Raw genomic sequence first — 57,671 nt, forward strand, 5'->3', positions numbered from 1 at the left:
GAAGTTCGAGGCGGCGTAGCTTTGAACAGCGGAAAAGCAAGCCAACGAGCTTTTACAGGATGTAGTGACTTTGACGTTCGGCACAGGACGTGTCGGCACTTAGTCGAAAGCCCCCTAATCGATGTGTCATTTTTACCGGACTTTTTGAACACCTATAAAAAGATAAATGCCATGCACCGCTAAGGTACATGGCATCTAACCTTAGTTTTTTATAGAGGGTTTATACTAAGAACCTCTCCTTATGAATCTCTGTCTATTATATATAGGAAGAAAAACTGTGTCAATGTTCCAGTAAATACCATTTAACAATTCAACTTATCGCAAACGCTTTAAATTGACACAAATTGTTACGATTTTCACAAACTGTATTACTATTTTTTGTGTTAGAATGAATACAGAAATAGTTGTTCACTAATTCACAAAAGCAACTATTAATATTCATTTAATTTAATTAGGAGGGTTATCAAATGACTCTAGCTTCTCAAGAAAAATTAGGTTTCAAAGGCGGCAAATGGCAAACAGAAATTAATGTCAGAGATTTTATTATGAATAATGTTACTCCTTACGTTGGTGATGAAAGCTTTCTAACTGGGCCAACAAAAGCGACACTTGATTTATGGGATCATGTGATGGACTTAACAAAGAAAGAACGTGAAAATGGTGGAGTTCTAGATATGGATACTAAAATTGTTTCCACTATCACTTCACACGGACCAGGTTATTTAGATAAAGATAAAGAAAAAATTGTTGGTGTCCAAACCGATGAACCATTCAAACGTTCCTTACAGCCATTTGGCGGAATTCGCATGGCAGTTGGCGCAGCTGAAGCTTATGGCTTTGAAGTGGATGAAGAAGTACAACATATATTTACCGAATATCGTAAAACCCACAACCAAGGTGTATTTGATGCCTATACACCAGAAATGAGAGCAGCAAGAAGTGCCGGAATTATCACTGGTCTACCAGATGCTTATGGGCGTGGTCGTATTATTGGTGATTATCGTCGTGTAGCACTATACGGTGTTGATAGATTAATTGAAGATAAGAAAGAACAACTTTCAGAAGTTGGAGCAAATGGTGTTATGTCACCAGATGTTATTCGTGATAGAGAAGAAATCTCTGAACAAATTCGTGCCCTAAATGAGCTTAAACAATTAGGCGAAACTTACGGCTTTGATATTTCTAAACCAGCAACGAATGCGAAAGAAGCATTTCAATGGTTATATCTAGGGTACCTAGCAGCCATTAAGGAACAAAATGGTGCAGCGATGAGTTTAGGAAGAGTTTCTACATTCTTAGATATTTATATTGATCGTGACATTTTAAATGGCGTTCTGACTGAAGAAGAAGCACAAGAAATTGTGGACCATTTTGTCATGAAACTTCGCTTAGTGAAATTTTCTAGAACACCTGAATATAACGAACTTTACAGTGGAGACCCTACTTGGGTAACAGAATCTATCGGTGGGATTGCCAAAGATGGTACACCATTAGTAACGAAAAGCTCTTATCGTTTCTTGCATACGTTAGATAACTTAGGGCCAGCACCAGAGCCAAACTTAACTGTACTTTGGTCTGAAAGTTTACCTTCTAACTTTAAACGTTATTGTGCAAACATGTCTATTAAAACAAGCTCTATCCAGTATGAAAATGATGATTTAATGCGTGACATCTATGGTGATGACTACGGAATTGCTTGCTGTGTATCCGCCATGGCAATCGGTAAACAAATGCAATTCTTTGGTGCAAGAGCGAACTTGGCTAAAGCACTTCTTTACGCAATCAATGGTGGAGTTGATGAAAAATCATTGAAACAGATTGCTCCACACTATGCACCAATTACTTCTGATTACTTGAATTATGAGGAAGTAATGGAAAAATTTGATGTCATGATGGACTGGTTAGCGGACCTTTACGTAAACACATTAAATGTCATTCACTACATGCATGATAAGTACAGCTATGAACGAATTGAGATGGCCTTACATGATAAAGAAATCTTACGTACCCTAGCTTGCGGTATTGCTGGTTTATCTGTTGCAGCTGACTCACTCAGTGCGATTAAATATGCAAAAGTAAAAGTATTGCGTAACGAACAAGGCTATGCAGTTGATTATGAAATAGATGGAGATTACCCTAAATACGGTAATAACGATAACCGTGTGGATGATATTGCAGTGAATCTTGTTAAATCATTCATGAAGAAAGTTAGAAAACATCATACGTACAGAAATTCAGTTCCAACTCAATCCATCTTAACCATTACTTCTAATGTGGTTTATGGGAAGAAAACAGGAAGCACTCCTGATGGAAGAGAAGCAGGAAAACCATTTGCTCCTGGTGCAAACCCAATGCATGGGCGTGATCAAAAAGGTGCATTAGCATCCTTAAGCTCTGTTGCTAAATTGCCATATGAATATTCACTAGATGGTATCAGTAACACATTCTCTATTGTTCCTAAAGCACTAGGAAAAGATGAAGAAACAAGAAAAAATAATTTAGTTGCTATGTTAGACGGTTATACGATGAAAGGTGGACACCACCTAAACGTAAACGTATTTGACCGTGAAACATTATTGGATGCAATGGAACATCCAGAAGAATACCCACAATTAACCATTCGTGTATCTGGGTATGCGGTAAACTTTATTAAACTAACAAGAGAACAACAAATAGATGTAATTAACCGTACGTTCCATGAAAATCGTTAATTTATCATACAATCAGAGGGAGAGTATTTCTCCCTCTAGCAAATTCTTAAGCTAGGAAATATTGGGGAGGTTTTTAATATGAAAGGACGTATACATTCAGTAGAAACATGTGGAACAGTAGATGGACCAGGTCTTCGCTATGTCATCTTTACGCAAGGCTGTCCTCTACGCTGCCAATTTTGCCACAATCCCGATACATGGAAAATGGGCGACGGCAAAGTCGTAACCGTAGATGAAATGGTTGAGGACATTTTAAATTACCTCCCCTTTTTCCAAGCATCCGGTGGTGGAGTAACCGTTAGTGGTGGTGAACCATTACTTCAAAGCAAATTTTTAATAGAATTATTTAAAGAATTGAAGAAACATGGGGTTCATACAACCATTGACACTGCAGGTGGTTGTTTTACCAAGTCTCCTAGTTTTCTAGAAACACTTGATGAGTTACTGAAATTAACAGATCTTGTCATGCTGGATATCAAACAAATTAATCCAGAAAAACATAAAGTTTTAACTGGTATGTCAAACGAACATATTCTTGAATTTGCCAACTACCTCAAAGAAAAACAAGTTCCTATCTGGGTTCGCCACGTATTAATACCCGAACGAAGCGATTATGATGAAGACTTGAAAGGGTTAGCTGGTTTTATCAGTACGCTATCCAATGTTGAAAGAGTGGAAGTTCTCCCATACCATAAGCTCGGTGTTTATAAGTGGGAAAACCTTGGATTAAATTACCCATTAGAAGGTATTGAAGCCCCATCCGCAGAACGAGTTGAAAATGCAGAACGGATATTGGGAGAATCGATAAAAAAAATAGCACAACATGCATAAATAAGTGTAGACCCCAGAAGGAGGAATTCTTCTGGGGTTGATTGTTTTATAGGTCGGTCTACGGGGCAGTTTAGGGCTCGTGCTATTGTCTCATAGAACTACTCAGGAGTTATAGGTGTTACCATACTAGTTTATCTTGTCAATTACTCACCTCATTACAGATCCACCTGATATTTTCACCGATTCTCCTACAATGTTGGCTGCAGCATCAGTCAGCAGAAAGGCAATGGTGTTGGCAACTTCTTCTGGTGATGAAATACGGCCTGATGGAATGCTTTTATTAGCAACGGTATATTGTTCTTCAAAACTTCTACCCTCTTTGATTCCCTTTTTTCGAATAGATTCTTTTCCCATCTCTGTTTCCACATATCCCGGACATACCGCATTGACACGTACTCCATGTTGAATGGCTTCTAAGGCAAATGATTGGGTAAAACCAATCAATGCGAATTTCGATCCGCAATAAGCAGTCCCACCATAAGTGCCACGAAGACCGGATAAAGAAGCTACATTCACAACTGATCCTTCTTTTCTATCCTTCATAGTCGAGTAGATTTTCTTCGTTAATAGAATTGGTACCGTATAGTTCACATGCATTACTTTCTCCAGTTGTTCGATTGTCATGTCCTCCACAATTGCACTGTTTCCTAATACCCCTGCAGAGTTAACAAGATGGGATACGAACCCATTTGCACTTTCAGCAGCCTCAACAAGCTGATCCAGTTCTGCTGAATTCGTCAAATCTGCTGAGACAACCAACACCTTCGCATCGGAATTTTCATTTAAAATCTCTTCTTTTAATTGTTGAAGCACCTCCTCCCGTCTTCCAGTAATCGTAATTGCAGCACCCATACCAGCAAGTACCTTTGCTGTTTCATATCCAATTCCACCAGTAGCACCCGTAATTAATGCATGTTTTCCGACTAACGCATCCTTTGAAAATAGACTCATATGTATCCTCCTTTAATCACTTATATATCTATTGTAACGAAAAAATCCTCTCTGTATGGAAACAAAGAGGATTTTGTTTGTTACTATTTAAACACCCTTGAATGCTTTTCGATAAATGTCCGCTAATTCTGTAACGAGTGGCAATTTTGGATTTGCTGTTGTACATTGATCTTCAAATGCCTTATCAGCTAGATCATCTACTTTTGCTTCAAATTCTTTTTTGTTTACTCCATTTGCTTCAATGCTCATTGGAATATCAAGTTCTTTTGCTAGTTTAATAATAGCCTGAACAAGGCTTTCTACGCCTTCTTCCGTTGTTCTAGCTGGCAACCCTAGAATCTTAGATATTTCTGCGTAACGTTCGTCCGCAACAAAATATTCGTATTTAGGGAAGGAAACAAATTTCGTTGGTTTTGTTGCATTATATCGAACCACATGCGGTAATAATATCGCATTTGCTCGTCCATGGGCAATGTGGAATTCTCCGCCTAATTTATGTGCCAAACTATGGTTGATGCCTAAAAATGCGTTAGCAAAGGCCATTCCAGCAATGGTTGATGCATTATGCATTTTTTCTCTTGCTTTTTCATTTCCACCATCATGATAAGCCTGTGGCAGATATTCAAATACAAGCTGAATGGCTTTCATCGCTAACCCATCTGTATAATCATTCGCCATGTTTGAGACATATGCTTCAAGCGCATGAGTTAATACGTCCATACCTGTATCAGCTGTAACAGTCTTAGGTACGGTCATCACAAATTGCGGATCGATAATTGCCACATCTGGTGTTAATTCATAATCAGCAAGTGGATATTTAATGTTGTTTTCTTTATCGGTAATAACGGAAAAAGAAGTTACTTCTGATCCTGTACCAGAAGTTGTTGGAATGCCAACAAATTGAGCACGTTGACCTAAATCTGGATATTTATAAATTCGTTTACGGATATCCATGAATTTTTGTTTTATACCATTAAAATCAGTATCCGGATGCTCGTAAAATAACCACATACCTTTCGCCGCATCCATAGCAGAACCCCCACCTAAAGCGATGATTACATCAGGCTCAAACTCTTTCATGGCATTCGCTCCACGCATAACCGTTTCCTTAGAAGGATCAGGCTCTACATCAGAAATAATCTTACAATGTACATAATCCGGACGTTTTCGTAGGTAGTACAGTACTTTTTCTACGTATCCTAGCTCTACCATCATGGAATCAGTAACAATCATTGCCTTAGAAATATTTGGCATTTTCTCTAAATATTTGACGGCATTTTTTTCAAAGTAGATTTTTGGCGGAACCTTAAACCATTGCATGTTCACATTTCTTTTCGCCATCTTTTTCACATTGAACAAGTGAACGGTCCCAACATTACTTGATACAGAATTCCCACCGTAAGAACCACAACCAAGAGTTAAGGAAGGCATATACGCATTATAAATATCACCAATAGCACCTTGAGAAGATGGCTGATTCACAATTAATCGCCCAGCTTTCATACGCAGGCTAAATTCAGTGATAACATCTTGATTTTCAGAATGAAGTACTGCTGAGTGTCCTAGCCCACCAAATTCCAGCATTTCTTCACTGCGCTGTAACCCTTCTTCAGAACCATTTACTTTATAGCAAGCAAGAACAGGACTTAATTTTTCTCTAGATAATGGGTGGTCATGACCAACACCAGTTAATTCTGCTATTAATATTTTCGTATTTTCAGGTACGGTAACACCAGCCATTTTTGCAATTCTCGAAGCTCTCATACCTACAATAGAAGGATTAACTGCACAGGTATCTTCATTAATGACTAATTTCTCTACTTTTGCCTTTTCAGCTTCATTTAGGAAATAGCAATTATTATCTATCATTTCTTGTTTTACTTTTTCATAAATTGGTTTATCGATTATTACTGCTTGTTCTGAAGCACAAATCATCCCATTATCAAATGTTTTCGATAAAATCAGGTCATTCACAGAGCGTTTAATATCAGCTGATTTCTCGATAAAACAAGGAACATTACCTGGGCCAACCCCTAATGCTGGCTTGCCTGAACTATAGGCTGATTTCACCATGCCAGCACCACCTGTAGCTAAAATAAGATTTATGTCATCATGTTTCATTAAAAGCTGTGTTTTGTCTAGGGATGGTTTTTCAATCCATTGAATACAATGCTCTGGTGCGCCTGCTTTAACTGCTGCTTCGTATAGGGTACGTGCTGCTTCTGAACTTGATTTTTGTGCACTTGGGTGGAAAGCAAAAATAATTGGGTTACCTGTTTTAATAGACACAAGTGCTTTAAACATGGTCGTAGACGTCGGATTCGTAATTGGCGTTATCCCAGCAATGACACCTATTGGTTCTGCAATTTCTACTGTACCTTCCAATTCATTCCTATTAATTACTCCAACAGTTCTATCGTACTTGATGTTATGATAAATATACTCCGTAGAAAAAATATTTTTTATGATTTTATCTTCATATACACCACGTTTCGTTTCTTCCACTGCCATTTTAGCTAACTTCATATGTTTATCTAAACCAGCAAGAGCCATCTGTTTTATAATTTCATTAATTTGATCTTGATCTAGCTTCTTTATTTCCTTTAATGCTTTCTGTCCATTTGCAACTAATACATCAATACTTTCACTTGCGGATTCTTTTTTTGTTTTTTCTGGTGCAGTTGTAATCATATGAAATCCTCCTTCTCATTTGTGAAACAGTGAACAATTATTTCTAAAAAAAATGGTATAGAATAGGAGTTTTTTATCTCTCTATCTATCTCCAAAAACATCATAACACCTGTTAACGTTTACAATTTCAGCTAAATATGACTAATTTGTGAAAATGTTCACAATTATTATTTATAATAACACAGTGGCAATAAGAAAAACCAAAAAATAGAAGCTTTACATTTCTAAAACTTACTTATCTAAAAGGCTCTTTTCGTATGGTTTATTACATCTTGAAGTTTTACAGTTGATAGAAATTGTTGATATATTTAATTCAGAATAGTTAGCGCTCGCTTACACTAATGAAAGTTTTGTACGATCACTCGCTCCGGCAGAATACTTCGCTTTCCGCGGGCACGGCCTCAGCCTCCCTCGCGGAAAAAGCGCCGCTGCGGGGTCTTCAGACTCGTGCTTTTCCCGCAGGAGTCTATGTATTCTTCCGCTATGTTAGATGGCCTAGATATTTTTATAGCTAAAGTCCATAATGTCACTTTTGGGATAGTTGTTCCTCGTATAAAATAAATTTATTTACTTAAAATCAAGTGAAGCAGAAGCTTAGCGGAGGAAATACACGGAGACTCCTTGAAAAAAGAAGAGCACTTTTTTCTGCGTGCGATGTTTTGCTGCCGTAGCGTTCCTTGTCCTGCGGGAAGAAAAGACTAAGTGAGACTACGGTGAGCGTTAGCTCGGAGTAGGCTCAGCAGCGCCCGCGGAAAGCGAAGTGTATTTCCGTAGCGGGTGTTAAGCATTATTATGAATTAAAGATATTAAAAGTTTATACAAAATAGAAAGTAAAGTCATGGTTAAAAGCAACAATCTTTAAAAAAGAGCCATCTAAAACGAATCAAAATAGAAATAATCAACATTATAAAGTAAAGTCTTTATCCGAAATAGAAAAATGCGCAAAGAGAAATCCGAACTTGATTAAACTAAAGTTCGGATTTCTCTTTGTTTATATGGTTATCTCCTTAAATAATACGAACGTTTACCATTCCAGAAATTTGGTTTATCTCTTTTTCCAAGTCTGGAATCGTATCACCATTAATTTTATTATCTATATCAATCATTGTATACGCATAATCCCCACGACTGCGATTGATCATATCTGCTATGTTTAAGTTATTGCTAGAGACAGCTGCAGTAATTTGACCAACCATATTTGGAACATTATGATGAAAGGCGGTTACACGACGTCTGCCTGTATAAGGTAAAGACGCATTAGGGAAATTAACCGAGTTTTTGATATTTCCTGTCTCCAGAAAATCTCGTACCTGACGAGTGGCCATCACAGCGCAATTCTCCTCTGACTCTTTAGTTGATGCTCCTAAGTGAGGTATTGGGACTGCATTTTTCATTTTTAATACTTGATCATTTGGGAAGTCGGTTATATATTTACCTACTTTTCCAGATTCTAATGCTGCTGCCATGTCGTCATCATTTACTAGTTCTCCTCTAGAAAAGTTAAATATATGAACGCCTGTTTTCATGTTTTGAAAAACTTCTTTATTAAACAAACCATTCGTATCATCTGTGAGTGGAACATGAACCGTAATATAATCCGCTTGCGCAAACAACTCATCTATAGACATTGCACGCTGGACGTTTCTAGATAGGTTCCAAGCTGTATTAACAGATATAAATGGATCAAAACCGATCACATCCATATCAAGGTCTAGTGCATCATTTGCGACAAGCGCACCAATATGTCCCAAACCAATAACGCCTAATGTTTTTCCTTTAATTTCACTGCCAATAAACTGTTTCTTCCCTGCTTCAACCAAACTTGGTACTTCTTCTCCCTTGCCTTGTAAGCTATTCACCCACTCTACACCTTTGAAAAGATTTCGAGAAGAAGCCATTAAAGAAGTCAACACTATTTCTTTTACGGCATTTGCATTAGCACCTGGCGTATTAAAAACAGCAATGCCTAATTCCGTACACGTTTCAATAGGAATATTATTTACCCCTGCACCAGCACGGGCAATTGCTTTTAAGTTATCTCCAAATGCATAGTCATGCATATTATAACTGCGAAGAACAATTGCATCTGGATTCTCACTGTCATTATCAATCTTGTAATCTGCTTCATTTAGAACATTTAACCCTCGTGCGGCGATGTTATTTAAGGTCTTAATGGATTTTGTTTGATCAATTGTTAATGTGCTCAACTTTTTCCCTCTCTCTTATTTATGTTTTTTCTCAAATTCCTTCATAAACGAAGCTAATGCTTCTACACCTTCCAAAGGCATTGCATTATAGATACTTGCGCGCATTCCCCCAACAGATCGGTGACCTTTTAGTGTTTCAAGCCCTGCAGCTTGTGCTTCTTCTATAAAACTAGCATCTATTTCTGCTGATGATGAAATAAATGGAATATTCATTAATGAACGGCTATTTTTTTGTACAGGAGAAGTAAATAACGAAGACTCCTCAATCGTATCATATATAATTTTAGCCTTTTGCTGGTTTCGTCTGGCCATTTCTTTTAATCCACCAAGTTTCTTCAACCATTCAAACACCAGTTTTGCCATGTAAATTCCATAAGTAGGTGGGGTATTATATAATGAACCACTATTACTATGTGTTTTATAATCAAGCATTGTAGGGCATGTATCAGACGCGTGACCAATTAAATTTTCACGTACAATAACAACCGTTAATCCTGCAGGTCCTATATTTTTCTGTGCTCCAGCATAAATTAACCCGAATTTCGATACGTCAAGTTCTTCCGATAAAATATTAGAAGACATATCTGCTACAAGTGGAACATCACCTGTATCTGGAATAGTAGAAAAATATGTTCCTTCAATCGTATTGTTTGTTGTAATATGCACGTAATCTGCTTCAGGGTCAAACATATCTTTACTAAGAGCTGGTATATAAGTAAAATTCTTATCTTCTGATGATGCTACTACACGAATGTCACCAAATTTCTTGGCTTCTTTTATTGCTTTCTTTGACCATGATCCTGTATTAACATAATCTGCTTTCCCGCTATTGTGAAGCAAGTTCATTGGAACCGTTGCAAATTGCTGGGAAGCACCTCCTTGTACGAAAAGGACTTTGTATTCATTTGGAATGGATAATAAATCTCTTAAAAGTTGTTCTGCTTCCATGATAATATTTGTAAACAATCCCGAACGGTGACTTAGTTCCATCACAGACATCCCAGAATTTTTATAATTAATCAATTCCTCTTGAGCTTTCTCCAATACAGGGAGAGGTAGCATAGAAGGACCAGCTGAAAAATTATATACCCTCTTCATTTCTTCACACCCTTATTCGTTTTATCTTGCCATTCTTGCAGTATTAAAATCTACTAATCAATAGTAAGTTTCAGCAATATGTTAGTTTCACTGATACTTTCTAACTTACTTATACTTATCCTTCTCCTGATAAACACAAAGAGGTAAGGAGAAAAACTCCTTACCTCTGCCCAGGCGAACGGCTACATCACTTGCCACATGCTCCCTCACGGTTATCCGTGTTTCGCCAGTTACATATGACAATTATATTTGCTTTAACAATATCAAATTATCTAACAATTATCAACCATAATTTTTATATTTTTTGACTTTAAAGTACTTTTATTAGTCTCTTTTCGTATTGTTTGTTGCTTTTTGAAGTTGTATAGTGGATAGAAACTTCTGATTTATTTAATTCAGAATAGTTATCTGTCGCTTACACTTATGAATGTTTTCTGCTGTCATTCGCTCCGGCAGAAAACTTGCGGTTCGCGGGCACGGCTTCAGCCTCCCTCGCGGAAAAACCAGAACTGCACCTGCATCTACTAGTAACGCTCCGAAGTAGGCTTCCTCGGCGCAAGGGCCAAAGGAGCTTAATCAAGTAGTTCCCTCGCTGCTCAGGTCTGGACTTGTGCTTTTCCTGCAGGACAAGGAAGGCTTCGTCAGCATTACATCGCACAAAGAAAATTGCCTTTTATTTCGAGGAGTCTACGAATTCTGCCTCCGCTGAGTTAGATGGCCTAGATATTTTTATAGCTAAAGTCCATAATGTCACGTTTGGGATAGTTGTTCCTCGTATAGCAGGGACTTAGCGGAGGAAATACACGGAGACTCCTTGAAAAAAGAAGACCACTTTTTTCTGCGTGCGATGATTCGCTACCGAAGCGTTCCTTGTCCTGCGGGAAGAAGAGCATCGGTGAGACTGCTTTGTGCGTCAGCACGAAGGAGGCTCACCAGCTCCCCGCGGAAAGCGAAGTGTATTTCCGTAGCGGATAATAAGCACTATTCTGAATTAAAGATATTAAAAGTCTATATAAAATACAAAGTAAAGTCATGTTAAAAAGCAACAATCTACTAGAATTTGCATAAGACCCGCTAGAGTATAGCTAGTCAACTAACCAGTTTTGAACCACTTAATTAGGCATAGTTGCAACAGTACTCATACCCCACTCATGAATTTCATATCCTCTTGCCCCACTTGTAACATATGGATCTTTCTTTACTATTTCTTCTACTTCATCTTTCGTATCTGCAATATAAATAACTAATCCCCCTGAACCATCTACAAATGGACCTTTAGCAAAAACTTTTCCTTCCCTTTCCTTTACAGCTAAATATTCAAGATGTGCTGGTCGAAAGGATTTATTTTTCTCTTCATTTTTCATAGGTGAATAAACAGCAAAGTACTTCATATTAATTTCCCTCTCTGTATGTATGTTTTCTACTATATTATACGCCATTCCTGTACCTATTAATAGACAAAACAAACTCTCATCAACCACTAATTAAGAGATTGTGAGAGTTAAAAGATTTATTCACTTACCTTCACCTCGTATGTTCTTAACCAATAATCGATTTGGCAAAGATGAGCAATCAGCTGTGGTCCTCTCATCAGCTGACCATACCAAGGATCTCTAAATTCAGTTCCTTCACTTTTTACAATGGCCTCCACTTTATCACGTTTCATAAATTCAAATAATGGTGAAGAGGAATCAGCTAAAATATCTTCCATCCATGTGGTAACTTGCTTTGTATATTCAGGCTGGAATGTGCGAGGGTATGGGCTCTTCTTACGATATAAGATTTCATTTGGCAGAATTCCTTCTAATGCTTTTCGTAAAATCCCTTTTTCTCGGCCTTCCAAAGTTTTCATTTCCCAAGGAATATTCCATACATATTCTACTAATTTGTGATCTGCAAAAGGAACGCGAACTTCAAGACTTGCTCCCATACTCATCCGATCCTTCCGATCCAAAAGTTGTGCCATAAACCAGTGCATATTTAGATAGAACAGTTCTCTTCTTCTTGAATCATTCTCACTTTCACCATCTAATTTGGGGGTTTCAGCAATTGTTTCTTTGTAACGATCATACACATAAGTCTTCAAATCTAACTTTTTTTGCCATTCTGGATGCAGTAAATCAATTCTTGAATCCAATGATTTCATCCAAGGAAATCCACCTTCTGCTGCTGTTGGGTCATGAAACCAAGGATAGCCCCCAAATATCTCATCCGCACATTCACCAGACAATGAAACAGTCGTATGATTTTTGATACGATGACATAACCATAATAAAGAAGAATCAATATCCGCTTGCCCTGGTTGGTCCCTCAGTATAACAGTTTCTTTTAATAAATCTGCAAGATCAAATCCTGATATAACTTCATCATGATGCTCTGTTCCAAAGTGTTTTACCATTTTTTCTATAAATGGTCTGTCATTGGAAGGTTGAAATTTACTTGATTTAAAATGTTTGTCATTATCTTCATAGTCAATAGAAAATGTTGCTAACGCTTCTTTTCCCTGTCTTTCAAAATAATTAGCAGCTATAGCGGTGATGGCACTGGAATCCACCCCACCAGACAGAAAAGTTGAAACAGGAACATCTGCCACTAATTGACGCTCCACCGCATCAACAAATAATTCTTTTACCTTTTCTGCTGTATCTTCTAAATTATCCGGATGCTCTTTGCTCTCCATATTCCAATAACGCCATACTTTTAAACCATTATGTTTGGAAAAGGTTAGAGAATGACCTGCACGCAATTCCTTTATCCCTTTAAAAAGTCCATGACCAGGCGTTCTGGAAGGTCCCAATCCAAAGATTTCCGATAAGCCGCTGCGATCTACTTCTGCATGAACATTTAGATGCGCCAAGATGGCTTTTAGTTCAGAGCCAAAAATGAACCGTCCCGGAACTTCATGATAAAATAACGGCTTTACGCCCATACGGTCTCTTGACATGAATAGCTGCTCTTTTTCTTCATCCCAAACACCGAATGCATAAATGCCATTTAAGTATTTCACACAGTTTTCTTTCCATTCCATATAAGCAGTAAGTAAGACTTCCGTATCTGATGTTGTGGTGAACGTATAGCCTTTTTGGACTAAATCTTTACGAAGTTCTTCTGTATTATATAGTTCGCCATTATATATAATCGTGTAGGACACCCCATTTTTTTCTTTTTTCATTGGCTGTCTTCCACCTTCTAGGTCGACTACTGATAGTCGCTTGTGACCAAAACCTACATGTCGGTCTAACCATAACCCTGTGTCATCTGGCCCGCGATGTGCTAGAGTATTTGTCATTTTTTCTACTATCTTTTGAGAAGATCTAACATCTTTTTTCCATTCAACTAATCCTGTTATCCCACACATTCCAATCAACTCTTTCCTTTAGGCTACCAACTATCCTATGCGCCTCTACAAAGAAAGGTGTCAATTATTTTATTTGGATCTGTAGTTGTTCCGCAGAAAAGATTTCTCGAGAAACTATAAGTGTTTTCTAAATAGTAAAAAACACGAAGAATGGAGATGCTTCTTCGTGTTTTTTCTATCGATTCAATTTTTTTGTCCTTTTCTTTCAATTACCTCTATCTCGTCACCTCCACCTACGATAACTTTATCCGCCATATTAGTAAATAAGCCTGTCTCTACAACGCCCACCATTAATTTTAGTTGTTTATGTAGTTTCTCTGGTTCAAGAATTTCATTAAAGTAACAATCTAAAATATAATTGCCATTATCTGTTATATATATATCATTCTCTCTATGACGCAATTTCCATTCACAGCCTAAAGATTCGACTTCCTTTGCTGTCATTTCCCAGCCAAAAGGTAAAACTTCTACTGGTAAAGGAAATCTTCCAAGATGTTGAACCTTTTTCGATTGATCCACAATAATAATTAGTTCTTTTGCAGCCTGTGCAATAATCTTCTCACGAAAGAGTGCACCACCGCCGCCTTTTATTAAGTGTAGGTTTTCATCCACTTCATCCGCACCATCGATTGTAATATCTAAGCCTTCTACTTGAGAGAAGTCTGTTAAAGGTACCCCAAATTCCTTTGCCCAATCTCCAGTTAAATCGGAGGACGGAATACCTTCTACCTTTAATCCTTCCTCTTTCACCCGTTCACCTAATTTTTTCACCATCCAGTAAACCGTTGAGCCAGAACCTAACCCAATTTTCATGCCATCTTTTATATAATGAACAGCTTCTTCCCCTACTAGCTTTTTTAATTGGTCTTGTTTGCTTAACATGCTGATACCTCCTATCCAATATACTCTCATTATAGCTTATCTATTTACGGTTCTCCACGTTTCTACTAAACTTTTTGCAATCGTTTTTATCACTTTTTCGTTTTTGTCATAATGAAAATGGGATAACGGATTCCAACTGGTAATGATTCCACCTGCATTAACGGATATATCTTTTGTTACGGCTTGATTATAAGTTTCATTTATATGTTTTAAAGGGAAAGCGAGTACATCATCTTTATCATAAAAATTAATCCATTCTCCTTGAAGCTGGGGATATAGTTTTTTTATCTTATCGGAAGGAACGGTGATTGGTGCACCAAAATCAATATAGCGAAGAGACCATAATGCTAGTGGGCTTCCTGTTGTGTAAAACAAAGATAATGTTTCACATTGCTCTAATGGGGAGTTGCCAGTGCACTTCCTCGTTTCCAGTCCTCTTTTCTCTTTTTTATATTGAAGATCATAAAAATAATTACTAGCAACTACAGTACCTAAACTATGACTGATTACACAAAGTGGAGCATCTGGTCCAGCCTTCTCTTTTAATTCATTTATAGCAGATGCAACATATGCATGGACTTTATCATAATTTTGATTTGGCTGATTGGTTGGCTGGTATGCAATGGCATCTGCTAGAAATTCAATAACAAACCGTCTCAAACGTGCATAATCCAAATCTTCATTTGCCTTTAGTCGATTCCAAAGCTCCGCTTGTTCCTTTTCAAAAACAGTAGACCAATGAATTGGCTTAAATACGAAATATTTTTCATATGATTGTTTATCATTCAATTCTTTCCTAAACCTTTTTTCCAATTTGGAAATCATGGCATCAGCAAAATCCTCTTCCGGAGTTCCTGCCCCATGAAATATAGCAACAGCCAGCTTTTTTTTCATACATCCCACTCCCCTCTCCTATAAATCGTACGCTATCGCAAAACTTTAAAAAAGAGAAAAAATACCCATCCTTCCTTCGACAAAATTCGGGGAGTGACAGGCACCAAAAAGGAAGACTCACATTAAAATGAGTCTTCCTTTTCTATTGAATATTAAGGTAATAAAGGTTCTTCCTGTGTTAAACCAACTTCATGCCAATCATCCCATTGCCATTGGATGGAATAGTCCGTTACTCGGTTGTTAACCGGTACTAATGCTGCACGATAAAGTGTAGGGAATACTGGAATATCATCTACCATCAATTGTTGCCATTCTTTATAAACCTCTTTACGATAATCTGTATCTAGTGATTTTTCAGAAGCACCCTCTTGTAATAGACGGTCATTTTCCTCACTAGCATAACGTGGGTAATTAAACATGGCGTGGCGTCCATATAAACCTTGCTGGTCTACGTCACTACCAGTACCCCATGCACCTTGATAAATGTCGATTCCGGGGTCATCTGCTTCTATACGATCATAGAAGGAGTTAAATTCCAACAAACGTCCATCTACAAGTTCCACTTTCAGACCAACTTGTTCCCATGCTTGCATGTAATAATTAGCAATTGGTTCTGCAGTGTCTCCTCCAGACATAGAAGCAAAGTTAATAACTAACTCTTCTCCTTCTGGATTTTCACGAATTCCATCACCATCTGTATCTTCATATCCTGCTTCATCCAAAATTCTGTTTGCCTCATCTAGGTCATAAGATGGTGCTTCAATCGTTGGATCATGATAATCAGGGAACGCTGGAATAATCAAGGTCGTACCAGCCCAACGAAGTCCGTTGTAGAACTGTTCACCTACTGAATCATTATCAACAGCATACCACATAGCGCGACGTAAATTGACATCAGCCATTTTAGCATCCGGATCCATAACTACTTCCCCAGCATCTGCATCCCATTTTCCTAGTTTAAATCCAATATACGTATAAGCCAAATCAGTTTGACCCAACCATTCAACATTTGTTAATGATTCTTCTACATCTGGAAATTGATCTGTTGGGAAACTATCCACCATATCTACTTCACCCGTTTCTAATGCTTGTGCTACGGTTGTTGGTGGAATAACTTTTAATGTCAGTCCATCTAGTTTTGGTGTACCTTGATAGTAATCTTCGTTAGCTACGAAGGTTACAGACTCCCCAGGTACTATACTTTCTACTTTAAACGGCCCCATACCAATAGGGTTTTTACGTACTTCATCTGAAGCTGCCATATCTGCTACTTCAATGCCCTCAAATACGTGTTTTGGCATTGCATAGGTCCAAATACCGCTTGCTAACAGGGATGGATTTGCTTCCTTATACGTGATCGTTAATGTTTTCTCATCCACTACCTCGATACCTGAAATCGTATCTGCTTCTCCAGCATGATACTCTTCCATCCCTACAATATTTTGAAAAGTAGCATCATAACGTACCCCATCATAATCAGGGTGACCAATTACTTCATACGAGAATAACCAATCTTCTGCTTTAACCGGTTCTCCATCATGCCAATTCACATTATCTTTGATAGTAAGTGTAAAGGTTTTACCATCTTCACTCACGTCAAATGTCGCTGCACCCTCTTGTGTATAGTTAAAGTTATTGTCTACAGCTAATAGGGATTCATCAAAAAACTTAATAATTTCTGCATCTGGAGTCCCTGAATAGAAATTGTAGTTCAAAGTACCTTCAAACGGCGTATCAGTTACTAAACCATATTGCAGTGTACCTCCGTCAATAGCTTCCCCTTCATTTGTTTTATCTCTGCCAAAGTCTTCGATGGAATATAAACCATCTTCGCTCGATTCTTCTTCTGATTCCTCTTCGCTTTCTTCAGCTTCTTCTGTCCCTTCTTCTTCCGTAGCATCTGGTTCATCTGTTCCTTCCGTTTCTTCATCCGAACCACTGCTACACGCTGCTAATACCAATAGCGATACAAGCATGATGAAGAGTAGCCACTTACTAAATTTTCCTTTCTCCATTCCTTTAACCTCCCTTTTTTATTCCCTCTTTGTTTCCAATCAGCCCTCCCTATGTATGCCTGAGCTGATTATATATACTAACATCAATCAAATTGAATGATGGAAGTAATGAATAGAATATCACAACCCTACTATCCCCTTCTCTGTCTTGCATCAGTAGCACGCCTTAACGCTTCTCCTACGTTTCTTACAGCAAGCATCAATACTAGAATCATTACTGCTGCAGGCACCCAAATCCACCATCGATGTTCGAGCGTCTGTGGATTCGTAGCATAACTTAATAGAGTACCGAGACTTGGCGTACTCTCAGGAAAACCAAATCCTAAAAAGGAAAGTCCTGATTCTAATCCTATGTTAGATGCCAAATTTAATGTCAATGTTACAATTATTAAGGAACTTATATTAGGCATGACTTCTCTGAATATAATTTTAAAATTAGATGTACCTAATGTTCTCGATGCTTGCACATAATCGAGTTCTTTCTCTTGTAGCGCTTTTGACCTTATCAGCCTGGCAATTCCCATCCAGCTGAATGCCGTAAAGATTAAAGAAAAAGCTAGTATTGTATAGTTAGGAACAATAGAAACAAATACAATAACAAGCATAATAAAAGGCAATACTTGAAAAAAGTCTAATATTCGCATCAGAACATTGTCTATATGCCCGCCAAAAAAGCCGGCAATCAATCCAAATGTTATTCCAATCATCCCACTTAACAATGTAACGATAAAACCAATAGAAAGTGAATTTCGTGTACCAATAATTAATTGTCCAAACACATCACGACCACCATAGTCAGTTCCTAGAATAAATTCTTCTGATGGTGGTTCGTGGATTGCAAAAAGATCTACTTTTACTATTTCTTTCTCATCCATGATGAAAGAGACACCATACACAAATACGATTATTAAGATTAATAGAATGAGAGACACAAGCGCCAACTTATCTCTTACTAGTTCCCTCCACAATATCTTTAACCCGGATGGACTTTTAGCTGAATCTTGCTGACTCGACATATTCATATTGTTCATTTCCATTTTTTCACCTCAGAGAGTCTGTCGTGTTTCTTACTTAATACGTATACGCGGGTCAACAACACTTAAGATAATATCTGAAATTAATGCGCCTAAAATAGCTGCCGCCCCAAATAATAATACAACTGCATTTACTACACTGAAGTCTCGTTGTAAGACAGATTCTATAAATAACTGTCCCATCCCTGGGAAACTAAAGATTTGTTCAACAAAGATAGTTCCTGTAATGAGCATTGTAATTTCATATCCAAAAAAAGCTGCTATTGGAAGTAATGAGTTTCTTAAAATATGTCTATTATAAACTCTGGACTCGGAAGCACCTTTTGCTCTAGCCGTAATAACGAAATCTCTTTGTTTTGTATCAACTATTTCACTTCGCAGATACTGAACAGTGGATACGGTTTGAATTAAAGCTATTGATAATGCTGGCAATAATAAATGGTTAATTTTACTCATGACATAGTCTATTGTGCCAGGCTCTGTGCCCGGCGCAACGCTTCCGCCTGTAGGAAACCATTGTAACTGATATCCAAATATCCATAACATAACTAATGCAAATATAAATAATGGTGTGGCAAAACCTATATAAGTGTAACCAGTAATAGATGAATCAAGTAAGGTATCATTGTAGCGCCCACTGATAATACCTAAGGGAACCGCTATGATATAAGTAAAAATTAATGTAGCCACAGAAAGCCAAAATGTATTAATCATTCGCTGTTCAACTAACTCAGTGACTTCCATTTTATAACGAAAGGATTGTCCTAAATCTCCTTGAAAGATTCCAGAAATCCAATCTACATATTTGATATGCCATGGGTCATTTAATCCTAACTTTTCACGTTGCTCTTCAATCGCAGCTCTATCAATATTTGGATCTACCAGCCCCGTTAATGCATCTCCCGGCATCGCTTGAGCCATTAAAAATATGATGATACTTAGTACAATTAATTGAGGGAATGTAATAATCAGTCTTCTGACAATAAATTTCCACATAATCTATCAACCTTTCTCCGGAAGAGCTACTAGGTGTGTTTCAGATATAGGCTTCAAACTATACGCCAAGCCCTCACTATCAAAGTACTCATTATAGGACTCATCATATTCCTCCTGTACTTCCTGGCGAAATTGAAATAGTTTTTCTCGATTACTAGGATCTATATCAGGAATAGCAGAGACTAAACGCTTCGTGTATATATGCTGTGGATGATTGAAGATTTCTTCCTTCGTTCCTTGTTCTACGTATCTTCCTTTATACATAATTGCAATATCATCACACATATGCTTAACAATACCAAGGTCATGACTAATGAATAAGTAAGTTAGTCCTAATTCCTTCTGGATATCTTGCATAAAATTTAAAACTTGAGCCTGAACCGAAACATCCAGTGCAGATACTGGTTCATCCGCAATGATTAATTTTGGCTTAAGCGCAATCGCCCTTGCAATTCCAATGCGCTGTCTTTGTCCGCCCGAGAACTCATGTGGATATTTCAAAATACTTTCTGGGCTTAATCCCACAAGTTCTAGCAGCTCTTGAACGCGTTTTTTTTCTTCTTGTTTCGTAAGATTTTCATAGTTTCGTAATGGTTCTGCAATAATATCCCGTACACGTTTCCGTGGATTCAATGACGAGTATGGATCTTGAAAAATCATTTGAATATCTCGGCTTATAGCTTTAGTCTTTTTCTTTTTATTTGTTATATCTTTCCCATTAAATTTGACAGATCCTGCTGTGATATGTTCTAGTCCGATAATCCCTCTTCCTGTTGTCGTTTTTCCCGATCCAGATTCACCAACAAGTCCATAAGTTTTTCCTTCCTCAATAGCAAAGGAGACTCCATCAACTGCTTTAATATGATCTACTGTACGATTAAATATTCCTGCTTTAATGGGAAAATATATTTTTAGGTCTTCAACCTCTAGTATTGCCATAGACCTTCGCCTCCTTTGGTTCTTCTGGGAAGTAAAAATGCTTATAGCAGGTGCATCGTACAAAATGTCCAGGAGAGATTTCATGTAAAACAGGATCCTTTTCATGTGTATTTGACTCTATCCAAGGAATCCTTTCTGCAAACCGACAGCCTTCACGTGGCAAGTTCTGCAATGCAGGGACAATACCTTGTATAACATGAAGCTTATCCTGCCCTTCAGCTGGTACTGAATTTAGCAGTGACCTTGTATAAGGATGTTTTGGATTGTTAAATAATGTCTGAACATCTGCTATTTCTACTACTTGACCAGCATACATAACGGCAACTCTATCAGCCATTTCAGCTACAACACCTAAATCATGCGTAATCAATATAACCCCGGAACCCATTTCACTTTTCAGTTTTCTAACTAAATCTAATATCTGTGCCTGAATCGTAACATCCAGCGCTGTTGTTGGTTCATCAGCTATTAATAATTCAGGCCGATTGGCAATAGCAATCGCAATAATAACGCGTTGCCTCATACCCCCAGATAATTCATGTGGGAATTGTTCATATACATATTCTGGTCGTGGAATTCCAACCATATTTAGAAGCTCAATAACGTGGTCTTTACGTTCTTTTAGAGACATTTGCGGTCTGTGTAAAATTAACGTTTCGCTAATTTGTGCCCCAATTTCCATCAGTGGATTTAAGGCTGTTAGAGGATCTTGGAAAATCATCGACATATCATCACCGCGTAACCCATTTAACTCAGATTTCGGTAAACTAACGATATCTTTCCCATTAAAAAGGATACTTCCTTCAATTTTAGCTTTTGTATGTAAGCCCATAACTGAAAATGCCAGTGCACTTTTTCCGGACCCGGATTCCCCAACGATTCCGAGTACTTCATTTTTGTTTACTGTTAAGGAAACATTATCTACAGCTGCATAATAATGATCACCGATTCGAAATGATGTTATTAAATTTTTTATTTCTAGTAATTTATCACCCAACGTAATCCCCCTAGTGAATATTATTTGGACTGACCTTTTTCCTAAGGGCCGTTCATATTAATTTCTAAATAATCTGAAATTTAATTGTAAAAAAACATTACCCTTCATGAATTTTCACGATTATCTGACCTGCTTGCATAATTATAGTGAGGATTGTTGTGTTTAATATGAAATATAATCGTAAGGAATTTTTAATTTTATAGTAATTATTTATAAGTGATTATATGTTGACATTTTCAGAAAATGTATATATCTTTTTAAATTTGTAAGTTTGACAATAAGTGGTTTTCTCGTTTTACAAATAAATAGCCCATGGTATCTAGTAATTTCAGTCAAAAATGAAGCCTTTTATTTTGGCTCTTTTCGTTTAGTTTGTTGCTTTTTGAAGTTTTACAGTTGAAAGAGATTCCTGATTTATTTAATTCAGATTAGTTAGCTCTCGCTTACACTAATGAAAGTTTTGTGTTATCATTCGCTCCGACAGAATACTTGCGGTTCGCGGGCACGGCTTCAGCCTCCTCGCGGAAAAAGCGCCGCTGCTCAGGTCTAGACTCGTGCTTTTCCCGCAGGACAAGGAAGACTACGTCAGCGACGCATCGCACGAAGAAAATCGCCCTTTATTTTCAAGGAGTCTACGTATTCTGACTCCGCTATGTTAAGTGGCCTAGGAATTTTTATAGCTAAAGTCCATAATGTCACGTTTGGGATAGTTGTTCCTCGTATAAAATAAATTTATTTACTTAAAATCAAGTAGGGCAGGAATTTAGCGGAGGAAATACACGGAGACTCCTTGAAAAAAGAAGACCACTTTTTTCTGCGTGCGATGTTTCGCTGCCGAAGCGTTCCTTGTCCTGCGGGAAGAAGAGCATCGGTGAGACTGCTGAGTGCGTCAGCACGAAGGAGGCTCACCAGCTCCCCGCGGAAAGCGTAGTGTATTTCCGTAGCGGATAATAAGCACTATTCTGAATTAAAGATATCAACAGTCTATATAAAATGTAAGGTAAAAAAGTAACAAAATCTTTTAAAAGGCCATTTTTAACTAGAATAATCCCAAAGTATCCTCCAATTATCTTCATATTCGGTAACAAATACATTTTGACTAATTGTAAACTTTCCATATTTTCCTAGGAATCCCTGGTAAACCGAGATCTTATAAGCAATATCCATTGGTTCTTGACCGTCTTCCATCATCCAATTTTCAACTTTTTTTATATCTCCAATGGAATAGGAAAATGTGGATACTCCAAAGTGGTTCATAAAGACATGTGGGCGATCTTCTAAATAATGTCCTTTAGAAAATTTTTCTTGCATATACGGATGAAACAACTCCCATGATTCAGAATAAAGCCCCTGTTGTTCATACGTATAAAATTGTTCCACAACCTCTTTCGCCTGTCTTTTGGATGATGAAAAGAATAAAGAAAATAGAAATACGGTAAGAGCCAGAAAGGTCAAAATTATCACAAAAAATAACATCTTTTTTCTTAGGTTTGCCTCATGCATATTCTCAGCTCCCTTTTTAGCTGCTACTTCATCTTATGATAAAAATGACCAAGTTATTATAGGACTCTACGCATTTTATAAAAGTGCAATATGTGTGTAATTTTCGTTTTAATAACATTAAAAAACTCACTACCGAATATCGGTAGTGAGTCTCACTTCTAACATATTACAATGCAATGGAAGCCTTTGTATCAATAGGATTGAGTTTATTAGCAAGTTCTTGGATTTTTGACATGGTTCCTATATCAATATTCCCCCCACTTACTATCACTCCACAATGCCTGGAACTTATTTTATCGTTATGTGCAAATAAAGCGGCTAATGCAGCTGCACCAGCACCTTCCATTAGCGTTTTATTACGTTCGAGCATATAAACGATAGCTGAGGCTATTTCTTCATCTGTAACTGTTACAATATCATCTACATAACTCTTGATAATAGGTAGGGTTAATTCACCCGGTTGCTTCACAGCAATACCTTCTGCAATGGTGGATACTGTATCTAATTTTTTCACAGAATTACTGTGATAGCTTTCATAGATAGCAGGTGCACCGCTTGCTTGAACACCGATCACCTTTATGTTTCGATTGACATGTTTTGCAGCAACGGCAATTCCGCTAATTAGACCTCCACCACCGATTGGTACAAGTATTGTATCCATTCGGTCTTCTTGACGAAGCATTTCCATAACCATTGTCCCCTGGCCTGTCATGATATCATAATCGTCAAACGGATGGATATAAACTGCACCGCTTTTCTTTTGCTGTTCTAGGGAAGCTTCGTACGCTTCTTGAAAACTCTCTCCAATAAGTACAACATCAGCACCGTAATTTCTTGTAGCATTAACTTTCGCTAATGGTGTTCCTTCTGCCATGAAAATGGTAGCTTTAGCCCCCAATTTACTTGCGGCAAGAGCGACTCCCTGTGCATGATTTCCAGCAGAAGCCGTTATTACACCTTTTCTTAATTGAGCTTTTTTTAACTGCATTAACTTAAAGCTCGCTCCACGAAATTTAAATGCACCAGTTTTTTGCTGGTTTTCCATTTTAAAATAAACGTGTTTTCCAACTAAATTATTTGTTGTTGCTGATGTTAATAATGGTGTTCGGTGAACAATATGTGCCAAACGCTTCCAGGCGTTATGGACTAACTCACCTTTTAGGCAATCCCCAATTGAGTCACACTCCTTAAATAAAAGTTGTTAAAAAATCAGGATGGTCATTTTTTAACGTTTAAATTTTTCACGCTTTTTCATACGCTTGTATCTTATCTTCTAAAAGCAAAGTTAATGCAATATCATCCCAGCCATTAAGCAATTTTTCTTTATGGTAGGATGGAATATCAAAATCCACTACTTTGCCCTCTTCATCCTGTATTTCTTGCTTTTTCAAATTAACAGAAAGATGAAATGTACCATCTTCGGCTTGCTTCATCCATTCCATTATTTGACTTTCTTCCATTTTAATCAAAATGATACCATTTTTCAAAGCGTTACTATAAAAAATATCGGCAAAACTTGGTGCGATTATCACTTTAAACCCATAATCAAGCAGTGCCCATGGTGCATGTTCACGGGAGGAACCACACCCAAAATTTTCTCCTGCAAGTAAAATGGATGCACCTTCGAACTGTGTTTTGTTTAAATCAAAATCCTCTCGTTTATTGCCACTATCATCAAAACGCCAATTATAAAATACAAACTGGCCAAACCCGGTTCGCTCAATTCGTTTTAAAAACTGTTTTGGAATAATTTGATCTGTATCTACATTGGTACGATTCAGAGGAAAGACAAGTCCTTTATGTTCTTTGATTGCTTCCATATTTCCACCCCCTAGTTTAGTACACCAGATTTGAATTTGCGGACATCTACAAAATGTCCTTCAACTGCTGCAGCTGCTGCCATCTCTGGACTAACAAGATGTGTACGGGCACCGTTACCCTGTCTTCCCTCAAAGTTGCGGTTAGACGTAGATGCACAACGTCCACCAGCTGGTACAATATCATCATTCATTCCTAAGCACATACTGCAGCCAGAATCACGCCACTCAAAGCCTGCTTCCTTAAAGATTTCGTCGAGTCCAAGTTTTTCAGCTTCCAGTTTGACACTAAAAGAACCCGGTACGACAATGGCTTTTACACCGCTTTTTACTTTTCTTCCATTTATAATTTCTGCAGCCTTCTGTAAATCTCTTAATCTGGAATTCGTACATGAACCTATGAACACATGGTCTACTTCAATGGAAGTAATTGGTTGGTTTTCTTGCAATCCCATGTATTCAAGTGCTCTTTGCACATCTTCTTTGTGCTCAACTTCATCAAGACTTGGGGTATTTCCACCAACAGGAACACACATACTAGGATTCGTTCCCCAAGATACTTGTGGTTCTACCTCGCTCGCGTCAATAACGACCGTTCGATCATAAACAGCACCATCATCAGTTGCTAGGGCAAGCCATTCTTCCGCTTTCTTCTCGAATGCCTCTCCTTCAGGAACATATTCTCTGCCTCTTAGGTATTCGACCGTTGTTTCATCAGGACTAATTAGGCCTGCTCTTGCCCCACCTTCAATAGACATATTACAAATGGTCATGCGTCCTTCCATAGGAAGTTTATGAATTGCTTCGCCAGTATATTCCATCACATATCCAGTCCCAAACCTTACACCGAACTTAGAAATAATAGCCAAAATTAAGTCCTTCGCAGTTACACCTGGGCCTAAGTCTCCCTCTACCTTAACATTTAGTGTTTTTGGACGTTCTTGCATAAGGGTTTGTGTGGCAAGAACATGCTCTACCTCACTTGTTCCAATTCCAAATGCAAGTGCACCAAACGCGCCATGTGTTGATGTGTGACTATCCCCACATACAATTGTCTTGCCTGGTTGTGTTAAACCAAGCTGTGGGCCAATAACGTGTACGATTCCTTGATCTGGATGAAACATATCAGCTAATTTAATGCCAAAGTCTTCGCAATTTTTACGCAACGTTTCCATTTGCTTTCTCGAAATTTCATCTTTTACAACATCTCTATTTTTAGTAGGTACATTGTGATCCATTGTTGCATAGGTTAAATCTGGTCTGCGGACTTTTCGGTTATTTAACCTTAATCCTTCAAAGGCCTGTGGGGAAGTTACTTCGTGAACTAAGTGCTGATCAATATAAATTAAATCTGGTTTTCCCTCTTCACTATGAACAACATGTTTTTCCCAAATTTTTTCAATAATTGTTTTTGGATTTCCCATATTCTCCCCTCCAATCATACATACGAGTTACAAATACAATCAGATATACTTTTAGTTGTTAAATTTTCCAGTACTAGATTAGTCATCTCTTCCGTACCAACCTGGGTTCCTCCTGCAATTCTTAAGTCTGCTGTATGATATCCTTGCTCCAGGCATTCATTTACAGCTTTTTCAATATCTGATGCTTCTTCATCTAAACCAAATGAATGACGCAACATAAGTGCAGCAGATAAAATCATTCCTAATGGGTTTGCAATACCTTTCCCAGCAATATCTGGTGCAGAGCCATGAACAGGTTCGTATAATCCTACGCCATCTGTTCGGATACTTGCAGAAGGAAGCATTCCCAATGACCCTGTAAGCACAGATGCTTCATCACTCAAAATATCCCCGAATAGATTCTCCGTCACAATGACATCAAATTGACTTGGATTTGTAATTAACTTCATCGCAGCTGCATCTACAAGTAAATGCTCTACTGTTACATCCGGATAATCTTTCGCTTTTTCTTCAACCACTTCACGCCATAGTCTGCTTGATTCTAAAACATTTGCTTTATCGACGGATGTTAAATGTTTCTTACGGATTCTCGCACTTTGAAAGCCCTTGTCTATAATTCTCTCCATCTCTTCTCGAGTATAGGAGAGCGTGTCGACAACTGAATTACCATTATTCCGACGTTCACTCGGTTGACCAAAATAAAGTCCACCCGTTAATTCACGAATAATTAAAATATCGCTTCCTTCGATAATTTCCTGTTTTAATGGAGATGCATGAAGCAATGATTTAAATCCTTTCACTGGGCGCAAGTTAGCAAATAAACCTAACTCTTTACGGATTCCTAATAGTCCTTTTTCTGGTCTGATGTTCGCTGGAACCTGATCCCATTTTGGTCCACCTACTGCTCCTAATAGAACAGCATCTGCATTATGACATGCCTTGACTGTATCCTCTGGAAGAGGGACGCCATAGTTGTCTATGGCGTCCCCACCAATGGCATGCTGGTGAAAAGTGAACTCATGATTATATTCACTTGCAATAGCATTTAAAACTACTTTCGCTGAATGGATAATTTCTCTCCCAATCCCGTCCCCCGGAAGAAGAATAATTTGCTTTTTCATCAGATGCCCCCCTTTTTATGTTTTAATATCTTAGGATACGAAACTAATTGGTATGGAGTGTTTATTCACTCCGGAAATACGCTCTGGATGGCTGCCTGAACCTTCCCTAATTTTTTATTTAACTACTTCTTTTTGTTTTACAGACTGTTGTTTAATAATGTAACGATTAACTGCATTGATATAAGCATTAGCTGATGCTTCAATTACGTCTTGTGCTGCTCCGCGGCCGTTCATTATTTCTCCATTAACAGATAGTTGTACATGGGATTCAGCTAGTGCATCTTTCCCACCACCAACGGAGTTAATTTGGTAGTCCAATAGCTTTAATTCTTCCGAAATCAAGGAAGAAATTGTATTATAAAGAGCTTCTACACTTCCCTTTCCAGTACGAGCAGTCTGTACGGTGTTACCATCAGGTGTTTGAAGGGAAACTGTTGCAGTCGGTATATCAGATGATCCGTAATGTACTTGGAAGGTTTCTAACTGATACTTACTTACTGCAGAAGCCTCCGTCTTGATTTCCATAATGATCGTGTAAATATCATCATCTGTAACTTCTTTTTTATGATCCGTCAGTTGTTTAAATTGTTTAAAAGCGTCTTTAATCTGCTCATCTGTTAGTTCTATACCAAATTCAAGTACCTTATCTTTAAAGGCATGACGTCCTGAATGTTTTCCAAGAAATAGTGTATTAGAGCTAACTCCCACCAATTCCGGTGTAATAATTTCATAGGTTTCAGTATTTTTTAGGACACCATCCTGGTGTATGCCGGATTCATGCGCATAGGCATTTCTTCCGATAACCGCTTTATTTGCTTGGACATACATTCCAGTAAGTTTAGCAATCAGATCACTGGAACGCTTAATTTCATTTAATTTAAGACCTGTTTCATATGGATAGAAATCTGATCTAATCTTAAGTGCCACAGCCACTTCTTCTAGTGCAGCATTACCAGCACGTTCACCTATTCCATTAATCGTTCCTTCTACTTGCGTTACACCATTTTCCACCGCAGAAATAGAATTAGCCACCGCCATTCCTAGGTCATTATGACAATGACAAGAAAGACTTACTTTATCAATATTAGGAACTGTTTCACGGATAAAATGGAACATTCTTCCATACTCTGCTGGAGTACTATATCCAGTGGTATCAGGTAGATTTATTACTGTCGCTCCTGCATCAATTACTTTCTCAATAATTTGTGCCAAGAAATCCCAATCAGAACGTGTAGCATCTTCTGCTGACCATTCAATTTGTGGAAATTTTTGTTTTGCATATTTAACCATGTTCACGGATTGTTCAACAACTTGTTCTGGAGTCATAAGCAATTTATACTTCATATGAATTGGAGATGTTGCAAGGAATAGATGCAATCTTGGTTCCGCAGCACCCTTCAACGCTTCCCAGGCCGTATCTATATCCGACTTAGTCGTTCTTGCTAACGCAGTAACCGACGTATCCTTAATCGTATCAGCGATTAATTTAACAGCTTTAAAATCACCTTCAGAGGAAGCAGGAAACCCCGCCTCCATAATGTCTACACCTAAACGTTCTAGCTGTTTAGCAATTTCTAGTTTTTCTAGTTTATTAAGGTTTACACCAGGTGATTGTTCCCCATCCCGAAGCGTTGTATCATAAATTTTAATTCGTGACATGGACTTTCCCTTCCTTTTCTTTATTTTGAATTGGATCTTTTACGAAAGGCATCAATGCACGTAATTCTTTCCCAACTTTAGTGATTGGATGTTTATATTCTTGATTGTTAATTGCATTGAATTGTGGACGGCCTGCTTGGTTTTCTAAGATCCAACCTTTAGCAAATTTACCATTTTGAACATCTTCTAAAACTTCTTTCATACGTGCTTTTGTTTCTTCATTTACGACGCGTGGACCTGATACAAAGTCACCCCATTGTGCTGTATCAGAGATAGAATAGCGCATGTTCTCTAATCCACCTTCATACATCAAATCAACAATCAATTTCAGTTCATGTAAACACTCAAAATAGGCAACTTCAGGTTGGTATCCAGCTTCTGTTAATGTTTCAAAACCTGCTTTTACAAGGCTTGATACACCGCCACAAAGTACCGCTTGCTCTCCAAATAGATCTGTTTCTGTTTCTTCCTGGAATGTTGTTTCCAATACACCGGCTCTAGCAGCTCCAATTCCATATGCATAAGCTAACGCCACTTCTTTGGCATTTCCAGTAACATCTTGATAGATACCATAAAGTGCAGGAACACCAGCACCTTCTTCATAGGTTCTTCTTACTAAGTGACCAGGGCCTTTAGGTGCTACTAAGAATACATCTACATTTTCAGGAGGTACTACTTGGTTAAAATGAATGTTAAAACCGTGTGCGAAAGCTAAAGCACTTCCAGGTTTCAAATTCGGTTTAATGCTTTCTTCATAAACTTTTGGTTGGTTTTCATCCGGAAGTAATACCATTGTCACATCTGCTCCGCTTACTGCCTCTGCTACAGATTGAGCTTCGAATCCGTCTTCTACAGCTTTCTCCTGTGATTTACCAGGACGTAATCCTACTGTTACTTCATATCCACTTTCACGTAAATTTCGTGCATGTGCATGGCCTTGGGAACCATATCCGATGATGGCGATTTTCTTTCCTTGTAATACCTCTTTTTGAATGTCATTGTTATATAATACTTTTGTCATAATTAATCTCCCTCTCCATTTTGTATAATAATTGATTGATTTATTGTTTATTAGATTAATAGTGTGTTTACTTCTTGAACTGGCTGTGGCTGCTGACCTCTTTGGAAAGCTGTCACACCTGTTCTAGTTAGTTCTTTAATTCCATATGGTTTCAATAAATTAATTAATGCATCAACTTTATCCGGTTTTCCTGTTACTTGAATAATCAGGCTATCTTTACTAACATCAATGACGCTTGCTCGAAACGGTTGGATCACTCCCTGAATTTCAGCTCGGTTCTGTCCAGTACTACCAACTTTTATCAAGGCTAATTCCCTTGCCACCATTGCTTTATCAGTGATGTCCGAAACCTTTAAGACATCTATTTGTTTATTTAGTTGTTTGGTTAACTGTTCTAGCTTTTGACTATCGCTAATTTCAACAACAAAAGTCATTTTTGAAATGCCCTCTGTTTCCGATGTACCGACTGAAATGCTTTCTATATTAAAAGCCCGTTTGGATAACATTCCGGTAATGCGATTGAGTACTCCACTTCGATTTTGTACAGCTGCTGTTATAATGCGCTTCATTTCGTTTTTGTCACCCCGATCATTTCATGATTTCCTGTTCCAGGTGCTACCATCGGATAGACACAATCTTTTTTTACTACTCGACAATCCACAACTACTGGACCGTCGTAAGAAAATACATCTTCAAGCAAGGCTGGTACATCCTCTTCGTTATCTACTTTAAGAGCTCGGATTCCATAACTTTCTGCCAGTTTCACGAAATCAGGATTTTCAGATAATAGGGTTTCTGAATATCTCTCATCGTAGAATTTTTCCTGCCATTGCCTAACCATGCCCAATGCTTCGTTGTTCACAATGATCACTTTTACTGGCAAATTCCATTGTTTAAGTACCGCTAGTTCCTGGAGTGTCATTTGAAAACCTCCATCTCCAACAATCGATACAACTAACTCAGTAGGTTTTCCTAATTGTGCACCAATCGCTGCTGGAAATCCGAATCCCATCGTTCCAAGGCCACCTGAGGTAACCCAACGATCTGGACGATCAAATTGATAAAATTGAGCTGCCCACATTTGATGCTGACCGACATCTGTTGTGACGACCGCTTCTCCTTTTGACGCTTGATAAACCTGTTCAAGTAACCATTGTGGAGAAATCAGGTCATTGGATCGTTCATACCATAGTGGATAATTGCTTTTATTGGAGAATACTTTCTCACACCACTTATCATGATTGGTAACTTCTACTTCATTTTCTAATAATGCTTTTAATGCCTCTTTGGCATCTCCAACTACCGGAATATTGGTCGTTATGTTTTTCCCTATTTCAGCTGGATCGATATCAATATGCGCTACTTTAGCATCAGGTGCGAAATGTTTAATTGCCCCTGTTAAACGGTCGTCAAATCTAGCACCAATGTTTATTAATAAGTCACACTCATATATTCCCATGTTTGCTGCATAAGTTCCGTGCATTCCTGCCATACCTAACGAAAGCTCATTCGTACCAGGAAAACTTCCTAAACCTAACAACGTAGTAGTTACTGGAAGCTGATATTTTTCAGCAAATAATTTCAATTCCTCCGAAGCTTTTGCAAATAAAACACCAGCTCCTGAAAGTAGTAGTGGTCGTTTGGAACGACTCAAAGCATCTGCTAGTTTTCTTATCTGTAGTGGATTAGGCTTAATAGTTGGCTGATACCCAGGCAAATAAAACTCTTTATCCAATTCGCCTGTTGCCATTTCATTTGCGATATTTTTAGGAATATCAACTACTACTGGCCCTGGACGCCCTGTTGAAGCTATATGGAAAGCTTCCTTCACAATTCTTGGTAACTCCTTTACATCGGTTACCTGGTAATTGTGTTTCGTAATTGGTGTTGTAATCCCAATTACATCAGCTTCCTGAAATGCATCCGTTCCAATTACTCCTGTTGCAACTTGGCCAGTAAAGATAACGACTGGTAAAGAATCCATCATCGCATCTGTGATACCAGTAACTAAATTTGTTGCACCTGGACCCGAAGTTGCGATGACGACACCAGGTTTTCCTGTTACTCTAGCATAACCTTCAGCTGCATGGATTAAGCCTTGTTCGTGCCTGCAGAGTATATGTTGAAAAGGTGCTTTTGCGCGGTGCAGTGCATCATAAATTGGTAAGACAGCCCCCCCTGGATATCCAAATACGGTATCAACATCTTCGTCTACCAATGAACGTATGAAGACATCTGCACCAGTTGTCAGTGTTTTTTCTGCTGCTTGCTCCTTCAGCTTTGCCTCAACTTTCACTACTACTTACCTCCTCTAAAAATTTTCTGTATTAAAAAATTGGATATATAGTAAAACAACTTTCGGTATTCTGTCCGAATGCCGTTATACTTATATGATTATAATTCTACTTCTCAGAAAGCAGATACATATAGAAAAGAGGCTCTTTCCTCCCTAAATAAGTCTGCACGATTGCAGAGATTATTGGGGAGAAAAGAGCCTCTTTTCACGGTACCACCCAGTTTCATAGCACTCTCACGAATACTACCTCACAGACTGTTCACCAGTCTATTTTGATAACAGGTAATGTGATTATACCTGACCATACCTACTAATTAACATGTTCAGTACGGCACTCAGGGAAGAGATAGAAACAAAGTGTATTTCTAGGCTTCCAGCAACCCTAGATCTCTGTGAATACACCGTATATGCTTCCATTGTCCCGTCATCGAGTTAAATAATATGTTAAAAAATCTACTAATCATTTTTTTAGGAATCCATTTATTAATGGGAAACATTTTAAATTTCTGATATTGAAAGTAATAATATAACGTTTTTGCTTTAAGGTCAATAGGTATTACCAAAATTTTTCTGCCATTTAACATATGCAATATATTGAATGCGTTTTCATCGCCCGATTATTGGCTTTTCTGAAAAAATAATTTTTTATAAAATTTATTTATAATTTAATAAAACCGCCCCAACTCTATTTGTTGGAGCGGTTCAACTTTTGTTATGATATGCAATATATCGGTTGGTGATACGTATAAATTTTTTTACCGTACACTTTATAGAAAATCAGTTACTGCTCCTTTTGAAGAACAGGAAACCGTATGTGCATATTTACCTAGAATACCTTTTTTATATAAAGGAGGGGCAACCCAGTCTTTTTTACGGGCTTCGAGTTCTTCTTCTGTTACATCAAAAGAAATCTCCTTTTTATCTGAATCAACAGTTACTAAATCGCCTTCTTGCAAGAATGCAATTGGACCGCCGTCCTGCGCTTCTGGTGCGATATGGCCAACAACTAATCCATGGGTCCCACCAGAAAATCGTCCATCTGTTAAAAGCGCCACTTTCTCACCTAGTCCCTTCCCAACAAGTAAGCTGGAGATAGAAAGCATTTCAGGCATACCAGGTCCACCTTTTGGTCCCACATAACGGATGACTAGTACGTCACCTTCTTTGATTTCATTATTTAACACCGCTTCTGTAGCTTCTTTTTCATTATCAAATACACGAGCTGGACCTGTATGTCGTTTTACTTTTACTCCAGAAACTTTTGCTACAGCACCAGTTGGAGATAGGTTACCTTTTAAGACGATAAGTGGACCGTCTGCTCGTTTTGGATTTTCAAACGGCATGATCACTTGTTGGTCTTCCACTAGGTTTGGTGCATCTGCAAGATTTTCTGCAACGGTTTTACCAGTTACCGTTAAGCAATCCCCGTGCAAATATCCCGCATCGTAAAGAAGTTTCATGACTGCTTGTACCCCACCAGCATGATGTAAATCTTGCATCACATAACGACCGCTTGGTTTCAAATCAGCTAAATGTGGAACTTTTTCCTGCAATCGATTAAAATCATCCATTGTTAAATCTACTTCTGCCGCATGCGCAATGGCTAGTAAGTGTAAAATAGCATTGGTGGACCCACCTAGGGCCATAACAACAGTAATAGCATTTTCAAAGGCTTTCTTTGTCATAATATCTTTTGGATAGATACCTTTTTCCAATAAGCTATACACTGCTTCACCTGCTTCAACACAATCCGCAGCTTTTTCTGAGGATTCTGCTGGATTAGAAGAACTTCCAGGTAAACTCATTCCCATTGCTTCCATTGCAGATGCCATCGTATTAGCTGTATACATACCGCCACAAGCACCTGCACCAGGACATGCACTACATTCAATTGCATTTAATTCTTTATCATCAATATCTCCGTTGTTATGCTTACCCACACCTTCAAAAACAGATACTAAATCAATATCTTTTCCTCGATGACGTCCTGGAGAAATAGTACCTCCATAAACAAACACTGCTGGAACATTTGCATTAGCAATGGCAATCGCACACCCAGGAATGTTTTTATCACATGCACCAATCGCAACAAGCCCGTCCAAATTCTCTGCACCAACAACAGTCTCGATAGAATCAGCAATTAAGTCACGACTTGGTAAGGAATAACGCATTCCCTGAGTACCCATTGATATTCCATCAGATACGGTGATTGTATTAAACTGCAGTGGAACTCCTCCTGCTTGTCGTGCACCGTTTTTCGCTTGTGCAGCTAAGTCATTCAGATGAATGTTACATGGTGTTACTTCTGCCCACGTACTTGCAATACCAATCATTGGTTTCGTGAAATCCTCATCCGTTATACCTACAGCCCGAAGCATTGCACGGTTTGGTGCCTTGGTTGATCCTTCTGAGAACACTTTACTCTTGATACGTAAATCTTTTGTTTTTACATCAGTTGACATTCATACCCCTACCTTTCTTTCGAATCATTATATGCTTATTTATCTAATTGTTCAATGAATTTTTTCAAATCGGATAAATGTCATGTTATAAATTGACGATTTTTTAAATATTTTATAATCTTAAGAAACTTAATGTAATTATATTGACAAAAGCTATAATACTGCTATATTAACCATAAATAAGAATAACTTTTTCAGGAGGTTCATCCATTCATGAGTTTCAATATTTTGATTAGTGATCCATTGAGTGAAGACGGAATACAACCATTACGTGAAGCAGAAAATGTACATGTTGTGATGGAGACAAATTTATCTCCTGAAGAATTGGAAGAGCGAATTAGTGAATTTGATGCATTACTCGTTCGCAGCAGTACACAGGTAACCCGTTCGGTTATTAGCAAAGGGAAAAATCTCAAAATTATTGGTCGAGCTGGTGTCGGCGTAGATAATATTGACTTGGACGCTGCCACAGAACATGGCGTCATTGTTGTTAACGCTCCAAATGGGAATACGAACTCTGCTGCAGAACATACGATGGCCATGCTCATGTCTTTATCAAGAAACATTCCACAAGCCTATCTTTCTTTAAAGAATCATCAATGGGACCGAAAAAAATATGTTGGGGTCGAGCTTCGTGATAAGACGTTAGGAATTGTCGGACTTGGAAGAATTGGTACAGAAGTTGCTACTAGAGCGAAAGGACAGCGAATGAATGTGGTAGCCTATGATCCTTTCTTCACAGAAGAAAAAGCTGAAAAAATGGGCATCGGTTATGGTACCTTGGAAGAAGTCATCCAGCAAGCAGACTTTATTACGGTACACACGCCGCTGCTAAAAGAAACAAGACATATGATCAATGGGAAGGCTTTTGAAATGATGAAAGATGGCGTATATATCATTAACTGTGCGAGAGGTGGAATTATTGACGAGGATGCCCTCTATGATGCAATTGTGTCTAATAAAGTAGCTGGGGCAGCATTAGATGTTTTTGAAGAGGAACCATTTATGGACCATAAACTATTGGAACTGCCAGAAGTTGTTGCCACACCACATCTCGGTGCCAGCACATTGGAAGCTCAGGAAATTGTTGCAGTGGATGTTAGCGAGGACGTCCTTCGATACTTAAACGGAGATACTGTAAGAAATCCCGTTAACTTGCCTTCTCTTTCTAAAGATGTCATGAAGAAAGTCGAGCCATATTTTCATTTAGCTGAAAAACTTGGATCTTTTCTTATTGATCTAGTAGATGAAGTAGCCCAAGAGATTCATATTTCATATGCTGGTGAACTATACGATATGGAAGTGGCTCCTATTACGAGAAACACGGTGAAAGGAATCTTAAAACGACACCTAGGTATGCATGTCAATGATGTGAATGCTCTTTATCTTGCGGAAAGAAAAGGCATTATCGTCAATGAGAATAAAACATCTACCGCAAAAGGGTTCACCAACCTGATAACGGTTGAGATGAAAACGAAATCTCAAGTTAGAAAAGTATCAGGAACCTTATTAAACGGTATGGGTGCTCGAATTGTGAATGTAGATGATTATAGTGTGGACGTTAGACCAGAAGGCCATATGGTTGTTATTGAACACACCGACCAACCAGGGGTTATCGGTCGCTTGGGAAGCCTTTTAGCAGAGCATGATATTAACATCGCAACCATGCAAGTAGATCGCTCCGATGTAGGCGGGAAAGCAATAATGATTCTCACCATAGACCGACATCTCGATGATCCTGCACTCAAGGACTTAGATGAACTAGAAGTCATCAAAGAAGTGGTAGCAATAGATTTGTAAATGGAGTTTGTTTGATGGAAACCGGCTTGTTGATGAGCTGGTTCCTTTTTTATATTGTTGGGATCCTGTCCTTGTTTGTTATATATTCTCCATTGGTAACTTTCCCATTTTCGACGGTATCCAAATCACTAAATAAAAAACTCGTGACTACCACCATACCTCCAAAGAAAAAGTACACAACTTCCTGCTGTGTACTCACTCTATCTCTAACTACTCAATTATATCCAATACTTCTAAAAGCCCTGATACTTCATATGTTGGACGTACCTCTTCAGCTTCAATTCCTTTTCGATTAATCCAAACAGAACGAATTCCTGTGCGGTTTGCACCTAAGATATCGGTATTCAGATTATCCCCTACCATTAATACTTCATCAGCTGATACACCAAGCAAATGCAATGCATGTTCAAAAATACTTGAATCTGGTTTTCCTCTACCGTATGCTCCAGAAATTACGATTTCATCAAAATAAGGCCTGAGCTCTGGAGTAATCGTCAATTTTATATTTTGTAATTGCGGAGAACCATTGGTGAGTAGTAATAATTTATATTTTCCATGTAAGTGATCTAGTACCCTCAAACTATCTTCATACAGGTATGGAACTTTTTTGCGATTCTCCGGAAATGCCTTCGAAAGTTCCTCCCCAAAACTAGGATCATCTATACCTAATTCTTTTAAGCCAAGTGTCCAAGCTTGCTTTTGATAAACTGGCGCAATTTCTTTTAATTTTTCAAAGTCTTCCCCTTCATCTTCAAACTTTCCCCATAACCCCTCAAAAGGATTGATGCCAATCATTTTTGTAAAAGGATATACTTCATAACTTTCATACAGTTCTCTAGCTTTATTACGCACGGCTTTCTCTAATAAAGACGATTCTACGCTATATTTTTCTCTTGCTAATTCACAAGTCATTTTAAATGCTTGTCTTACGCTTTCTTCATCCCATAATAAAGTATCATCCAAATCAAAAAATACTGCTTTTAATTTCCCCATCTGTATTCCTCCAGTTTTTCTACTTTCTTTAAAAGATTACCAATTCTAAATCTAACATAAGCGAAACATCTTTGATTGACAAGTACGACCAGGTTTCTTTTTTGTAATTTTTTCACATCTAAACTTATTGGCATTCACATAAAATTGCAATCTGAGGGAAAAATTTCAAAATTTAGTCTTGCTTAAATAAAAAATTTAATTTATGATTAATAGAAATCTTTTATGCAAGGAGATAATATAAATGGTAAATCAGTCAATTCGCGTGGAAGAAAGTCAATCAAGAAAAAACAAACCGGATTCAAGTGAGTTAGTGTTTGGAAGAAGTTTTACAGACCATATGTTCGTAATGGACTATTCATCAGGGTTGGGATGGCACAATCCAAGTATCATTCCTTATCAGAATCTTTCTATAGATCCAGCTGCGATGATTTTTCACTATGGTCAATCTGTATTCGAGGGATTAAAAGCATTTCGAACACAAGATGGAGACATTCAATTGTTTAGACCCGAGAAAAATTTACAGCGTTTGAATCATTCAAATGAGCGTCTCGTCATTCCACCGATTGATGAGGAATTCGGATTAGAAGCAATTAAACAACTAGTAGAACTGGATAAAGAATGGGTTCCAGATGCAGAAGGAACGTCCCTTTATATCCGTCCATTTATTATTTCTAATGAACCATATCTTGGTGTAGCACCATCCGGTCATTATAAATTTATTATTATTATGTCACCAGTAGGTTCCTATTACAAAGAAGGCATAAATCCGGTGAAAATTGCAGTAGAAAATAAATATGTTCGTGCGGTTAAAGGTGGTACAGGAGAAGCTAAAACGGGCGGTAACTATGCTTCCAGCTTAAAAGCACAGGAAATTGTAGAAAAAGAAGGGTATTCCCAAGTTTTATGGCTAGACGGCCTAGAAAAAAAATATATTGAAGAAGTCGGCAGTATGAATGTCTTCTTTAAAATTAATGGCGAGGTTGTCACCCCAGCTCTTAACGGCAGTATTCTAGCTGGTATTACTAGGGATTCTGTACTTGAATTGCTAAGACATTGGGATATCTCAGTTACAGAACGGAGAGTCTCCATGCAGGAACTGTATGAAGCACATCAAGATGGCACACTGGAAGAAGCATTCGGTTCTGGTACGGCAGCTGTTATCTCTCCAATTGGGGAACTGTATTGGGATGGTAATCACTTAAATATCAACGAAGGCAAAACAGGTGAACTATCGAAGAAAATCTACGATACCATCACTGGAATCCAGTATGGAAAAATAAAAGATCCGTTTAATTGGGTGGTAAAAGTCGGAAAAAAGACTGAAGTGAAATAAAAGTGGAAATTCCCTGAAGCGCTTATGAGCTTCAGGGAATTTTTCTCGAACGGCTACTAAAAGTAGACCATCCTTTTAAAAGCTATTTGTTTTGATCTGACATACTTTGTTCGGCGATTTGAATCATTCGTTTGACCATCTCGCCACCCACCGAACCATTCTCACGTGCAGTAGTATCTGCTCCAAGCTCGACATTGAATTCATTAGCGATCTCTTCTTTCATGCTATTCAACGCACTATCAGCACCAGGAACTAACAGTTTATTTCTGCTACCTGCCATCAAGAATCACTCCTCGGGGGTATTGAACAGAATATATCTGTTCATATGTATCATTTAACTTAAAGAAATATTTATTCACTATGCCAACTCTTTCTTTTATTTATGGTTCTAAAGCAAGTTAATTGGCCATATACTATCAATGTTTTGGTTTTATGAAAAGCCATTTATTGGTAATAGGAACTGCGGTTACTTATCGGGAAGATTGTTGATTTTCAGCATTATTTTATTTTGGATTTTGTATAGACAGCTAATTTCTTAAAATAAGAATAAGTATCTAATTTAGTGCTTTGTTGATTTCCGCTCCGGGCAGTCGCTTTCCGCGGGCGGCTGATGAGCCTCCTCGTGCTATCGCACTGCGGGGTCTCATCTAGGCCTATCCTCCCGCAGGAGTCGACTGCCCTCCGCTCCAATCAACCTGCTTGTTTGTGTAACAGACTTATTCGAATAGCATAATAACAAGTAAGAAACTAGAAGCATCCAACTAGCGCAGGAAATACACGAAGTCTCCTTGAAAAAAGAAGACCACTTTTTTCTGCGTGCGATGTAACCCTGCCAAAGCGTTCCTTGTCTTGCGGGAAGAAGAGCATCGGTGAGACTACGTAGTGAGACAGCACGAAGGAGGTTCACCAGCTCCCCGCGGAAAGCGTAGTGTATTTCCGTAGCGGCTGTAAAGCAGAGAACTATTCTGAATTAAATAAATCAGATGTTTCTATCAACTACAACAATACAAAAAAAACAATCTTTTCGAAAGTATTCTTTTAAAAAATAAATTTACATAGGGGGATTGTACAAGTGGCAAAAGGCGTTCATCAGGTTGAGCTGGAGACTCCAATATCAACGATTTGGGATTTTGTAAGCAATATGAATAACTGGGCACCTTTAGTGCCTGGGTATGTGGATCACAAGATTATAGACGAAAGAAATTCTATTTGGAAGATACATGGTGATATTGGCGTCATGCAAAAAACAATTACCCTTAAAATCCGTATAACAGAATGGATTGAACCAGAAACAGTTGTTTTCCATGTAACCAGTTCAAATGACACCTGCAAAGGAAATGGGTACTTTAAGGCAAAAGCCGTCTCTAAATCGAAAACAAAAATGACCGGATGCCTGAACGTTACGGTAAAAGGCATGATGGGAACCATGATTAATCCTGTATTAAAAACATTCGTACCTAAAGTTGGAAAAGACTTTACAGAGAAAGTGGCAGCAAAAATTGTCGAACGTGACACAGTTCGCGCCACTATATAAGTGTGATTGAGGCTGAGACATAATCATAATAAAAAAGTTTATTCAAAAGACGAGAACCCAAAATTAAATCGTGTAAATTACCGGAGTGGTTGTTTGCTCAGGGTTCGTACTTTTTACAATTAAACTTCTTACGTTCCAGCCTCTTTTCCATTCCCATCATTCAGATTGCAGTTTACTCCCTTCCCTCTAAGTGTTAAAGTATTTATTAGCACTTTTAGCAGGAAGGAATCCAATCACATATGAAAATCACCAAGAAAAATACGTTAACCGAATATCTTTTTATTATAATTGGTGCTACAATCGTGGCATTAGCTTATAATATATTTTTCTTACCAGCAAGACTCGCTGCAGGTGGAATTTCAGGTATTAGTACCATTCTTTTTGAATTGTACCAACTCAGTCCATCTCTCGTTCAACTTGTAATTAACATACCTATCTTTGTTATTGGCTGGATAGCCCTTGGAAAAGATTTTAGTTGGAAAACTTTGGTAGGTACATTTTGGGTACCATTTGCTATTTTCCTAAGCGAAGACATTCCTTTCACGATAACCAATCCATTTTTAGGAGCTCTGTATGGCGGCATTATGTTAGGTATAGGGCTAGGAATTGTCTATAAAGGAAATGGTTCAACCGGAGGAACGGCAGCAATTGCTCAAATTGTTAAGAAATTTACTGGTATCTCCAGTGGCTACTCCCAATTCATTGTAGATGGAGTAGTAGTAATTTTTTCTATTATTGTTTTCAACCTGGAATTAACACTATATGCACTTATGGCCATTTACATTTCTGGAAAAGCCATAGATTTTGTACAATTACGAACCTCTACTACTAAGCTGATTTTAATCATTACCGAGGAAGAAGAAAAAATCCAATCCCTTATTCAAAAACAGCTTGACAGAGGGTTAACTAAAGTTCGATCAATTGGCGGTTATACGAATCAGGACAAAACAATGATACTTTGTGTCACCCAACAGCAAGAAGCTGTTCATTTGAAAAAACTCTTACAAAAAGAGGCACCCACTACCTTTGTTATCTTCATCGATGCATCAGAGATAATGGGACGCGGGTTCTCACTTGACAAATATTATGGACAGAAATTATAGAAGAAAAAAATGCTCATTCATCTAAGAATGAGCATTTTTTCTATTCTCCATGTTGGTGACTGTGAATGGTGTCATCCAAAAATGTTTCTGACTTTGTATGATCGTGTACATCACAATAATAGACCACTGTTTGGATAACATGTGTCTTATGGCAGGTACGAGTTCGTTTTATAAAATTTTTCCAGTATGTATATTCATGCGTTCCACCATCAACTTCATTGTAATCAACACTATATTCAACCCAGTTATGATCCAAGTCATCATCCATACCTATTACATCACTGTTTTCTGCAGCAAGTGAGTCGATGGATATCACTACCATCAACAAAAACATTAGGGATGTAAAAAAGACAAGAAATTTCTTCATCCTATCACCACCAGTTAATTGATTATTTTCTACGTTTGTCACCTTTACTACATAATAGTAGAATGACACATTCTACTTAATGTACAACTTATACTCTACTTAATATGACAAATAAACAACTAAATTATACACACTCCAACAAAAAAAACACTATTTTTTATTGGATAGATGAACCACTGATTATTACTATTTACACGTTAATAATGGTATTAATTGTCACAAAATAATAAATTGTCACAAAAATATCGAATTTAATACAGCTTTTATGTGATAAGATTTCTCTAGTACATTTAGAAGAATTCACAAAAGGTGTAATAATCATCCTTTTTGAATTCAGAACTTAAGGAGTTTTTGTGAATGATTGAACTAATAACAACTGCTGAATCCGCGTCACAAGCGGAATCACTACTTCAGGCAGGCATTGACATTTTATACATCGGAGAAGATGAATTTGGGCTACGTCTTCCCACCTCTTTTTCAAGAGAGCAATTAAAAGAACTTACTTGTTTAGCTCATGAACATGGTAAACAGGTGCGTGTGGCTGTTAATGCAATTATGCACAATGATCGTATCGCCACGGTAGTACCATACTTACAATTTCTACAGGATATTGGAGTAGATTCCATTACTGTTGGTGATCCCGGTGTCTTACACGTGATGAAGAAAAATAACATTACCTTGCCGTTTATCTATGATGCTCAAACACTGGTTACCAGTGCCAATCAAATCAATTTTTGGGCAAAAAGAGGTGCAGCAGGTGCTGTACTTGCACGAGAAATCACATATCCTGAGTTAGTCGAAATGGCCCCTCAGCTCATCGTACCAGCAGAAGTATTAGTATATGGTGCAACATGTATTCATCAGTCAAAACGTCCATTAGTAGAGAATTACTTTAATTTTGTTGATAGTAGTGAAGCGTCTAGCAAAGAACGAGGATTATTTATATCCGAACCCAAAAATAAAGAAACACACTATTCCATTTACGAAGATCGAAATGGCACTCATGTTTTTGCAACGAATGACATCAATCTTTTAGCAGAATTAAATAAGCTTCACGATATAGGACTAAAACAGTGGAAACTCGATGGGATCTTTACGAGAGGGGAAGACTTTGTTTCTATTGCGAAACTTTTTGTTCAGGCAAAATTAGCATTGGAATCAGGTAATTGGTCGAATTCCATAGAAGAAAAACTAAGTCACCAATTAATCAATTTCCATCCCAATGAACGTGGGTTAGATAAAGGATTCTATGCGAAAGACCCAAGTGAAATACAGTAAGAAGGGGAATACAATGAGAACAATTACACAAAAACCAGAAGTTCTAGCCCCAGCTGGAACATTAGAAAAATTAAAAATAGCCATTACTTACGGTGCTGACGCTGTTTATATTGGCGGAAATGCATACGGACTAAGAAATAGAGCAGGAAATTTCACATATGACGAAATGCGGGAAGGTGTCGAGTTCGCTAATCAGCATCATGCTAAAGTTTATGTAGCAGCTAATATGGTTACGCATGAAGGGGATGCAGAAGGTGCGGGAGACTTTTTCCGAACATTACGGGACATTGGCATACATGCAGTTATTGTCTCTGATCCAGCTTTAATAGAAATTTGTGCCATGGAAGCACCTGGATTACCAATTCATTTATCTACACAAGCTTCCGCAACGAATTATGAAACATTGAACTTTTGGAAAGATGAAGGACTAGAACGCGTTGTCTTAGCACGAGAAGTTAGCATGGATGAAATAAAAGAAATGCGACAAAAAACGGATGTTGAGATAGAGGCCTTTATCCATGGTGCCATGTGCATCTCCTATTCCGGAAGATGTGTACTTTCCAATCACATGTCCAATCGCGATGCAAATCGTGGCGGGTGTTCACAATCCTGCCGCTGGAAGTATGGATTATTCGACATGGATATCCCCGAGGAAAGAAATTCTCTACTCGGGGGTGATCCAGAAGAAGCCTTTTCTATGAGTGCAGTAGATATGTCCATGATTCGCTATATCCCGGATCTTGTGGAAAACGGAATTGACAGCTTGAAAATAGAAGGCAGAATGAAATCAATCCATTATGTATCTACTGTTTCCAGCGTCTATCGACAAGCAATTGATGCTTATTGTGCGGATCCTGATAACTATGAGTTTAAACAAGAATGGGAAGATGAACTATGGAAAGTAGCTCAACGTGAATTGGCAAGTGGATTTTATTATGGCATGCCAACAGAAAATGAACAATTATTTGGGAAGAAACGTAAAATTCCCGCGTATACTTTTATTGGTCAAGTTCTTGATTATGATGCTGAGACGCAAATGGCTACCATTCAGCAGCGTAATAACTTTGGCATAGGTGATGAAATTGAATTTTACGGACCTGACTATACACACGTAAATCAAACCATTGATGCACTATGGGATGAAGACGGAAACCCAATTGAACGTGCTCCACATGCTTTAATGCAAGTAAAAATGAAAGTTGCTTATCCAGTAAAACCGATGGACATGATGCGTAAACGTAAATAAATATAAAATAGACCAGTAGATGGATGAGTATCTACTGGTTTTCTTGATTTTGTAGTTTACATGTACCGCTACGGAAATACACGACGCTTTCTGCGAGCGCTGCTGAGCCTACTCCGAGCTATCGCTCTCCATAGACTCACCTGTCATAACAATAAAAATAGGAGTACAAAACATTATGCTTTGTACTCCTATTTAGGTGTGATATTTACAACCTTCTCTCCCATTACTGAACCTGTTATTCTAAGAGGTGGGCTTTGTCACTTATTTTGCTATCGTTTTTTCCCGTTGGCGCAATTCCACACGGCGGGTTTTGCCGGAACTCGTTTTTGGCAATTCGTTTATAAATTCGATTTTTCTTGGATACTTATATGGTGCTGTTAATTGTTTTGCGTGATTTTGCAGTTCTTTCACGAGCCCAGTTTCACTACTATCAACGTGATCCTGAAGAACAACAAATGCTTTTACCACATTCCCTCTTACTTCATCTGGACTGGCAACTACCGCACATTCCTTCACGGCAGGATGCTTTACTAATGCATCTTCTACTTCAAATGGCCCAATTGTATAGCCGGAGCTGACAATGATGTCGTCGTTTCTACCTTCAAACCAGAAATAACCTTCTTCATCTATTTTGGCTTGGTCTCCAGTAATATAAAAGTCCCCTCGGCAAGATTTTTTCGTGCGTTCTTCATCTTTATAATAAGCCTTAAATAATGCGGGTGTATCAAGTGGAACAGCAATATCCCCTACTTCACCAACTGGTACTGGGTTACAATCTTCATCAATTAGCTGCACATTGTTTCCAGGTGTTGGTTTTCCCATTGAACCTGGTTTTACCTTCATTCCTTTTAAAAATCCTAATAACAACGTATTTTCAGTTTGACCATATCCATCGCGGACAGTCACACCAAAATATTTTTCAAACTGATCAATTACTTCCCGATTTAATGGTTCTCCGGCAGAAACCGCACTGTGTAAAGATGGCAGTTGATAGTCTGCTAGATTATCTAGTTTCGCCATCAAACGGTATTCTGTCGGAGTGCAGCAGAATACATTTATACCATATTTTTCTAGTAAACTCATATATTTTTTTGGTTCAAATTTCCCATTGTAAACAAAACCAGTCGCACCAGAGCCTAAAACAGATAAAAATGGACTCCACACCCATTTCTGCCAACCTGGAGCAGCAGTTGCCCAAACCTTATCTCCTTCATTGATAGCTAGCCAATTAGCTGGGGCAGTTCTCATATGGGCATAACCCCAAGCATGGGTATGCATCACAGCCTTTGGATTACCGGTGGTACCTGACGTATATGGCAAGAAAGCGAGGTCTTCACTTGTCGTGTGTACAATCTCCAGTTCTTCAGAGGCCGTCTCTTTTATTCGTTCTAATTCATTCCAGTCCTCTTTCTTACCCCCAACTGAAAATTTGACTAACTCTTCGTATTGATCGATATCATTAAATTGCGGTGTAAATGCTGCATAGCTAACAACGCCACGTACTTCTCCATGAGTAATTCGGTATTGTAAATCTTTCGTCCGAAACATTTCCGAACAAGGTATGATGATAATTCCCGTTTTCAATGCTGCGATATATACCTCATAGGTTTCGATGGACCGGGGCATCATTACCAAAAGCTTATCCCCTTTTTTAATACCATGTTCTAATAAGATATTACCAATTTTATTAGCATTTCGAATTAAGTTTCTATACGTAATTTCATTTTGATTTCCTTTATCATCTTCTACTATTAACGCTTTTCGATTAGGTTCCTCAGCATATTTCTCAAATTCCATAACAATATTATAATTCTCAGGAGCTATTAAACTTGACTGATTCATTATTACATCTCCTAACATTTTTTAGCACTAGATACTAATTTCTAGTAATTATAACAGATAATAAAAAAATTAGAAAGGGGTGCATCGTCTGTATATTTTCTACAAACAATCTATGTTATGATTAAATTAAGATAAGGGAGGAATGAAGATGAATAAAAATCAATTTCAGGCAAAAGCAAATAAAAAACAGCTCACCTTAACTCCAGTAAAACTTGTCCTATATAAACAGACTAAAATTATTGAATCGACAGATCCACATGCTAATTTCTACTATATTATCTATTACAAAAATAATTTCATAAATGGAGTAAAAGCTAATAAAATACGCCTCCACTCCTATATCCATCAAGCATTTAAGAATGGCATTCATTTTGATGGCACACACCCATTAGTCAATCAATTAATTCAAAGTGAACAATCTTTTCATTTTATCAAGTTTAATCAACTCATTAAAACCTTACCGAAATCCTACACTAAAAAAGAGATAGCCTTTGTCTTCTTATTCTTCAATTCCTTCACGAAACCAGGCTCAAGTAAAAATTTATTTAAAAATACGTTTTATGACTTCCGAAGAAACGGTCAAGACTTTTCCGCCTACCAAGCTTTAAAATACTATTCCAACTATAATCCAAAAGATAAATTTGTTTTTGATATGATTCACAATATAGAATTCCAGCGTTATGAAAAACAGTATAAAGAGTTAGAAACTATTCTTGAAAATGACCCAAACTATGCCGAATTGATTTGTTTTGAAAATCGTAATAACAAGGACACAGCTGAACGATTATTTTCACTCTATAAAGATCAAAATCGCGTTTTTGATGAGATAGCCGTTCGAATTGACCTTCTGAAACACTCCTTCACAGAGGAGAATTATCAAAATCTTGAAACATTGTTGAATGAATTACCATTTGATGTTCAAATTGGTATTTTAACTAATTTGATTAAAGCAGACCATGCAGAAATAGTAGAGAAAAAACTGCTTTCGCTTTTACTGGAAAGCGGATTATCAAATAATGTTACCGAATTCCTGCTTACAAGCAAATTTGAACCAACTCCCGAACAACTTCCTATCATTATAAAACAAATCGAGCAAACCGAAGACGAAGTCCTTATTGCCAACTTTAAACAGGCCAACAAAAGATTGTTAGCTTTATCAGGACAAAACAGCAAAACCCTAGAACGTTTGGTAAAACCTTTTGTTTCGGCAGCTTTAGACACTTTCGAATTAACCGACATCATTAATTGGTTTCAACCATTCCGAGATGCTCATCTTCACCTCCCTATTGAAAAGAAAGTTATAAAAATGAAACAACTTGCGAATGACCCAGATAGGCAATTTGCTCTTGGTGAAATGTATCTTGATTTTCATCAATGGGAAAAATCGATTGACTGCTTTAAATGGGAAATGGAATTACACCCAGAAGACCCAAAACCTGTTAATTACTTATCCAAAATTTACAACGAAATCGGTAATAAGGATGAAGCTAAAGCATATCAGCAGTTGATGGTACAAATGAATAAATGATAATGGGTAGGGACAGACATTTTATTATGTTGGAGTTGATGGAAACTTCTAATTTATTTAATTAAGAATAGTTATCTCTCGCTTACACTTATGAATGTTTTCTGCTGTCATTCGCTCCGGCAGAATACTTCGCTATATTACATGCACTAGATATTTTTAAAGCTAAACTTCATAATTTTACGTTTAGGGTAGTTGGTCCTCCTAGAATAATGAATTTTTCTAGTAAAAATTAAGTAGAGCAGGAACTAAGCGGAGGAAATACACGGAGACTCCTTGAAAAAAGAAGACCACTTTTTTCTGCGTGCGATGTTTTGCTGCCGAAGCGTTCCTTGTCCTGCGGGAAGAAGAGCATCGGTGAGACTACGTAGTGAGGGAACTACTTGAATAATCTCCCTTGTCCCTTGCACTGAGAAAGCCCGCTTCGAAGCATTACTGGAAGACTGAGGCGCACACGATCTTCAGCACGGAGGAGGCTCACCAGTTCCCCTAAGGTGCGCGTAGTGTATTTCCGTAGCGGGGACAGAGCAGTATTCTGAATTAAAGATATCAGGACTCTATATAGAATGCGAATAACTATAACAAACAATACTTATTTCCAAAAACATAACTAATGCCCAACAAAATATAACATAAAAAGTGGAGCGGATTTTGCGAGCTTCACTTTTTTAGCTTGGATTTTCTTACACTTTTGTCTTACTTTTATCCTGTATCTTCTATAAATAAACTCCCCCTTTTATTAAAACCTATAAAATAACTTGGAATTTTGATAAAAACCATTGACACATCAAACACAAACTACGTATAATATAGAATATTAAACCAACTATTTTCATAGGAATTATAATGAATGAAGGAGAGGTTCTATTGTTCCTACAACTAAAACAAGTTGGAAAAACTTTTACAACAGAAGAGAAGCAGTTTCAGGTATTTTCCAACATTGACTTAGATATTACAGAAAATCAATTCGTTTCTATTCTTGGACCCTCTGGATGTGGGAAGTCCACACTACTTTCCATGGTTGCAGGACTTGAGGAAGCATCAGAAGGTACGATTAGTCTAGAAGGGAGCCTAATTAAAACTCCTGGGCCAGATCGTGGAATGGTATTTCAGCAGCCTTCCCTTTTTCCATGGCTAAACGTACGTGACAATATAACCTTTCCTCTGAAGGGTAAGATGACAAAACAAGAGGCAAATGATCATGCTGACCACTTTTTGAAAATGGTTCAATTAAGCAGATTTAAAGAGAATTACATTTTTGAACTCTCTGGTGGAATGCAGCAACGAGTAGCTATAGCACGAGCACTGGCAATGGATCCAAAAGTATTGTTAATGGATGAACCATTTGGTGCCTTAGATGAACAAACTCGCCATATTATGCATGATGAACTGATGAAGATTTGGCAAGAAACACAAAAAACGATACTGTTTGTCACTCATAGTATCAATGAAGCTATTAAACTATCAGATCGCATCGTAGTAATGGGAACTAGACCAGGTCGTATCATTGCTGATATTAACGTAGATATTCCTAGACCTAGGGAAAGAAGTAATTTAGAAGTAATTGAACTGGAGAAGGAAATTATGAGCTTACTTGAAGGGGAAATAAATAAAGTCTTAAAGGAAGAGTTGAATCAATGAAGTGGAATTTAATTATCAAACGTATTTTATTTTTAGTGGTGGTCATTGGCATATGGCAGCTTATTTTTACCTTAAATATTTTTGAAGATATTATTTTCCCTTCCCCTTTCAAAGTGTTTACTGCGTTGTATGAAGGGTTTGCCGGTGGCGATTTCTTCGTTGCATTAGGAGCAAGTTTCAAGCATTTATTTTCTGGTTTATCACTGGCAATCGTCATTGGAACCATTATTGGCGTTATTTTTGGAAAGTCCAAACAAGCTGATGAGACTGCTGGAATGTATTTGATTGCCATGCAAAGTATTCCAAGTATTGTATGGGTTCCATTAGCAATCATGTTATTTGGTTTCACTGAATTTGCCGTTGTCTTTGTTATTGTACTTGGTGGTACATTTGTTATGGCACTCAACGTTCGATCCGCCATCCATAATGTTCCCCCACAGCTGACTCGAGCAGCAAGAACAATGGGAACCAAAGGATTTCCTCTATTTTATCGAGTGGAAATCCCAGCAAGTATACCGTATTTCATGTCTGGTCTTCGCCTAGCATGGGCATTCAGCTGGCGTGCATTAATGGCTGGTGAACTACTATCTAATGGGCCTGGGTTGGGCTACACATTAAGCTATGCACAAGACTACGCACGAATGGACCAGGTTATCGGAATTATTATCATTATTGGAGTCATCGGCGCACTTGTCGATCACTTCGTATTCTCCAAACTAGAAAAAACCGTCATGCGTAGATGGGGCCTACAATAGGTGCCTGTTACTTCCCGGATTTTGTCGAACCAGGTATCCCTAGGTCTTCATTGATTGTAATGCGTGTGGAAATTTCGGGTGGTGCCTGGCACTCCCCGGAAATTGTCGAAGGGTTAATTATTTTACCATTATTATAGAAAGGGTTGATTTATTAATGAGGAAGTTTTTATTGTTGGGGGTTATTGCTTTAAGCTTGGTGCTAGCTGCTTGCGGAAGCGGTGAAGAGGAAAGCTCTGCTGAAGGAAGTATTCCAGATGAAGTTACGATTGGATATTTCCCAAATATTAACCATGTTGCCGGGATGGTTGCAGAAGAGAAAGACTTGTATTCTGAAACATTTCCTGATGGAACAACGGTAAATTATCAATACTTTCCTGATGGTTCTTCTTTTATGACTGCTCTTGCAGCAGGTGAAATTGAAGGCGGACTTGTTGGACCAGGACCAGCAATGAATCACTTTACAAGCGGCTCGAAAATCAATGTGATTGCAGGAGGATCGACAGGTGGGACAGTTATTATGGCAAGAAATGATGCAGAAATTGAAACGCCTGAAGATTTAGTTGGAAAGACATTTATTTCACCACGTGTTGGTTGCACTCATGATGTACAATTTGAAACATTGATGAGTGAAGTATATGACATGACTTCCGACCGTACAGGTGGAGAAATGAAACATGTTACTGGAGAACCTGCAACTTACCATAGCATGTTTGTTTCTGGTAAAATTGATGCAGCTACAGTTCCTGAACCATGGGCATCTGTAATAGAAGAAGAAGGAAGTGGAAAAGTTTTAATTGACACTCCTGATGTTGCCTATGGAGAGACTTTGCCAGCTGCTGTATTTGTCACTTCTCAAGATCTTGCAGAGAATAACCCTGAACTCGTTCAAAGTATTGTAGACGGTCATAAGAAAGCAACCGATTTTATCAATGAAAATCCAGAAGAAGCAAAAAGTATTGCTGGTGCTAAAATTGAAGAAATTACTGGCCAAGGGCTATCTGCATCCGTCATTGACAATGCATGGAATAGAATTAATTTCACCTATGAAGTGGACGGCGATGTATTACAAGAATTTGCAACGTCCTCTTATGAACTAGAATTTTTAAATGATGAGCCAAACTTAGAAGGATTAGTAAACACAAGTTTCTTAGAATCTAAAGTAGCTTCAAAATAAGCATAAAATAAGTTTGCGGGTAGCTAAACTATTCGCAAGCTTTTTTTATTTGCCAGTTAGCGACCAAATTAAAAACCGATTCTATTCATCTATTGGTAGAATCGGTTTATTCGTTCGTATTTATTTTTTGTGGTTACCATCCTATATACACCCTTTATTTGTATTTTATTATCTTAACCTAAAGACATTCTCATAAAACTTTGCATTTTTTTCAATATGTTTTTCAAATGAATGAAGTAATTTTCTCATTTTGTATTCCTTCTTTCCTGTTTATTTAGTACGTTGATCTTTTGATAGTCTTTCGTAGGCATCTACATACAATTCATAAGGTTGTTTAATGAATTCTTTAATAAGTTTCTTCATTTTATCTCTCCTTTCTTCTATATGTTTATTATGGTAGAAAAGGGGAATTTTTACAAAATCGATGAAATCGATAACATTAATCATGTAAACGAAAACAAACGAAATGAAAACGGGGACATCTCTGTTTATCATAGATTTTCGCGATATATCACCCGTTTTCTCTTTCAAATATTTCATCGCCTTACTATCTACCGCTTACATTTTGGGATATAAAAATAACCAGGCTTAAATTATAAAATTCAAGCCTGATTATTAGTTTTTTCTTCAGGGCTCTTATTCTTTCTTCCTACTTTTACGAAGAATAAAGTATATAATTATACCTATAGTACCTAAAAGAATAAAGATTGGCAGATTCCCAACAAGAAAAACAAAAAGACCGGATAATACATTTATGAGGAAATTAACACTTTTTAAGAATTGCTGTTTGGTTTTTTCCCAGGTATTCAAATCCGATTCACTCATTCCAGCAAGCGTTACATCATTTTCCTGGAGATAGATTGTGACAGTAGCTAAGTCTGCTTTATTCTCCAGATAGTTCATACGCCCGGTAATTTCCTCTATCTCCTCTTGCAATTGTGCCAAATCATTGGATATATTTAACAGATCCTCCGTTTCCTCCGCTTGTTCCATGAAGGATAGTAATCGTTCTTCTACAATGACCTTTGATTTCAAGCGTGATTCCAGATCAATGTATTCCTCTGTTACATCCTGTCCTGTTGTTGAACTTTCTAGAACATTGGTACTTCCATCCTCCACAAATAGCATAAATTCCTGAAAATGACTTTGCGGAATTCTTGCCGTAATGTGGCCATTGGCAGTTCTATCCTCTGTTTCTCCACTGATAGACGATTCCACAATATATCCATCATATTCTGCTGCTTTCGTTTGAATGGATTGAAGTGCGCTTTCTAGATTTTTCACTTCCGCATCTATGTTTGCCGTATATATAACCTTTCTATCAGAAGCACTGACCTCCTTACTGTTACTTTTTTCTTGATTCTCCGTTACAGAGGCATCATGCGCTTCACTAGCCCCATCTCCAGCTAGTGAATTTTCTTCCACAGAAACAGAATCTTCTATTGCTGCGGAGTCACTGGATTCCATATTATCTTCATTGCTGCTGCAAGCTGTAAGTAATACAAAAATACAAAAAATCCATAATATCCAATATTTCTTCATCAACCTCTCCCCCTATAAATAATCCATTTTAAACTTAGTCGGATTTCAAGGGGAAATGTTACAAGAACATCAAATAGTTGATAAAGGAATGTAACTAAAAAAGCCACCAAATTTAATTTGATAGCTTTTCCTGTAAATTTTAAACTATTTTACAATCATAACCGGACAATTTGCTCGTTTTGCAACCTTATGACTGACACTTCCTAATACAAATTCCTGCAGGCCGTTGAGTCCCCTACTTCCGATCACCACTACGTCAAATTTATTATCATTGGCATGACTAACAATTTGAGGTCCAGGTTCTCCATGCAGAAAAACTATTTCATACTTAATGTTTGCTGCTTTTGCCATACGTTCAATTTTTTTAATTTGAACTTTACGTTTATCGCTCATATCAGCGGAATTCCAATTCGCCAGCACATCCGATTTCACTTTATCATGGTCAACTACATATACAATGTCTACTTGGGAATTTACATTCATTTTGGCTAGCTCCATAGCATGTTCCGCCGCACGATTAGCATGTTCCGATCCATCTGCTGCTAATAAAATTTTATGATACATCACATTCCCCCGCTATCTATTTACTGAATGAACACGTTTCCTTTATCTTTATACTCCACATTATACCAGTAATATTAATGCCAATAAATAATAAACTTAGAAGTGCCTGTCACTCCCCGGTTTTTGTCGAACGCCAAACTCCAGGTATCGCATGAGGTCTGCATATTGCGAAAATCATAAGGTGCCTGTCACCCCTCAGTTTTTGTCGAATTTACTTATGTAAAAAAGAGCTTGGAGGATTTCCAAGCTCTTTCCTTTTATATTACTGGCTTCAGTACTTTGTTTCTATCGGTTGAATGCTTGCTCACAGTCCTTGTCTGCAACAGCTTATCCCCAAACCTCATCTGCTACTTCTTTTATTAAACGCAATTTATTCCATTGCTGTTCTTCCGTTAAAATATTGCCCTCTTCTGTTGATGCGAAACCGCACTGTGGGCTAATACATAGACGGTTAATGTCCACATATTTAGCAGCTTCTTCAATACGAGCTTTAATCGCCTCTTTTTCTTCTAATTCACCAGTTTTAGAAGAGAAAAGACCAAGAACTACAAGCTTGTCCTCAGATACACTCTCCAGTGGTTCGAAATCGCCAGCCCGCTCTGTATCAAACTCCAAATAATAGGCACAAACATTTTCTTTCGCAAATAAAATATCCGCAATTGGATCATATCCGCCAGAAGAAGCCCAGCTAGAATGATAGTTTCCACGGCAAACATGTGTTGTTACCACTAAATCTTCAGGAAGGTTTTCAATTGCTAAATTATTGACGCGCAAAAATAGCCCTCCGACATCTTCCACTGTTGCATCATCGTGACGTGTTTCCCAATAATTTTTATCAACCAGCATTCCCCATGTACAATCATCTAATTGAACACTGCGACAGCCAGCATTGTATAAATCCTTAATAACGGTCTGATAAGCAGTGGCGATATCAGTAACAAGTTCTTCTATATCCGGATAAACCTGCTTTGTTACTCCAATATTTTCAGGACGCTGCAATTCTGATAAAAATTGCGCCGGCGCCGGAATAGTTTGTCTTGCTACTACTTCATCTGTGGCATACTGTTGGATAAACGAGAAATGTTCCACAAATGGATGGTTTTCACCACTGATTTTCCCAGTTAAACGAGCTGTTTCTGCCCGTGTTTCTTCATGGTGAAAAGCATAGCCTTTATCGATTGATTCCTTACTTACTCCGTTTAATCCCCACATAAAATCCAAATGCCACCAGGAACGGCGGAATTCTCCGTCTGTAATAGCTCCTAGACCGACGTCTTTTTGTTTTTGAATTAACTCAGCAATACATTCGTCTTCAATTGTTTTTAATTCACTTTGTGAAAGGCTTCCTCCAGCAAAAGCTGCACGTGCTTTTTTTAATTTTTCAGGACGCAAAAAACTTCCTACATTATCAAAACGAAATGGTGCAACAGACCTTTTCCCCGCTTTTACTTCTACTCCCATCTAAACCTCTCCTTTTCAGAATGTAATGTAAAACCAGTGTAGCATGGAAGTGTCAGTATAAGGTAACACCTAAAATCTATCCCTTGCTATAGCTTTAAACTATGGTAGACGTGCTCTTTCTTCTGCAATTGTTTCTTTTAAATAGTCAAGATAAATATCCGCCAATGTACTGTTTCTGACATCCTTATGGGTAATGTATCCAATCGTAATCCGCTCATCCACTTTTAAAGGAACCGCAACAATATCATCCCCATTTAATTCACTGCTGATAACACCTGTGGAAATGGTATAACCATTTAATCCAATAAGTAAGTTGAATAAAGTCGCTCGATCACTAACCCGAATATTTTTTGGCCTGGAAAGCGTACTTAAAATCTCCTCGGAAAAATAAAAAGAATTATAATCGCCTTGTTCATAAGACAAATATGGGTATGGAAGTAAATCTGATAATGTCACATACTCCTGGTTCACTAGTGGGTTGGTTGAACTTATAAAAACATGTGGTTCAGCAACGAACAACTCATGAAATGCTAAATTCCCTTCCCTAAGAAACTTTTGAATAACCTTTTTATTAAACTCATTCATATATAAAACACCAATTTCACTTCGCAAATTCTTTACATCATCAATGATTTCATAGGTTCTTGTTTCTCTTAGAGTGAATTCGTACTCTTCTCGATCATACGTTTTTAGCAACCTTACAAAGGCACTCACCACAAAAGCATAGTGCTGTGCTGATACAGAAAAATGCTGCTGAGGTGATTGCGTATTGGAATAGCGATTCTCCAAAAGCTCCGCCTGTTCTACCACCTGCCTTGCATACCCTAAAAACTCCGAACCTTCCGTTGTAATCATAATCCCCTTATTCGTTCGGGAAAAAATCGTTATCCCTATTTCCTTCTCCAGCTCTTTTAATGCATTTGACAGGCTTGGCTGACTAATAAACAAACTTTGCGCCGCCTTACTAATCGAACGGCTCCTCGCCACTTCAATCACATACTTTAATTGTTGTAATGTCATCTCAAATCCCTTTTCTTTCATTGTATATTAATCCGAATTATACCACACTTCCGCTTCGGTGCCTGTCACCTCCCGATTTTTGTCGAACGCCAAACTCCAGGTATCTCACGGAGTCTGCATTCTGCAAAAACTATGAGGTACCTGTCACTCCCCGGTTTTTGTCGAATTTTGAGATAATAAAAGAGCTTGGTATGCTGCTCCCAAGCTCTTCTTTCATTTATAAATTTCGCTTTGTCACCTTATTCCCATCGTACATGAAGATAATTTTCTTTCCTTCTATCACCGTTTCCATATGGACATTTCTTCCCCATAATTGATAGATGTATGGAAGGACATGCTCTAAATAATGGAGGTCCAGTTCAATTCCTTCATAGTTGTGCATGAGATACAGTTCTCCATTACGATTGTAATCCCCATTATCAACCGTAATATAAGGGAATCCACCATTCACTCTCATCGACACGAGTTGATCTCTTACCTGTTCATAATCCTTTTGCGTAATGCGATAATCTCTTCCCTTTTTCTCAAAAAGGTACATATCTTCACGGTTTACAAGTTCTTTTGTTAAATAATTTCGTATAAAGGAGATATCCGATTCAATTTCTCTCACTTCAAAAATCTTTTTTCTTCCGCTTCCAGGTTCATAACCAAGTTCTTTCATTTCATCTGTTGGATTATCGTATCGTTTTTCAATATCCTCAAAGATCTTCAATCCTAAGTAATACGGATTAATTTGTGTCTTAGATGGTTGCACTACACCAGCATTTAATTTGGAAAACTCAATTGTCTCTTCAGTGGTGAGATCCATTTCTCTTAAAATTCTCTGATGCCAATACGATGCCCATCCTTCATTCATGATTTTCGTTTCCAGCTGTGGCCAGAAGTAAAGCATCTCCTCTCGCATCATCGTTAATATGTCCCTTTGCCAATCTTCTAGCTCGCGACTGTGCTCTTCAATAAATAATAGCAAATCTTTTTCCGGTACAGGTGGGAATTTCCGATTTTTCTTCCTGTTTATCGGTTTCTCTTTCTGCGGCTTCTTATCCAAATTCCATAGATCATCAAACTCTGTCTTTCTTACTACTTCCTCTTCTTCTAATTCCTCTTCCAATTCATCATAAGATAACTTAGATGAGACAATGGATGGATCAATATGTTCCTGGATAGATAAAACTGCATCTAAAAATTGTTCCACTTCTTCTTTTCCATACATCATTTCATAATCGGCAATGCGCTCAGCAGTTGCCGTCATACTCTCAACCATATCCCGTCTTGTATTCGAGAAACGGACATTGTTTTTGAAAAAATCACAGTGTGCCAAGACATGCGCAATGATAAGTTTGTTTTGAATAAGTGAATTGGTATTGAGTAAAAATGCGTAACAAGGATCAGAATTAATAACCAGTTCATAAATCTGACTCAGCCCAAGATCATATTGTAATTTCATGCGGTGAAACTGTTTCCCAAAACTCCAGTGTGAAAAACGCGTCGGCATCCCGTATGCACCAAATGTATAAATAATATCAGCAGGGCATATTTCGTAGCGCATCGGGTAAAAATCGAGTCCAAAATCAGACGCAATTTCT

Annotated in this window: 45 protein-coding genes and 1 riboswitch (1 of these 46 cut by a window edge); of the genes, 12 read left to right on the forward strand and 33 right to left on the reverse strand. The window is 37.8% G+C overall.

Going from position 1 to position 57,671, the window contains the following annotated elements:
* The first annotated feature begins 467 nt into the window (after window positions 1–467).
* Together pflB and pflA are read left to right on the forward strand one after the other, a co-directional pair.
* Window positions 468–2,711, forward strand: coding sequence for a formate C-acetyltransferase (gene pflB, locus D8M06_RS05130; protein ID WP_121203283.1), 2,244 nt, complete (start codon window positions 468–470; stop codon window positions 2,709–2,711).
* Between the two features lie 78 nt (window positions 2,712–2,789).
* The gene (pflA, locus tag D8M06_RS05135) at window positions 2,790–3,542 is read left to right on the forward strand and encodes a pyruvate formate-lyase-activating protein (RefSeq protein WP_121203284.1); all 753 of its coding nucleotides are present in this window, start codon (window positions 2,790–2,792) and stop codon (window positions 3,540–3,542) included.
* A 147-nt stretch (window positions 3,543–3,689) separates the two neighbouring features.
* Here pflA and D8M06_RS05140 read toward each other — a convergent pair whose 3' ends face one another.
* From D8M06_RS05140 to ilvD, 23 genes are all read right to left on the reverse strand, one after another.
* The gene (locus D8M06_RS05140) at window positions 3,690–4,493 is read right to left on the reverse strand and encodes an SDR family NAD(P)-dependent oxidoreductase (protein WP_121203285.1); all 804 of its coding nucleotides are present in this window, start codon (window positions 4,491–4,493) and stop codon (window positions 3,690–3,692) included.
* 87 nt (window positions 4,494–4,580) lie between these two features.
* Window positions 4,581–7,184 carry a bifunctional acetaldehyde-CoA/alcohol dehydrogenase gene (gene adhE, locus D8M06_RS05145; RefSeq protein ID WP_121203286.1) on the reverse strand — a complete coding sequence of 868 codons (2,604 nt, stop codon included), beginning with the start codon at window positions 7,182–7,184 and terminating at the stop codon, window positions 4,581–4,583.
* 1,007 nt (window positions 7,185–8,191) lie between these two features.
* Complete coding sequence (locus D8M06_RS05150) at window positions 8,192–9,391, reverse strand: phosphoglycerate dehydrogenase (RefSeq protein ID WP_121203287.1); 1,200 nt, start codon at window positions 9,389–9,391, stop codon at window positions 8,192–8,194.
* Between the two features lie 15 nt (window positions 9,392–9,406).
* Window positions 9,407–10,489, reverse strand: coding sequence for a 3-phosphoserine/phosphohydroxythreonine transaminase (serC, locus tag D8M06_RS05155; RefSeq protein WP_121203288.1), 1,083 nt, complete (start codon window positions 10,487–10,489; stop codon window positions 9,407–9,409).
* 161 nt (window positions 10,490–10,650) lie between these two features.
* A riboswitch (ZMP/ZTP riboswitch) is annotated at window positions 10,651–10,733 on the reverse strand.
* Between the two features lie 868 nt (window positions 10,734–11,601).
* The gene (locus D8M06_RS05160) at window positions 11,602–11,880 is read right to left on the reverse strand and encodes a YciI family protein (protein WP_121203289.1); all 279 of its coding nucleotides are present in this window, start codon (window positions 11,878–11,880) and stop codon (window positions 11,602–11,604) included.
* Window positions 11,881–11,999: 119 nt separating this feature from the next.
* Window positions 12,000–13,847, reverse strand: coding sequence for an asparagine synthase (glutamine-hydrolyzing) (asnB, locus tag D8M06_RS05165; protein WP_121203290.1), 1,848 nt, complete (start codon window positions 13,845–13,847; stop codon window positions 12,000–12,002).
* A gap of 183 nt (window positions 13,848–14,030) precedes the next feature.
* Window positions 14,031–14,729, reverse strand: a complete 699-nt coding sequence (gene rpiA, locus D8M06_RS05170) for a ribose-5-phosphate isomerase RpiA (RefSeq protein WP_121203291.1) — start codon at window positions 14,727–14,729, stop codon at window positions 14,031–14,033.
* Window positions 14,730–14,765: 36 nt separating this feature from the next.
* The gene (locus tag D8M06_RS05175; protein ID WP_121203292.1) at window positions 14,766–15,623 is read right to left on the reverse strand and encodes a chemotaxis protein; all 858 of its coding nucleotides are present in this window, start codon (window positions 15,621–15,623) and stop codon (window positions 14,766–14,768) included.
* A gap of 152 nt (window positions 15,624–15,775) precedes the next feature.
* Window positions 15,776–17,638, reverse strand: a complete 1,863-nt coding sequence (gene opp4A / locus D8M06_RS05180) for an oligopeptide ABC transporter substrate-binding protein (protein WP_121203293.1) — start codon at window positions 17,636–17,638, stop codon at window positions 15,776–15,778.
* Between the two features lie 131 nt (window positions 17,639–17,769).
* Entirely contained in the window at window positions 17,770–18,675 is a 906-nt protein-coding gene (locus D8M06_RS05185) for an ABC transporter permease (RefSeq protein ID WP_121203294.1), read from the reverse strand.
* A 30-nt stretch (window positions 18,676–18,705) separates the two neighbouring features.
* Complete coding sequence (opp4B, locus tag D8M06_RS05190; RefSeq protein ID WP_121203295.1) at window positions 18,706–19,668, reverse strand: oligopeptide ABC transporter permease; 963 nt, start codon at window positions 19,666–19,668, stop codon at window positions 18,706–18,708.
* Between the two features lie 6 nt (window positions 19,669–19,674).
* On the reverse strand, window positions 19,675–20,607 hold the full coding sequence (locus D8M06_RS05195) for an ABC transporter ATP-binding protein (protein ID WP_121203296.1): 933 nt from the start codon (window positions 20,605–20,607) through the stop codon (window positions 19,675–19,677).
* Window positions 20,588–21,604 (reverse strand): ABC transporter ATP-binding protein, encoded by a 1,017-nt coding sequence (locus D8M06_RS05200; protein ID WP_121203297.1) that lies wholly within the window; start codon window positions 21,602–21,604, stop codon window positions 20,588–20,590. Before D8M06_RS05200 ends, D8M06_RS05195 begins: the two co-directional genes overlap by 20 nt.
* A 1,035-nt stretch (window positions 21,605–22,639) precedes the next feature.
* Window positions 22,640–23,107: a hypothetical protein gene (locus tag D8M06_RS05205; RefSeq protein ID WP_241558838.1), complete on the reverse strand. Its 468-nt coding sequence runs from the start codon at window positions 23,105–23,107 to the stop codon at window positions 22,640–22,642.
* 166 nt (window positions 23,108–23,273) lie between these two features.
* On the reverse strand, window positions 23,274–24,233 hold the full coding sequence (gene ilvA / locus D8M06_RS05210; RefSeq protein WP_241558840.1) for a threonine ammonia-lyase: 960 nt from the start codon (window positions 24,231–24,233) through the stop codon (window positions 23,274–23,276).
* Between the two features lie 115 nt (window positions 24,234–24,348).
* Window positions 24,349–24,927, reverse strand: coding sequence for a 3-isopropylmalate dehydratase small subunit (leuD, locus tag D8M06_RS05215; protein WP_121203299.1), 579 nt, complete (start codon window positions 24,925–24,927; stop codon window positions 24,349–24,351).
* An 11-nt stretch (window positions 24,928–24,938) separates the two neighbouring features.
* Entirely contained in the window at window positions 24,939–26,348 is a 1,410-nt protein-coding gene (gene leuC, locus D8M06_RS05220; RefSeq protein WP_121203300.1) for a 3-isopropylmalate dehydratase large subunit, read from the reverse strand.
* Window positions 26,349–26,362: 14 nt separating this feature from the next.
* Window positions 26,363–27,469 (reverse strand): 3-isopropylmalate dehydrogenase, encoded by a 1,107-nt coding sequence (leuB, locus tag D8M06_RS05225; protein ID WP_121203301.1) that lies wholly within the window; start codon window positions 27,467–27,469, stop codon window positions 26,363–26,365.
* A gap of 114 nt (window positions 27,470–27,583) precedes the next feature.
* The gene (locus D8M06_RS05230) at window positions 27,584–29,128 is read right to left on the reverse strand and encodes a 2-isopropylmalate synthase (RefSeq protein WP_121203302.1); all 1,545 of its coding nucleotides are present in this window, start codon (window positions 29,126–29,128) and stop codon (window positions 27,584–27,586) included.
* Window positions 29,115–30,149 (reverse strand): ketol-acid reductoisomerase, encoded by a 1,035-nt coding sequence (gene ilvC, locus D8M06_RS05235; protein ID WP_121203303.1) that lies wholly within the window; start codon window positions 30,147–30,149, stop codon window positions 29,115–29,117. The genes D8M06_RS05230 and ilvC overlap by 14 nt, the downstream gene beginning before the upstream one ends.
* A gap of 50 nt (window positions 30,150–30,199) precedes the next feature.
* On the reverse strand, window positions 30,200–30,718 hold the full coding sequence (ilvN, locus tag D8M06_RS05240) for an acetolactate synthase small subunit (RefSeq protein ID WP_121203304.1): 519 nt from the start codon (window positions 30,716–30,718) through the stop codon (window positions 30,200–30,202).
* Window positions 30,715–32,445: a biosynthetic-type acetolactate synthase large subunit gene (gene ilvB / locus D8M06_RS05245; RefSeq protein ID WP_121203305.1), complete on the reverse strand. Its 1,731-nt coding sequence runs from the start codon at window positions 32,443–32,445 to the stop codon at window positions 30,715–30,717. Before ilvB ends, ilvN begins: the two co-directional genes overlap by 4 nt.
* Before the next feature lie 767 nt (window positions 32,446–33,212).
* Window positions 33,213–34,907, reverse strand: coding sequence for a dihydroxy-acid dehydratase (gene ilvD / locus D8M06_RS05250; RefSeq protein ID WP_121203306.1), 1,695 nt, complete (start codon window positions 34,905–34,907; stop codon window positions 33,213–33,215).
* 213 nt (window positions 34,908–35,120) lie between these two features.
* On the opposite strand from ilvD, the gene serA reads away from it, so the two are divergent.
* The gene (gene serA / locus D8M06_RS05255; protein WP_121203307.1) at window positions 35,121–36,707 is read left to right on the forward strand and encodes a phosphoglycerate dehydrogenase; all 1,587 of its coding nucleotides are present in this window, start codon (window positions 35,121–35,123) and stop codon (window positions 36,705–36,707) included.
* Between the two features lie 210 nt (window positions 36,708–36,917).
* On the opposite strand, the gene D8M06_RS05260 is transcribed toward serA, so the two are convergent.
* A complete protein-coding gene (locus tag D8M06_RS05260) occupies window positions 36,918–37,700 on the reverse strand; it encodes an HAD family hydrolase (RefSeq protein ID WP_121203308.1) in 783 nt (260 codons plus the stop codon).
* A gap of 241 nt (window positions 37,701–37,941) precedes the next feature.
* On the opposite strand from D8M06_RS05260, the gene D8M06_RS05265 reads away from it, so the two are divergent.
* Window positions 37,942–39,033: a branched-chain amino acid aminotransferase gene (locus D8M06_RS05265; protein ID WP_121203309.1), complete on the forward strand. Its 1,092-nt coding sequence runs from the start codon at window positions 37,942–37,944 to the stop codon at window positions 39,031–39,033.
* 82 nt (window positions 39,034–39,115) lie between these two features.
* Here the strand turns inward: D8M06_RS05265 and D8M06_RS05270 are convergent, their stop codons facing one another.
* Complete coding sequence (locus tag D8M06_RS05270) at window positions 39,116–39,313, reverse strand: alpha/beta-type small acid-soluble spore protein (RefSeq protein ID WP_121203310.1); 198 nt, start codon at window positions 39,311–39,313, stop codon at window positions 39,116–39,118.
* Between the two features lie 792 nt (window positions 39,314–40,105).
* On the opposite strand from D8M06_RS05270, the gene D8M06_RS05275 reads away from it, so the two are divergent.
* Window positions 40,106–40,567, forward strand: coding sequence for an SRPBCC family protein (locus tag D8M06_RS05275; RefSeq protein ID WP_121203311.1), 462 nt, complete (start codon window positions 40,106–40,108; stop codon window positions 40,565–40,567).
* A 239-nt stretch (window positions 40,568–40,806) separates the two neighbouring features.
* Window positions 40,807–41,670 (forward strand): YitT family protein, encoded by an 864-nt coding sequence (locus tag D8M06_RS05280; RefSeq protein WP_121203312.1) that lies wholly within the window; start codon window positions 40,807–40,809, stop codon window positions 41,668–41,670.
* 40 nt (window positions 41,671–41,710) lie between these two features.
* Here D8M06_RS05280 and D8M06_RS05285 read toward each other — a convergent pair whose 3' ends face one another.
* Complete coding sequence (locus D8M06_RS05285) at window positions 41,711–42,037, reverse strand: hypothetical protein (protein ID WP_121203313.1); 327 nt, start codon at window positions 42,035–42,037, stop codon at window positions 41,711–41,713.
* Window positions 42,038–42,394: 357 nt separating this feature from the next.
* On the opposite strand from D8M06_RS05285, the gene D8M06_RS05290 reads away from it, so the two are divergent.
* Window positions 42,395–43,315, forward strand: a complete 921-nt coding sequence (locus D8M06_RS05290; protein WP_121203314.1) for a peptidase U32 family protein — start codon at window positions 42,395–42,397, stop codon at window positions 43,313–43,315.
* Between the two features lie 13 nt (window positions 43,316–43,328).
* On the forward strand, window positions 43,329–44,561 hold the full coding sequence (locus tag D8M06_RS05295) for a peptidase U32 family protein (protein WP_121203315.1): 1,233 nt from the start codon (window positions 43,329–43,331) through the stop codon (window positions 44,559–44,561).
* Between the two features lie 261 nt (window positions 44,562–44,822).
* On the opposite strand, the gene mbcS is transcribed toward D8M06_RS05295, so the two are convergent.
* Window positions 44,823–46,403, reverse strand: coding sequence for an acyl-CoA synthetase MbcS (mbcS, locus tag D8M06_RS05300; RefSeq protein WP_121203316.1), 1,581 nt, complete (start codon window positions 46,401–46,403; stop codon window positions 44,823–44,825).
* Window positions 46,404–46,551: 148 nt separating this feature from the next.
* Here mbcS and D8M06_RS05305 point away from each other — a divergent pair, with 148 nt between their 5' ends.
* The 4 genes from D8M06_RS05305 (at window position 46,552) to D8M06_RS05320 (ending at window position 51,498) form a co-directional block, all read left to right on the forward strand.
* The gene (locus tag D8M06_RS05305) at window positions 46,552–47,931 is read left to right on the forward strand and encodes a tetratricopeptide repeat protein (protein WP_121203318.1); all 1,380 of its coding nucleotides are present in this window, start codon (window positions 46,552–46,554) and stop codon (window positions 47,929–47,931) included.
* Window positions 47,932–48,795: 864 nt separating this feature from the next.
* Window positions 48,796–49,569, forward strand: coding sequence for an ABC transporter ATP-binding protein (locus tag D8M06_RS05310; RefSeq protein ID WP_194074615.1), 774 nt, complete (start codon window positions 48,796–48,798; stop codon window positions 49,567–49,569).
* Window positions 49,566–50,324: an ABC transporter permease gene (locus D8M06_RS05315; protein ID WP_121203325.1), complete on the forward strand. Its 759-nt coding sequence runs from the start codon at window positions 49,566–49,568 to the stop codon at window positions 50,322–50,324. Before D8M06_RS05310 ends, D8M06_RS05315 begins: the two co-directional genes overlap by 4 nt.
* A 154-nt stretch (window positions 50,325–50,478) precedes the next feature.
* Window positions 50,479–51,498, forward strand: coding sequence for an ABC transporter substrate-binding protein (locus D8M06_RS05320; RefSeq protein ID WP_121203326.1), 1,020 nt, complete (start codon window positions 50,479–50,481; stop codon window positions 51,496–51,498).
* Between the two features lie 270 nt (window positions 51,499–51,768).
* Here the strand turns inward: D8M06_RS05320 and D8M06_RS05325 are convergent, their stop codons facing one another.
* From D8M06_RS05325 to D8M06_RS05350, 6 genes are all read right to left on the reverse strand, one after another.
* A complete protein-coding gene (locus tag D8M06_RS05325; protein ID WP_121203328.1) occupies window positions 51,769–52,029 on the reverse strand; it encodes a hypothetical protein in 261 nt (86 codons plus the stop codon).
* A gap of 105 nt (window positions 52,030–52,134) precedes the next feature.
* Window positions 52,135–53,040, reverse strand: coding sequence for a DUF4349 domain-containing protein (locus D8M06_RS05330; protein WP_121203330.1), 906 nt, complete (start codon window positions 53,038–53,040; stop codon window positions 52,135–52,137).
* 144 nt (window positions 53,041–53,184) lie between these two features.
* The gene (locus tag D8M06_RS05335) at window positions 53,185–53,604 is read right to left on the reverse strand and encodes a universal stress protein (protein WP_121203331.1); all 420 of its coding nucleotides are present in this window, start codon (window positions 53,602–53,604) and stop codon (window positions 53,185–53,187) included.
* A 327-nt stretch (window positions 53,605–53,931) separates the two neighbouring features.
* Window positions 53,932–55,065, reverse strand: coding sequence for a 5-methyltetrahydropteroyltriglutamate--homocysteine S-methyltransferase (locus D8M06_RS05340; RefSeq protein WP_121203332.1), 1,134 nt, complete (start codon window positions 55,063–55,065; stop codon window positions 53,932–53,934).
* Between the two features lie 99 nt (window positions 55,066–55,164).
* The gene (locus D8M06_RS05345; protein WP_121203564.1) at window positions 55,165–56,085 is read right to left on the reverse strand and encodes a LysR family transcriptional regulator; all 921 of its coding nucleotides are present in this window, start codon (window positions 56,083–56,085) and stop codon (window positions 55,165–55,167) included.
* 217 nt (window positions 56,086–56,302) lie between these two features.
* Window positions 56,303–57,671: the 3' portion of a SpoVR family protein gene (locus D8M06_RS05350; protein ID WP_121203565.1), read on the reverse strand. 38 nt of this gene lie beyond the right edge of the window; 1,369 of the gene's 1,407 nt are visible here — the last part of the coding sequence; its start codon lies beyond the right edge, outside the window — the gene reads right to left on this strand; the stop codon is at window positions 56,303–56,305.

Source organism: Oceanobacillus halophilus (assembly GCF_003628505.1).
Lineage (GTDB): Bacteria > Bacillota > Bacilli > Bacillales > Amphibacillaceae > Oceanobacillus > Oceanobacillus halophilus.

What these genes read in the sequence shown, in the direction of transcription:
- pflB (WP_121203283.1), top strand. Translation starts at nt 468, where the DNA reads ATGACTCTAGCTTCTCAAGAAAAATTAGGTTTCAAAGGCGGCAAATGG.
- pflA (WP_121203284.1), top strand. Translation starts at nt 2,790, where the DNA reads ATGAAAGGACGTATACATTCAGTAGAAACATGTGGAACAGTAGATGGA.
- D8M06_RS05140 (WP_121203285.1), bottom strand. Translation starts at nt 4,493, where the DNA reads ATGAGTCTATTTTCAAAGGATGCGTTAGTCGGAAAACATGCATTAATT.
- adhE (WP_121203286.1), bottom strand. Translation starts at nt 7,184, where the DNA reads ATGATTACAACTGCACCAGAAAAAACAAAAAAAGAATCCGCAAGTGAA.
- serC (WP_121203288.1), bottom strand. Translation starts at nt 10,489, where the DNA reads ATGAAGAGGGTATATAATTTTTCAGCTGGTCCTTCTATGCTACCTCTC.
- D8M06_RS05160 (WP_121203289.1), bottom strand. Translation starts at nt 11,880, where the DNA reads ATGAAGTACTTTGCTGTTTATTCACCTATGAAAAATGAAGAGAAAAAT.
- asnB (WP_121203290.1), bottom strand. Translation starts at nt 13,847, where the DNA reads ATGTGTGGGATAACAGGATTAGTTGAATGGAAAAAAGATGTTAGATCT.
- rpiA (WP_121203291.1), bottom strand. Translation starts at nt 14,729, where the DNA reads ATGTTAAGCAAACAAGACCAATTAAAAAAGCTAGTAGGGGAAGAAGCT.
- D8M06_RS05175 (WP_121203292.1), bottom strand. Translation starts at nt 15,623, where the DNA reads ATGAAAAAAAAGCTGGCTGTTGCTATATTTCATGGGGCAGGAACTCCG.
- opp4A (WP_121203293.1), bottom strand. Translation starts at nt 17,638, where the DNA reads ATGGAGAAAGGAAAATTTAGTAAGTGGCTACTCTTCATCATGCTTGTA.
- D8M06_RS05185 (WP_121203294.1), bottom strand. Translation starts at nt 18,675, where the DNA reads ATGGAAATGAACAATATGAATATGTCGAGTCAGCAAGATTCAGCTAAA.
- opp4B (WP_121203295.1), bottom strand. Translation starts at nt 19,668, where the DNA reads ATGTGGAAATTTATTGTCAGAAGACTGATTATTACATTCCCTCAATTA.
- D8M06_RS05195 (WP_121203296.1), bottom strand. Translation starts at nt 20,607, where the DNA reads ATGGCAATACTAGAGGTTGAAGACCTAAAAATATATTTTCCCATTAAA.
- D8M06_RS05205 (WP_241558838.1), bottom strand. Translation starts at nt 23,107, where the DNA reads ATGCATGAGGCAAACCTAAGAAAAAAGATGTTATTTTTTGTGATAATT.
- leuD (WP_121203299.1), bottom strand. Translation starts at nt 24,927, where the DNA reads ATGGAAGCAATCAAAGAACATAAAGGACTTGTCTTTCCTCTGAATCGT.
- leuC (WP_121203300.1), bottom strand. Translation starts at nt 26,348, where the DNA reads ATGGGAAATCCAAAAACAATTATTGAAAAAATTTGGGAAAAACATGTT.
- leuB (WP_121203301.1), bottom strand. Translation starts at nt 27,469, where the DNA reads ATGAAAAAGCAAATTATTCTTCTTCCGGGGGACGGGATTGGGAGAGAA.
- D8M06_RS05230 (WP_121203302.1), bottom strand. Translation starts at nt 29,128, where the DNA reads ATGTCACGAATTAAAATTTATGATACAACGCTTCGGGATGGGGAACAA.
- ilvC (WP_121203303.1), bottom strand. Translation starts at nt 30,149, where the DNA reads ATGACAAAAGTATTATATAACAATGACATTCAAAAAGAGGTATTACAA.
- ilvN (WP_121203304.1), bottom strand. Translation starts at nt 30,718, where the DNA reads ATGAAGCGCATTATAACAGCAGCTGTACAAAATCGAAGTGGAGTACTC.
- ilvD (WP_121203306.1), bottom strand. Translation starts at nt 34,907, where the DNA reads ATGTCAACTGATGTAAAAACAAAAGATTTACGTATCAAGAGTAAAGTG.
- serA (WP_121203307.1), top strand. Translation starts at nt 35,121, where the DNA reads ATGAGTTTCAATATTTTGATTAGTGATCCATTGAGTGAAGACGGAATA.
- D8M06_RS05260 (WP_121203308.1), bottom strand. Translation starts at nt 37,700, where the DNA reads ATGGGGAAATTAAAAGCAGTATTTTTTGATTTGGATGATACTTTATTA.
- D8M06_RS05265 (WP_121203309.1), top strand. Translation starts at nt 37,942, where the DNA reads ATGGTAAATCAGTCAATTCGCGTGGAAGAAAGTCAATCAAGAAAAAAC.
- D8M06_RS05270 (WP_121203310.1), bottom strand. Translation starts at nt 39,313, where the DNA reads ATGGCAGGTAGCAGAAATAAACTGTTAGTTCCTGGTGCTGATAGTGCG.
- D8M06_RS05280 (WP_121203312.1), top strand. Translation starts at nt 40,807, where the DNA reads ATGAAAATCACCAAGAAAAATACGTTAACCGAATATCTTTTTATTATA.
- D8M06_RS05285 (WP_121203313.1), bottom strand. Translation starts at nt 42,037, where the DNA reads ATGAAGAAATTTCTTGTCTTTTTTACATCCCTAATGTTTTTGTTGATG.
- D8M06_RS05290 (WP_121203314.1), top strand. Translation starts at nt 42,395, where the DNA reads ATGATTGAACTAATAACAACTGCTGAATCCGCGTCACAAGCGGAATCA.
- D8M06_RS05295 (WP_121203315.1), top strand. Translation starts at nt 43,329, where the DNA reads ATGAGAACAATTACACAAAAACCAGAAGTTCTAGCCCCAGCTGGAACA.
- mbcS (WP_121203316.1), bottom strand. Translation starts at nt 46,403, where the DNA reads ATGAATCAGTCAAGTTTAATAGCTCCTGAGAATTATAATATTGTTATG.
- D8M06_RS05305 (WP_121203318.1), top strand. Translation starts at nt 46,552, where the DNA reads ATGAATAAAAATCAATTTCAGGCAAAAGCAAATAAAAAACAGCTCACC.
- D8M06_RS05315 (WP_121203325.1), top strand. Translation starts at nt 49,566, where the DNA reads ATGAAGTGGAATTTAATTATCAAACGTATTTTATTTTTAGTGGTGGTC.
- D8M06_RS05320 (WP_121203326.1), top strand. Translation starts at nt 50,479, where the DNA reads ATGAGGAAGTTTTTATTGTTGGGGGTTATTGCTTTAAGCTTGGTGCTA.
- D8M06_RS05330 (WP_121203330.1), bottom strand. Translation starts at nt 53,040, where the DNA reads ATGAAGAAATATTGGATATTATGGATTTTTTGTATTTTTGTATTACTT.
- D8M06_RS05335 (WP_121203331.1), bottom strand. Translation starts at nt 53,604, where the DNA reads ATGTATCATAAAATTTTATTAGCAGCAGATGGATCGGAACATGCTAAT.
- D8M06_RS05340 (WP_121203332.1), bottom strand. Translation starts at nt 55,065, where the DNA reads ATGGGAGTAGAAGTAAAAGCGGGGAAAAGGTCTGTTGCACCATTTCGT.
- D8M06_RS05345 (WP_121203564.1), bottom strand. Translation starts at nt 56,085, where the DNA reads ATGACATTACAACAATTAAAGTATGTGATTGAAGTGGCGAGGAGCCGT.